We start from the raw sequence: 57,671 nt of genomic DNA, 5'->3' as shown, positions 1-57,671 counted from the left end.
AAATAAGATCTCGCCAATCTGCTTAGGCGACTGAATATTAAAAGGCTGACCAGCTAACTCATGGATTTGCTTCTCTAACTCTAATAAACGCTGCCCCACAATCTGGCCTTGAGATGCCAGCTTATGAACATCAATCAAAATGCCGTTGCGCTCCATGACTGCCAGGGCATGCATCGCTGGCATTTCAATATCTTTGTATATTTTTAAAAGTTTTTCATCTGCAGCAATAGCTGGATACATTGCGTGATGCAATCTCAAAGTGATATCAGCGTCTTCTGCTGCATATGCAGTTGCAGTTTCCAAATTCACCTGATCAAAAGTAATCTGGTGAACTCCCTTGCCACAAACCTCTTCATACGAAATTGTTTTTTCGCCCAAATGCCTAAGCGCCATACTATCCATGTCGTGACTGCGATGAGACTCCAGAACATATGACTGCAATAGGGTGTCATGCTCTACGCCTCGCAACTGAATGCCACAGTTACCAAAGATATGAATGTCGTATTTGAGATTTTGGCCAAGCTTTTTATGCTGCGCTGACTCTAACCAAGGCTTTAATTTTTCTAATACATAAGATTTATCTAGCTGATCTTCATTGGTGGTATGTGCCAGCGGAATGTAACAAGCAACCCCTGGTGTTACAGCCAAAGAAATACCAACTAAATCAACTCGCAAAGCCTCTAGTCCAGTTGTCTCTGTATCAACGCACGTTAATTCGGCCTGATTGATTTTATCTAGCCACAACTCAAAATCGGCTTGGGTTGTCACACATGAATACTGGCGCTCAATTATCTCTTGGGGTGTGTCAGCCACAAATCCAAAGAGATCTCCTGCTGGCATTGTTGAGGCTGGTGCAGTCTCTGTAGCCTGCCCCGCCTCTTGTTTTAGAGTCAAATCTTTTGGCTTTCCAGATGATGGGTTATGACGATCTAAATCTCTTAATAAAGATTTAAATCCAAACTGAGTAAATAACTCACGCAGAGTTTCTTTATCTTCTGGCTTGGCATGCAACTCATGCAAACCAATCAAATGCTCATTTAAATCACAGTCAATTTTTACTGTTAACAGTTCTCTGGCTTTTGGCAGCCACTCTAAGCTTGCTCTGAGGTTTTCTCCAACCACGCCCTTTACCTCTATCGAGCGTTGCATTAACTCATCCAAAGTTCCAAATTCATTTAACCACTTCACAGCAGTCTTCGGGCCAGCCTTAGGCACTCCAGGCACGTTATCTACAGCATCCCCCATGATTGAGAGGTAATCAACGATTCGCTCTGGAGGAACGCCAAATTTATTCAAAACGCCAGCAGTGTCTAAACGCTCTTCTGTCATCGTGTTAATCAGACTAATACCAGGCTCAACTAATTGGGCTAAATCCTTATCGCCAGTTGAAATCAAGACTTCCCAATTAGCTGCTTTTGCTTGTTTTGCCAAAGTACCAATCACGTCATCTGCCTCAATGCCAGGCACAACTAATACAGGCCAACCTAGTGCGCGCACAACCTGATGGATTGATTCAATTTGCAAAGCCAAATCTTCTGGCATCGAGGAGCGATTTGCTTTGTACTCTGGATACATCTCTTCACGAAATGTTTTACCCTTGGCATCAAAGATACAAGCTATGTGATCAGCGTCTAACTCGGTTCTTGCACGACGCATCATATTGACCATACCTTGAATAGCACCGGTAGGAAATCCTTGCGCATTACGCAAATCTGGCATGGCATGAAATGCACGGTATAAGTAGCTAGAACCGTCAACTAGCAAAAGGCGATGTGTAGACATCCCACAATCGTACAATCAAGGCATGATGACATCGACATTTTCTAAAAACACCGCTATCAAAAATATGGTTTTAAACGCCATTTTCTTGACTTTTGTTGCAGCTATTTTCCTTATTTCTCAAGAACTTAGAGCTCAATCAGGCCAAGCTTTGAGCGCTCAAGAGTTAGAAAAAATCAATCAGCAACCAATCTCAAAACCAATTAAAAATAATGCTGAAACTGGCAAAGTAGCCCCAAAAAAGCCAAGTTTTGAACATAAAGAGTCTGATGGCACGAGCATCAAAGAATACAAAGAAGGTGGCAAAGCCACTGAAGTAATTGTTGAAAGCCCACTGGGAACTAAATATGAATTAAGCACCCCAAGTGATGCTGCAGCACCTAACGTCAGAGACAAAGACGTTAATCGTGTTCCCACCGTTCGAATGTCGTTCTAAATTATTTATGGCTGTATTTACTCCAGTAGCCTTAGATGAAGTCAATGCGTGGCTTTGTCAACACTACAACTTAGGCACAGCTACTGATATCAAAGGTATCAGCTCTGGTATTGAAAATTCAAACTTCTTTCTGACGACTAATAAAGATGGTCAAACAACTGAATATGTTTTGACTTTATTTGAACGTTTATCACGTGAGCAATTACCTTATTACCTAGAACTCATGGGGCACTTAGCCCAAAAGGGTATTCCAGTACCAGCTCCTGCAAGAGATAAAACAGAACAAATTATTGGCATACTCAATGGCAAACCTGCCACGATTGTTTCAAAACTATCAGGTAGCTCTCGCCTAAGCCCCAATGCAGACCACTGCGCCGCAGTCGGCGCGATGCTGGCGAAAATGCATTTGGCAGGACAAGATTTCAAACTATCTCAACCAAACTTACGCAGTCTTAATTGGTGGCAAGCAACCATTCCTTTGGTTAAGCAACATTTAAACGCTGCACAAAATAGTTTGATTGACTCTGAGCTTGCCGACCAAACAGCATTCTTTGCAAGCAAGGACTATCAAGCGCTACCGGCTGGGCCGAGTCACTGCGATCTGTTCAGAGATAACGTGTTGTTCGATTCATCTTCTGGCAAAGATCAACTAGGTGGATTCTTTGACTTTTACTTTGCAGGCAACGATAAATGGTTGTTTGACGTTGCCGTGACTGTTAATGACTGGTGTATTGATTTAGGTACTGGGGTTTTAGATCAGGCAAGATACGATGGTCTAGTCAACGCTTACCAATCCGTCAGACCTTTTGAAAAAACCGAAATTGCATCTTGGAACTTAATGCTCAGAGCAGCTGCTCTGAGATTTTGGGTGTCACGCCTGTGGGACTATTACTTACCTCGTGAAGCCGAAATGCTCACACCACATGACCCTAAACATTTTGAGAGAATTCTGATTCAGCGTCGTGATGTAATCTCTTGCATCAGCTCTGTTTAAAGTAATAAAAGTATGCAACTAAATAAAACACAAGCCAGCGATGGTTACCTTTGGGTAAGACAAGGTCTTTGGTTATTTAAGAAGAACCCTCTAGCATTTTTAATGCTGGTTTTTCTGTATGTTTTCATCGCTCAATTCGCCATCCTAATTCCAGTTTTTGGTGTTTTTGCAGTGCTACTACTTACCCCAGCGCTAACAGTTGGATTTATGACGGCCTGCCAAAGAGTAATTCGTGGCGAGCGAGTATTACCAAGTGTCTATCTAGTTAGCCTAAAGGGAAATGACGCTGACCCACTCACTCGAAAAAATTTATTGATCCTTGGCACTATTTACGCCTTTGCCATTTTGCTACTGAGCCTGATTGCGAGTGCATTCATTGATTTTCAGCAACTCATCCCTCTATTAACAGAGCAAAAGCCGCCAACGATTCGCGAAGTCCAAGAGCTATATACAGGTCTGGGCATTGGATTGCTACTCTACATACCAGTAGCGATGGTGATGTGGTTCGCACCCGTCTTGGTTGCATGGGAAAAGATGTCTGTGGCTCAGGCTCTTTTTTCTAGCTGGATTGCCTGCTGGACAAATAAAGCTGCTTTTATTTTTTATTTATTAATTTGGGCGGCACTCATCATTGCCGTGCCATTCTTTATGGAAGCACTACTAGATAGCTTGGGTGCTAGAGCAGTGATTCCATTCATCATCCCACCCTACTCAATGGCAGCACTAACGGTGATGTATTGCTCTTTCTTCGCCACTTGGAAAGCTTGCTTTAATAAAGCGTAAAGATTATTGGCTTACTTGACGCTTTATTTGTAGATTAGCTTTCTATAAAACTCTCAATCAATCGCAGTTAATTTGGCAATCGCCAACTGCAACCATTTAGCACCATGGCGATTAAAGTTCACATGAGCTTTAGCTTGCTCAGCTTGTCCTTCTATGGCCAAAATTCTGCCTTCACCAAACTTGGTATGAAAAACGCTTTGACCCACTCTAAATCCATGGCCATTGTCTTTTCTTGGCAAGCTGCTAATTGGCGCAGCAATTGCACTATTTGAAGAACGAGGCACAGTTGCAGCAGGGCCACCCCAATCACTACCCTCAGACCAAGAAGGCATTCTGGTAGTCGTGGCGCCACCCCATCGGGCATCTTTGTTCCTAGGTGTGAGATGTTTTAGTGAAGTTGCTGGCAACTCTTCTAAAAACCTTGAAGGCAAGTTGTAACGCACCTGACCATGCAAGAGTCTTGATTGAGTATGAGATAAAAATAATCTTTCTTTCGCTCTAGTGATAGCAACATACATCAAGCGTCGCTCTTCTTCTAAACCATCATCTTCGTTGATGCTGTTCTCATGAGGGAATAAACCCTCCTCAAGGCCTGTAATGAAAACATTCGTGAACTCCAAACCTTTTGCCGCGTGAACAGTCATTAACTGCACTGCATCCTGACCAGCTTGGGCTTGGTTATCTCCAGCTTCTAATGAAGCATGTGCCAAAAAGCCTGCTAACGGGGACATCTCAAGCACTGGCTCATCTTGAGAAGTGCTCGCAACCGTATCTTGCGCAAAACCTTCTTCAGCAATAAATGCGGTAGCGGCGTTCACCAATTCTTGCAAGTTTTCTACACGATCTTGACCTTCACGTTCATTCACATAGTGCTGAATCAAACCACTGTTCTGAATCACATAATCAACCGTCTCAGGTAAGGTGTAATGACGAGTTGCATCTCTCATGTGATCAATTAAACGAATAAATGCCCCAATCGATGTGCCAGCCTTGCCCTCTAAATAAGGAGCTGCCGCATAAAAAGAGCAATTGTTTAATTTGGCACTGTCTTGCAAAGTTTCAATACTCTTAGCACCAATTCCTCGGGTTGGGAAATTAACCACGCGCGCAAAGGATGTATCGTCATTTGGGTTTTCTAATAATCTCAGATATGCCAATGCATGTTTGATTTCAGCACGCTCAAAGAACCTCAAACCGCCATATACCCGATAAGGAATACCTGCAGAAAACAAACCGTGCTCGATGATGCGTGATTGAGCATTGCTGCGATAAAGAATTGCAATCTCACTACGGGTACTACCGGTGTTGATCATGCTTTTGATTTCATCAACAATCCAAGCAGCTTCCGTGCCGTCTGTGGCCGCCTCGTATACCCGCACAGGCTCACCATGGCCAGCATCAGTCCTTAAATTCTTACCCAAGCGCTCTGTATTGTTAGCAATCAGATGATTGGCAGCATCTAAGATGTGCCCATAAGAACGATAGTTTTGCTCTAGCTTAACCAAATAAGGCTTGAAGTGGCGCTCAAATAAACGCATGTTCTCAACATCAGCGCCTCTGAAAGCATAAATACTTTGGTCATCATCTCCGACAGCAAACACAGAACTAGGATTAGATGTGCCATACCCAGAAATTAGCTTTAACCAAGCGTATTGCAAGGCATTCGTGTCCTGGAACTCATCGACCAAAATATGGCGAAAACGCTCTTGGTAATGCTCACGGATTGGCTGGTGATGTTTTAAGAGTTCATAGCTACGCAATAACAACTCAGCAAAATCAACCACGCCCTCACGTTGGCATTGCTCCTCATAAGCTTGATACAACTCCACCATGGTGTTCTGAAATGAATCTCCTCGATCCATATCTTTAGAGCGCATGCCTTTTTCTTTGGCATGGGCAATAAAGTACTGTAATTGTTTAGGTGGATATTTTTCATCATCAATTTTCAAAGACTTTAAGAGTCTTTTGATGGCAGACAACTGATCTTGGGTATCCAAAATCTGGAAAGTTGATGGCAAACCTGCGTCTTTGTGGTGAGCCCTCAATAAACGGTTACACAATCCATGGAAAGTGCCAACCCACATACCCCTAGTATTAATAGGCATCATGGCTGAAAGACGCGTGAGCATCTCTTTAGCCGCTTTATTGGTAAACGTTACCGCCAAAATACCCACAGGAGAAGCCTGGTGAGTCTGTATTAACCAGGCAATACGCGTGGTCAATACCTTGGTTTTACCGCTACCTGCACCCGCTAAAATCATGGCAGATTGACTCTGCCCCGCCTCGCTCACAGGCGGCAATGTCACCGCTTCTAGCTGTTCTGGATTTAAATTATTGAGAATATTCGTCACATATGCCTTTTAGTTCTAACAAAAAATTATAATTCGGGCTTATGTCTAAAAATCTTTCTGACCTCGCTAAATCTTTCGAACCCTCCAACATCGAGGCCCAATGGGGTCCCGAGTGGGAAAAAAGGGGTATTGCCACCGCCACCTTGGACGATAAAAAGGGTAGTTTTTGTATCCAACTACCCCCTCCGAACGTCACAGGCACTCTGCATATGGGCCACGCCTTCAACCAAACCATCATGGATGGCTTGGCAAGACATGCACGAATGCAAGGTAAAAACACTCTTTGGGTGCCTGGTACCGACCATGCAGGTATTGCTACGCAAATTGTGGTTGAAAGACAACTAGATGCACAAAAGATTTCTAGGCACGACCTAGGTCGTGAAAAGTTCTTAGAGAAAGTTTGGGCTTGGAAAGAACAATCAGGCTCAACAATCACTAATCAAATACGTCGCCTTGGCGCATCAATTGATTGGAGTCGTGAATACTTCACGATGGATGAAAAAATGTCCAAAGCAGTTGTAGAGGTATTTGTAAGCCTCTACGAGCAAGGATTAATTTATCGCGGCAAACGTCTTGTGAACTGGGACCCAATCCTAGGCACAGCGGTTTCTGATTTAGAAGTGGAGAGCGAGGAAGAACAAGGCTCCATGTGGCACATCCGCTACCCACTTACAAACGGCAAAGGTCATTTAACGGTAGCCACTACCCGCCCAGAAACCATGCTTGGTGACGTTGCGGTGATGGTTCATCCAGAAGATGAACGCTATAAAGATTTAATTGGTCAAACAGTCAATCTGCCACTTTCTGATCGCGTGATTCCAATCATCGCTGATGATTACGTCGATAAAGAGTTCGGTACGGGTGTTGTTAAGGTAACCCCTGCTCACGACTTCAATGACTATGCCGTTGGTTTACGTCACCAACTTGAGATGATCAATATTCTCACGTTGGAAGCAAAAATTAATGAGAACGCGCCTCAAAAATATCAAGGTCTAGATCGCTTTGATGCACGCAAACTAATCGTTGCTGATTTAGAGAGCCTAGGTTTACTAGAAAAAGTTCAACCTCACACCCTCATGGTGCCAAGAGGCGATCGAACAAAATCCGTGATTGAGCCCATGCTCACAGACCAATGGTTTGTGGCCATGTCTAAACCAACGGAACATAATCAATATCGCCCTGGCAAATCAATTGCAGAGGCCGCCTTGGATGCAGTGAAGTGTGGTGACGTTAAATTTGTGCCAGAGAATTGGACAACAACTTATAACCAATGGTTAGAGGGTATCCAAGACTGGTGTATCTCACGCCAACTTTGGTGGGGACACCAAATACCAGCTTGGTATCAAGAAGATGGCAAGATCATTGTGGCTCGCTCCGAGACAGAAGCCAAAGAGAAAGCAAAAGCCAATGGTTACAGTGGATCATTGCGTCGCGATGATGATGTTCTAGATACATGGTTCAGCTCTGCTTTAGTGCCGTTCTCATCATTAGGCTGGCCTGATAAAACCCCTGAGCTTGCTCACTTCCTACCATCTTCAGCGTTAGTCACTGGCTTTGACATTATTTTCTTCTGGGTAGCTCGCATGGTCATGATGACCTGCCACTTCACTGGCAAGATTCCGTTTGAAACAGTGTACGTTCATGGTCTAGTGCGTGACGCAGAAGGTCAAAAAATGAGTAAATCCAAGGGTAATACTTTGGATCCAATCGACTTGATAGACGGCATTGATCTTGAAACGCTTTTAGCTAAACGTACAACTGGATTGATGAATCCTAAGCAAGCTGAAAGCATCACCAAGAAAACTAAAAAAGAGTTCCCAGACGGCATTCCTGCATTTGGTACAGATGCGCTTAGATTTACTTTTGCATCGATGGCGACATTGGGTAGAAACATCAATTTTGATCAAAAGCGCTGCGAAGGTTATCGCAACTTCTGCAACAAACTATGGAACGCCACGCGCTTTGTGCTGATGAACTGCCCAGGCACGGATGAAGAAAACGGCATAGGCGAATGCGGTGGTGGCTGTGGTCCTGAAGGATATCTAGACTTCTCAGCTGCAGACAGATGGATTGTTTCTTTATTACAGCGTGTAGAAGCAGACATTGATAAAGGTTTTAAAGATTATCGTTTTGACAATATCGCCACATCTATTTATCAGTTTGTTTGGGATGAGTACTGTGACTGGTATCTAGAACTCGCTAAGGTTCAGTTACAAAGCGGCACACCAGCTCAGCAAAGAGCCACGCGTCGCACACTCTTACGCGTCTTAGAAACTATTTTGCGTCTAGCTCACCCAGTGATTCCATTTATTACTGAAGAGTTATGGCAAATCGTGGCGCCAATGTCAGGTAAAGCGCTTGATCAACAAGCCAAACAAACTATTGCATTACAGCCTTACCCAGTTGCTCAGCCTCAAAAACATTGCGAAGCAAGTGAAGCGTGGGTTGCAGACGTGAAAGCCTTGGTGGATGCTTGCCGCAACCTAAGAGGTGAAATGCAAATTTCACCTGCACAACGTGTACCGTTGTATATCAAAGGTGATTCTGAGTTCTTAACAGTAGCAGCTCCGTATATTCAGGCTCTAGCCAAGTTATCTGAAGTCAAGATTTATGAAGACGATGCAGCATTAGAAAAAGATGGTGCAGGAGCTCCTGTTGCTATTGTTGGCAATACAAAAATTTTGCTAAAAGTTGAAATTGATGTGGCTGCTGAAAAGGCGCGTCTTGGCAAAGAGATTGAGCGCATCAGTGCAGAAATTGCTAAAGCCAACTCAAAACTCAATAACGAAAGTTTTGTTGCAAGAGCACCGGAAGCAGTGGTTATTCAAGAGAAGCAACGTTTGGCCGATTTTGAATCTTTGCTAGAAAAACTAAACAGTCAACTAAGTCGTTTACCATCCTGATATGAATAAAACAGTTACCAAAGCAGTTTTTCCCGTGGCAGGTCTTGGCACACGATTTTTACCTGCCACTAAGGCCAGCCCCAAAGAGATGCTCAATGTGGTTGATAAACCGCTGATTCAGTATGCGGTTGAAGAAGCCATGGCAGCAGGCATCACTGAAATGATTTTTGTAACAGGTCGCAGTAAGCGTGCGATTGAAGATCACTTCGATAAAGCCTACGAACTTGAAGCTGAGCTTGAAGCTAAAAACAAAAAAGATTTATTGGCCTTAGTGCGTAGCATTAAGCCAAGTCATGTTGATTGCGTTTACGTGAGACAACCCGAAGCCTTGGGTTTAGGTCATGCAGTTTTATGTGCTGAGAAACTCATCAGAGATGAAGCTTTTGCGGTGATCTTAGCGGACGACCTGTTAGATGGTCCAACACCTGTCATGAAACAAATGGTGGACAAGTATCAACACTATCGCAGCTCTATTTTGGGCGTTGAAAAGATTCAACCAGAACAAAGCAAATCTTATGGCGTGATTGACGGAAAAATATTTGATGACCGTATTTATAAATTAAACGGTATCGTAGAAAAACCAGAACCCGCTAAAGCCCCATCCAACATGGGTGTTGTGGGTCGCTACATTTTATCTTCAAGAATTTTCAACCACATCCGCACTATCAAACCAGGCGCTGGCGGCGAATTACAACTGACCGATGCTATTCAATCATTACTAAGCCAAGAACAAGTTTTGGCATATGAGTATGAAGGTATTCGTTATGACTGCGGCAGCAAACTTGGCTACCTAAAAGCAACGGTTGATTTTGCTTTGCGTCACCCTGAGGTGAAAGACGGCTTTAGCGAGTTCCTTAAAAACCGCTAATCACACTCTGCTTAGCGGCGCTTTAGATAAAAAACAAAAGCGTCCGCTAATTTTTCGCTGGCTAGTAAATCGTTACCAGTTTGCTTAGCAAAAGTCGGAAAGTCATGCTCAGAGCCACTATCGGTGGCAATCACCTTTAAAACTTCACCACTTTGCATTTCAGCCAATGCTTTTTTAGCCCTTAAGATCGGTAGCGGGCAATTTAACCCGCTAGCATCAACCTCTTTATCTACCTTAGGCAAACTCATAGACGCTCTGTAACCCATGCTTGAACACTGTTAAGCGCAGCAACAAGACGTTTAGGATCTGTGCCGCCTGCCATTGCCATGTCAGGTTTACCGCCGCCCTTACCACCCACTTGTTGAGCAACGTGGTTAACCAAATCACCAGCTTTAACTTTTCCTACAGCATCAGCAGTCACGCCAGCGGCTAACTGAACTTTGCCATCTTGCACGGACGCCAAAACAATGGCAGCAGACTTCAATTTATTCTTCAACTGGTCTAGCGTTTCTCTTAGCACCTTGGCGTCTGCACCCTCAAGTTGAGCTGCCAAAATACGGATTCCATTCACTTCCACAGCTTTTGAAACCAACTCATCACCTTGGCTCGCTGCCAACTTAGAACCCAAGCGCTCTAACTCTTTCTCCAAAGAGCGTGCATGATCTTGTAATTGAGTGATACGTTGAGCCAAATCACTTGGCGTAGCTTTTAAGCTAGCTGCTAGCTGATTAATTTGCGTATCTAGTTTTTGCAAATAGCTCAGAGCGCGATCTCCTGCAATCGCCTCAACACGACGAATACCAGCAGCCACACCACTTTCAGCCAAAATCTTAAAGATACCAATATCACCCGTGCGCTGTACATGCGTACCACCGCAAAGCTCTTTTGATGAACCAATCTCAAGTACGCGAACAGTTTCACCGTACTTTTCACCAAACAACATCATGGCACCAGTTTTTTGCGCGTCATCTAAGCTCATCACTTTCGCTGACGCTGCAGCATTAGCCAAAATTTCTGCATTAACCAATTGCTCCACCTGAGCAATTTGTTCTGCTGTCATTGGTGCTGTGTGCGTAAAGTCAAAACGTGTTTTATCTGGATCTACCAGCGAGCCTTTTTGTTGCACGTGCGCACCCAACACCTCTCGCAAAGCTTTATGCATCAGATGAGTTGCGCTGTGGTGACGAATAGTTCTAGCACGTCTCTCAGCGTTTACTTTGGCATTGAGCTGATCACCAACCTTGATCTCACCTTCTAAGACTTGACCATGATGGCCAAATACATCTGCTTGAATTTTCAGCGTATCTTCAACATCAAACAAACTTGTTGTATTACGCAGTTCGCCTGCATCGCCTACTTGCCCGCCTGATTCAGCATAGAAAGGGGTGTTATCCAAAACAATCACAGCGTTATCACCAGCCTTGACTGAAGGTACTTGCGAACCATCAACATACAAGGCCAACACTTTTGCTGATTCTTGATTTAAGGTGTCATAGCCATGGAATACTGTTGGTGCACCAGCGTACTCCAAGCCTTGCGCCATTTTGAATTTGCCTGCGGCACGCGCTTGATCGCGCTGACGGTTCATGGCAACTTCAAAACCAGCCTCATCCACTGTCACACCACGCTCACGACATACGTCTGCAGTCAGATCAAGCGGAAAACCAAATGTGTCGTGTAATTTAAATGCGGTTTCGCCATCAATCACTTTCGATGAACCCGCTAAAGCTGCCTCAAGAATTTCCATACCGTTAGAGATGGTTTGGAAAAAACGTTCCTCTTCTTGCTTTAATACTTCTGTAACACGTGCCTCATTAGCTTTTAGCTCAGGATAGGCGTCGCCCATTTCTTTCACTAAAGCACTCACAAGCTTATGGAAGAATGGTGCGCGTGCGCCTAATTTATAACCATGACGAATCGCACGACGAGTAATACGGCGCAGTACATAACCGCGTCCTGCATTACCTGGAATCACACCATCTGTAACAGTAAATGAACAAGCACGAATATGGTCAGCAATCACTTTTAGTGATGGGCTATTGGCATCACAATTGCCAGCACCTGCACCATCCACTGCTGACTTGGCAGCTGCCAACAAATTAACAAATAAATCAATTTCATAGTTTGAGTGAACATGCTGCAACACTGCAGCAATACGCTCAAGACCCATACCAGTATCAACGCTAGGCTTAGGCAATGGATGCATCACACCATCTTCATCGCGATTAAATTGCATGAAGACGTTATTCCAAATCTCAATGTAGCGGTCACCATCTTCTTCAGGGCTACCCGGAGGGCCGCCAGGAATATCTTCACCGTGATCGTAGAAAATTTCTGTGCAAGGACCGCATGGACCAGTGTCACCCATCATCCAAAAATTATCTGATGCGTAACGCGCGCCCTTGTTGTCACCAATGCGAATAATTCTCTCAGTTGGCACACCAACTTCTTTAGCCCAAATGTCATAGGCCTCATCATCTTCAGCGTAAACAGTGACCCACAATTTATCCGCAGGTAATTTGTAAACGGTTGTTAGAAGTTCCCAAGCGTAACTAATAGCGTCTCTTTTGAAATAGTCGCCAAAAGAAAAATTACCTAGCATTTCAAAGAATGTGTGATGACGGGCTGTATAACCAACGTTATCCAAGTCATTATGTTTGCCACCAGCACGAATACATTTTTGAGCAGTGGTTGCTCTTGTATAAGGGCGCTTGTCAAAGCCTAAAAAAACATCCTTGAATTGATTCATACCCGCATTGGTAAACAACAGGGTTGGGTCATCACCGGGCACCACTGGGCTTGAGGAAACGACCTGATGGCCTTTAGATTCAAAGAACTTTAAGAAATTTTCGCGAATTTGAGTAACTTTCATGAGCGTAATTATGACTCAGAGAGACTCTCTAGGTATAAACCCCCGCAAAGAAAAATTGAATTCAACCTTTAAGAAAGCTTACAATTCTGTCAAAGAAAGCTTTTTTAAAAAATTTTGGGGAAACATTTATGCAAATTCGCAGCCAAAAAGACTTTGCCTCAGGTTTGATGTTTGTGATTGTTGGCATCCTATTTGCCTACATTGCAACGACATACAACATGGGAACACCGGCCAAAATGGGCCCAGGTTACTTTCCATTCTGGTTAGGTATTGTTCTAGCGCTACTTGGCGCCATCATCACAATGACTTCTATGTCTGCCAAGACATCAAAAGACGAACTAGCAAGCTGGGACTGGGTTTCAGTGATGTGGGTTACCGGCTCAGTCATTTTGTTTGGTTTGGTCTTGAAGCCAATGGGCTTAATCGTTTCTTTGATCATGTTGATTTTCATTTCAGCGATGGCCAGCCATGAATTCCACTGGAAGGGTACTGTGGTTAACGCAGTGATTCTTAACGTGATTGCTTATGTTGCTTTCATTTGGGGATTGAAACTTCAATTCCAAGTGTGGCCAAGCTTCTTAGCTGCTTAATTGCCAGGAGATAAATAATGGAATTACTAGATAACTTAGCTCTTGGTTTTGCCACAGCATTTACAGCTCAAAACCTACTTTACTGTTTCATTGGTTGCCTACTAGGCACAATGATTGGTGTGTTACCAGGCTTAGGTCCTATCGCAACGATTGCGATGCTCTTGCCAGCAACATATGCCTTGCCTCCGATTGCTGCGCTCATCATGTTGGCCGGTATCTATTACGGCGCCCAATACGGTGGCTCAACCACAGCGATTTTGGTCAACATCCCCGGCGAGTCATCGTCGGTGGTAACTGCGATTGACGGTTACCAGATGGCACGACGTGGTCGTGCAGGTGTTGCTCTATTTACAGCTGGCTTTGGCTCATTCTTTGCTGGCTGTGTTGCAACTTTAGTATTGGCAGCATTTGCAGCACCTCTGTCAGAAATTGCATTTAAATTTGGCCCCGCCGAATACTTCTCACTGATGGTGCTTGGTCTAATTGGTGCAGTGGTATTGGCTTCTGGCTCATTGGTTAAAGCGATTGCCATGATCGTATTAGGTCTTTTATTGGGCTTGATTGGTACAGACGTTAACTCTGGTACTGCACGTTACTCATTTGATATTCCTGAACTAACAGACGGCATTGGTTTCGTATCAGTAGCGATGGGTGTGTTTGGTTTCGCAGAAATCATGAGTAACCTTGAGCAAAAAGAAAAGCGTGAAACTTTCTTGGATAAAGTGACATCACTCTGGCCAAGCAAAGAAGATTTCAAGCGCATGATGCCTTCAATTCTAAGAGGCACAAGTATCGGCTCAATCCTTGGCGTTTTACCTGGCGGCGGTGCAGCTCTTGCGGCGTTCGCAGCATATTCATTAGAGAAGAAAACATCAAAACATAGCGCCGAGTTTGGTAAAGGTGCCATCGAGGGTGTTGCTGGTCCAGAAAGCGCTAACAATGCTGCCTCACAAACATCATTCATTCCATTATTAACATTGGGTATTCCTCCTAATGCTGTGATGGCCTTGATGGTGGGTGCGATGACAATTCACAACATTCAACCAGGCCCACAAGTCATGAGCTCTAACCCAGCACTATTCTGGGGTTTGATTGCATCTATGTGGATTGGTAACTTCATGTTGATCATCTTGAACTTGCCGTTGATTGGCGTATGGGTGAAGATGTTGACAATTCCATACAAGCACTTATATCCAGCGATCCTTGTGTTCTGCTGTATCGGTGTTTATACAGTGAACAACACTAACTTCGATATTTTCATCACAGCAGCATTTGGCGTGATTGGATATTTGTTCGTGAAATTAGGTTGCGAAGCTCCTCCACTACTTCTAGGTTTCGTTTTGGGACCAATGATGGAAGAGAATTTCCGCCGTGCACTATTGTTGGCTAGGGGTGATTTCACAGTATTTGTTACAAGACCACTATCTCTTGGTCTATTGATTGCAGCAGCTGCATTGGTGGTAATTGTGACCTTGCCAGCAGTTAAGAAAACAAGAGAAGAAGCCTTCGTCGAAGAATAAATCTACAATATGGGTATGTCTGAAAAGAAGAACCCATCCCCTTCTAAATTCGAGACCCTAGAGGTCTCGAATTTTTTGCGCCAAATCATTGATTCTGACCTTGCTAGTGGCAAGCATGCCAATCGCTTAGATTCCGCTGGCAAGCCACTTCCAAGCGTTATTACCCGCTTTCCACCAGAGCCCAATGGCTATCTTCATATTGGCCATGCTAAGAGTATTTGCCTCAATTTTGGTCTAGCTAGGGATTACGCCCATGCTCCCCAAGGCGCTCGTTGCAATATGCGCTTTGACGATACGAATCCGAGTAAAGAAGAAACAGAGTACGTTGATAGCATCATTGATGCTGTGCGTTGGTTAGGCTTTGACTGGGTAGAAGATGGTGTAGAGCATCAGCACTACGCTAGCGACTACTTCGATCAACTGTACGAATTTGCTGAAAAACTAATTGAGGCTGGTAAAGCTTACATTGATAGTCAATCAGCGGATGAGATACATAAGAACCGTGGCACATTTACACAATTAGGTACTAATAGCCCTTTTAGAAATCGCGCTCCTGAAGAGAACTTAACTTTATTCAGAGACATGAAAGCGGGTAAGTATCCCGATGGCGCCCATGTGTTGAGGTTAAAAATCGATATGGCGCATCCTAATATTGTGATGCGTGATCCAGTTATTTACCGTATTCGTCATGCGCACCATCACCGCACAGGCGATAAATGGTGCATCTATCCTCTTTACGATTTCACACATTGCATTTCTGATGCACTTGAAAACATCACGCACTCTATTTGCACACTAGAGTTTGAAAACAATCGGCCGCTTTACGATTGGGTATTAGAGGCGTTAAAAGATATCGGTGTATTTAAAGGTCCACTGCCTAAGCAATATGAATTCGCTCGCCTTAACTTAACGTATGCCATCACAAGTAAACGTAAGTTGTTGCAGTTAGTAGAAGAAAAACGTGTGGATGGCTGGGATGACCCTCGCTTACCAACGATTGTTGGCATCAGAAGGCGTGGCTTCACTCCCGAGAGCTTGAGATTGTTCTGCGAACGTATTGGCGTATCGAAAGCTGATAGCTGGATTGATATGTCAGTTCTTGAACAAGCACTCCGCGATGATTTAGATGCCAGAGCAGAAAGAGCTTTTGCTGTTCTCAAGCCACTCAAACTGATTATTGATAATTTTGATCCGACAGTTGAGGAGCCTTGTTCAGCGCCTAAACATCCACATCACGAGGATTGGGGTCGCAGAGAGTTCACTCTCACCAAAGAGCTTTGGATTGAAGCTGATGACTTCATGATTGAACCAATCAAAGGTTTCTTTAGACTTTATCCACCTAAGGATGGTCAACCAGGCAGTCGCGTACGCTTGCGCCATGGCTTTGTGATTGAATGCACGGGTTACGATACTGATGCGAATGGTGAAGTCACTGCTGTTCACGCCAATTATTTTTCTGACAGTAAGAGCGGCACTCCAGAATCAAATAATTACAAAGTCAAAGGTAACCTGCATTGGGTCAGCGCAAAAAATGCGATCAAGGCTGAAGTTCGCATATACGATCGACTATTCACAGACCCTCACCCAGATAGCGGCGACAAAAATTTCTTAGATGCTATTAATCCAAACTCTAAGCAAGTTTTAACTGCGTATCTAGAGCCAAGTTTGAGCAATGTCAAAGCCGAGCAACGCTTCCAATTTGAACGCCATGGTTATTTTGTTGCTGACCGTGTTGATCACAGCGCCGCCAAACCTGTCTTTAACATGTGCGTGGGTCTTAAGGACACTTGGAAGTAGTTTAAGTAGCTTTAGTAGTTTTCAGAAAATCTGCCACCGTTGGATAAGTGAGTTGAAACCTAAGTTCACTTAAACGGTGGTTTTTTATGCGCCTAGACTCACTCATGAATGAAAGCGTCATAGGCTCAACCAAGTTGGGCAGTTCCTGCTTTGTGACTCTTGGTGGCTTTGGCAAATTAAATGCATCAGCAACCAAATCAAAATAATCACCCATCAACATATCACTGTCATCGCAAGCATTGATGACACGTTGTGCCTTACCCCTGGATAAAACATAAATTATCAATTTTGCCAAATCATCCGCATGAATATGATTGGTAAAAACATCATCGTTTTTAACCAAAGCTGGCAACTGACGGGCAATGCGATCAAGAGGGAGTCGATCTCCCGCATAAATACCAGGTACCCTCAGAATCTGGGCTTGAACTTGATGAGTCACTGCCCAAGCTCTAATTTGGGCCTCCGCAGATACTCTTCTGAGGGCTCTAGCACTTTTGGGATTCACCTGACGTGTTTCATCAATCGTCGCTCCCTGACAATCTCCATAGACACCAGTTGTGCTGATATAGACCAGTTGTCTGATAAAACCACTCCCCTGCGCTAAAATCCGTAATAAGTTGTGTGTTCGGGTGTCAGTGGAGCCTTGAGATGGTGGCGGGGCTAAATGAACCACCTGGGCAGCTAAGTGCGGTAAGCGCCACAGAGTATGTGCTTGGTCAAGATCCCCCAAAATAGGGGTTACACCAGCCTGTCTCAAAGTGAGCATTCTGTCTTGCGAGGAAGTCAGAGCGAAAACTCTGTATTTTTCAACCAATAGAGGCAGTAAGCGCATACCGACGTCGCCACAACCAACTATGAGAATTCTAGGTTTACCTATACGTTGCATGAACTCAATCGTAATGCTTTAAAAAAGGAATGTCAGTGTCTTACCAAATTACCATTAAAAATAGCGGAAAAACTTTTAGTGCAAACAGTGATGAAACTGTTCTAGAAGCAGCGATGAGACAGGGTATTCATTTACCGTACGGTTGCAAAAATGGTGCATGCGGTTCATGCAAAGGAAAGGTTGAGTCAGGCTGTGTGAGCCATGGCGACCATAATGAAAAAGCCCTCAGTGGCGAAGAGGCTTTAAATAGCATGGCTTTGTTTTGCTGCGCTAAAGCAGAATCCGATTTAGTGATTGATGTAAGAGAAGTTGAAGCCCATGGCGACGTGGTCATCAAAAAGATTCCTTGCCGAGTTGCAAGCCTTAACCGTGTCACTGACGATGTGGTTATCGTGAAGCTACAACTTCCAGCCACCGAAAAATTCCAATTTGTGGCGGGTCAATATATTGAGTTCTTACTCAAAGATAAACGCAGAGCTTACTCAATTGCGAGTGCCCCTCACGAAGAGGGCCCACTGGAATTGCACATCAGACACATGCCAGGTGGCGCTTTCACAGACTTCGTGTTTGGTAGCAGCGAATCAGGCACGATGATGAAAGAAAAGGATATCTTGCGCTTTGAAGGCCCATTGGGTAGCTTCTTCTTGCGTGAGGACTCTAATAAACCCATTATCTTTATTGCCTCAGGCACAGGCTTTGCTCCGATTAAGGGCATTGTTGAACATATTCGTCACCAAGGGATTTCACGCCCGATTAAGCTGTACTGGGGCGGTCGTCGACCAAAGGATTTCTATCACCATGAGTTATGCCAAACTTGGGCAAAAGAAATTCCTGGATTTGAATACATTCCAGTTGTGTCAGATGCTCTACCTGAAGATCAATGGAATGGTAGAACAGGCTTTGTTCATGCTGCAGCAATGCAGGACAACCCTGATATGTCAGGTTTCCAAGTCTATGCCTGTGGGGCACCAATCGTTGTTGAATCAGCCAAAAATGATTTCGTTGCAAAATGTGGTTTACCTAGCGATGAGTTCTACGCTGACGCATTTACCTCAGCAGCAGATTTAGCTAAAAAAACACCTGCTTAATCATTTTGTAAAAATTGTTATTTAAATTCTTGATGAATCATGAACCCAGAGTCTAAAAATATGAATATTGATACACACTCAGTGATGTACATCACTAAGCGTCCAGAATTAGTTTTTGTTGAAGGCAAAGGCTCATGGCTCATCGACCACCAAGGCAAAAAATATTTAGACTTTTTGCAAGGTTGGGCAGTTAACTGCTTAGGTCACTCTAACCCAGGCATGATCGAAGCACTTGAAAAGCAGGCTAGAAAAGTTATTAACCCAAGTCCTGCCTTTTACAACGAACCTATGATTCAGCTAGCTAACTTGCTAACTGACAACAGTTGCTTTAATAAGGTGTTCTTTGCCAATAGCGGTGCAGAAGCTAATGAAGGAGCTATTAAGCTAGCGCGCAAATGGGGCAAACTGCACAAGAATCACGCCTATGAAATCATCACGTTCAACCATGGCTTCCACGGTAGAACACTAGCCACCATGAGCGCTTCCGGCAAAGAAGGCTGGGACACTATGTTCGCTCCACAGGTACCAGGTTTTCCTAAAGCTGAGCTGAATGATTTAGAGTCAGTTAAGAAATTAGTGAACGAGAAAACTGTGGCCGTGATGCTAGAGCCAGTTCAAGGTGAAGGCGGCGTTATTCCAGCAGATCATGAGTTCATGCGTCAATTACGTGAATTCACTAAAGCCAACAATATTTTGCTCATCGTGGATGAAGTTCAAGCTGGATGTGGACGTACGGGAAAACTATTTGCCCACCAGTTATATAACATCAACCCTGACATCATGACTTTAGGTAAAGGCATTGGTGGTGGCGTGCCTCTAGCTGCGTTGCTAGCTACCGATGAAGTCGCCTGCTTTGAGCCGGGTGATCAAGGCGGCACTTACAACGGTAACCCACTCATGACTGCTGTGGGCTGCAGCGTCATTAATCAGTTACTCGCACCAGGCTTCTTAGATGAAGTGGTAGCCAAGGGTCAATATCTTAGAGAGTTATTACTAGACCTAAGCAATGAACTAGGTTTAGATGGTGAAAGAGGCGAAGGTTTATTGCGTGCACTCAAACTCAATAAAGATATTGGTCCTGAAATTGTTGAGCGCGCTCGTAATTTAGAGCCATTTGGTCTTTTGTTGAATTCTCCACGCCCTAACTTATTGCGCTTTATGCCTGCCTTGAATATCAGTCGCGAAGAACTTAAGCAAATGGTTGATTTACTGCGCGGCGTAATTAAATCGATTTAATTGCAACCGCGGTGCCCTAAAGACTTTTAGAAGTCTTTAGAGTCCCTTAGGCAGCGGGAAAGAGGTATTTTCAACAATACCGTCTAGGGTTCTCACGTTCTTAGGACCCAACTCTTTAATGCGCTCAATAATCGACTGAGCCAAGCTTTCTGGTGCAGAGGCACCAGCAGTCAAGCCCACTCTTTTTTTACCTACAAACCACTCAGGCTTTAGCTGACTTGGTTGGTCCACCATGTAGGAAACAACACCTAACTTTTCAGACAATTCTCTCAAGCGATTCGAGTTCGAGCTATTAGGACTGCCCACGACAATGACTAGATCAACTTGTGGAGCCATGAATTTCACTGCATCTTGTCGATTTTGAGTCGCATAACAAATGTCCTGCTTTTTTGGTTGAGCGATCGCTGGATATTTGCTTTTCAAAGCATCAACAATCTCTTTGGTTTCATCGACTGACAGAGTTGTTTGGGTTACATAAGCCACGGGAGCGTTAGTAGGAATATCTAAGGCCTCAACATCCTTGATGTTTTCCACCAGTTGAATGCCGTCAGGTGCCTGGCCCATGGTGCCCTCAACTTCTGGATGACCACGATGACCAATCATGATGATATGCATGCCTTCTTTGCGCATTTTTGTTACTTCAACATGCACCTTTGTCACCAAAGGACAAGTTGCATCAAATATTTTCAACCCACGTGCTTCTGCCTCTTGCCTAACGGCAGGAGCAACTCCATGAGCACTAAAGATCACGGTATTGCCCGCAGGAACTTCACTCAACTCATCCACAAAGACTGCGCCCCTAGAGCGCAAATCATTCACAACGTAGGCGTTATGAACAATTTCATGGCGCACATAAATCGGCGCACCAAATTTTTCCAAGGCTTGCTCAACAATCGTGATGGCTCTATCTACGCCTGCACAAAAACCTCTTGGCTGTGCCAGCAGAATTTCTCCATCTACAGCACTCTCATTGGGCAGTTGATTAGTCATGTTCAATCAGAGAATTCCAATGATTTCCGCTTCAAGCAAAATTGTTTTGCCAGACAAAGGATGATTAAAGTCAAAGGTTGCAGAATCACCATCAATTGCAATCAATGTTCCAGAGTAAGTTGCACCATTGGGCGCATTGAACTCAATCATATCGCCAGCCACATAATCCTCTTCAGGAGAGCTGTTCTCACGCAACGTTTGCATAGAAATCTTTCTGATCAAATCAGGGTTCTTAACTCCAAACGCTGCCTCGGGATCCAAAGTAAAAGTTTTTCTTTCACCCAACTTCATGCCAAGCAAAGCCTGCTCCAACGTTGGAGCAAACTGACCAGTGCCCATCATCAAGGTCGCAGGCTTATCTTCGAAAGTGTTGACGACATCTCCACCCTCAGGAAGAGCAATCCTGTAATTCAAGGTCAAAAAAGAAGTTGCGGTAACTTCGCCGCCGCCGGCTGTATTTGTATTAGTCATGACCACATTTTAACTACCCCACAAAAATCTGCCCAAAGATCAGTAAATCAAAGCCCCGAGTCATATCGACCTAGAGAAAAACTGCAATTACAGGGCCCAAGCCAAATGAGTGATGCTGAGTTGCTCTCCATACTTCTAAGAACCGGCAGCCCTGGTGAAAACTCACTGGGTTTATCCAAACGACTACTTCAACAATTTGGCTCGATCTCTTCTATTCTCAGTTCTAGCTATGAAGATTTAAATAAATTCAAAGGAATTGGTGTTTCTAAGTGGTCACAATTAAAAGTGATTCAAGAACTAGTTCAACGCAGCTACCTTGAAAGAATCAAACGTAATGACGTTCTCACCTCTACTGAGGTAGTTAAAAACTACCTAATTGGCTTAATTGGCAAAAAGGAATATGAGGTGTTTGTTTGCTTGTATTTAGATATCCACTTACGAGTTATTGATATCCATGAAATATTCAGGGGCTCGATATCTGAAACCACCGTCCATATCAGAGAAATTGCTAAAGAGTGTTTACTCAGAAATGCCAGTCACCTGGTCATTGCGCACAATCACCCCAGTGGCAGCCTAAAACCCAGTAAAGAAGATATCGAACTTACCCAATCTCTTTATCAAGCTCTAGAGTTAATTGATGTTCATCTGCTTGATCACTGTATTGTGTCGAAAAATGGAGGTATTTCTTTTTTAGACATGAATTTAATGCCCTAAATGGTAGTAAACACTAACATTTAACGGAAGTTTGATGGGTCTTGGAGAGAAAAATATATAAAAAGACAGGTAAATAGTGGAATACTTTTCACGCACCTGCTACAATCTCTTTTTTTCGCATTTCAAGGAGTGTGTCATGGCAAGAGTATGCCAAGTCACCGGGAAGAAGCCGATGGTCGGCAACAATGTTTCCCACGCAAACAATAAGACTAAACGTCGCTTTTTGCCAAATTTGCAAAATCGTCGTTTTTGGGTTGAATCAGAAAACCGTTGGGTAAGCTTACGCATTACCAACGCCGGTCTTCGCATGATCGATAAAGTAGGCATTGACGCTGTATTGGCTGATTTGCGTGCTCGCGGTGAAATCTAAGGAGCAGCAGAATGGCTAAAGGTGGACGCGAAAAAATCAAGTTGGAGTCGACAGCTGGTACAGGTCACTTCTACACGACTACAAAAAACAAACGTAACATGCCAGAGAAAATGGAAATCATGAAGTTTGATCCAAAAGCTCGCAAGCACGTTTCATACAAAGAAACAAAGATTAAGTAATCAATCATTATTGATTTGTTGTTTTAATCAGTGTTTCAAATAAAAAACCCGCTCTAAGCGGGTTTTTTATTGCCTAGCGAATTGCTTTATCTTTAAACGGTGTAACGACGCAGGCGCAAAGAAAACTCTTGTAAACCAGTCATACCGCTGGTTTCAGCCTTATTACACCAAGCTTGTAGCTGAGCAATCAACTGCTCCTTAGTAACATGAGAACGCTCCCAAAGAGTAGCTAAATCACGGCGCATTTCAACCATTAACTTCACAGACTTGTTGCTTGCCATTAACTTTTCTAAACGCTCACGCTCTTGATCAGTCAACTTAGCTTCATCCTTGTATAGCCACAAATGCTCATCACTAAATTGATTTGCTAGTTCTCGTACATGATTCACTTCAGCATCAAAAGTTTGACGCAGAGCCTTGGAATAACGCGCCATTAACTCGTAACGATTGGCGATCACAGCTTGCAATGTTTTTTCTGAAGCTTGAGAGATCTCTGAGAGTACTGGCTTAGGCGGCAACTTCTTCACCTTGGCCAAACCAGCCATTTCTAGAGTGCGGATATAAACCCAACCAATATCAAACTCATACCACTTGTTAGATAGCTTTGCGCTAGTTGCATAGGTATGGTGATTATTGTGAAGCTCTTCACCACCAATGATGATGCCCCATGGCATTAAATTGGTAGAGGCATCTTCACAATCGTAGTTACGGTAGCCCCAGTAGTGACCCATACCATTGATGATGCCCGCAGCAGTAATTGGAATCCACAACATTTGTACAGCCCAAACTGTTGCGCCAACAGCTCCAAACAAGAATAGGTCAATCAAAAGCATTAAGCCCACACCTTGCCACTGATACTTAGAGTACAAGTTGTGCTCAATCCAGTCATCTGGCGTGCCATGACCAAACTTTTCAATCGTTTCTTTATTCTTAGCCTCAGCACGATATAACTCAGCGCCACGAGATAAAACAGTACCAATACCCAAGATTTGAGGGCTGTGTGGATCATCTACTGTTTCGCACTTAGCGTGGTGTTTGCGATGAATCGCGGCCCACTCTTTTGTCACCATACCAGTGGTTAACCACAACCAAAAGCGGAAAAAATGTGCAGGGATAGCATGCAATTCCAAAGCACGATGAGCTTGGCAGCGATGCAAGAAGATTGTCACGCTGGCAATCGTGATATGAGTTAACAGCAATGTGATGAGCAGAATCTGCCACCCAGACCAATCTAGGTAACCATTCGCCAACCAATTCAACACAAAATCACGGGTATTTTCTAACCAAGCCATGCGGCCATCCTCTCTATTTACTTAAGAATAGGATTTTAACAAGGTTTTATTTATCAAGCTCACCATTTAATTGGCGAGTTTGATAAATATCATGTTTTTTAGAAGGTAGATAAAGAAAAAAGATGAAAATTAGCTACTTTTACTAACTTCAGGCTTTTCTTTCTAAAATTGCCCCAAAAAAGCCATCTGTGCCGTGAATATGAGGAAATAACTGCCACCAAGAGTTATTTTTACTTGCCCCAATCGGCAAACCATCCATGACCGGGAAGCTATCTCTTAAAACCTCTTTAGGGTCTTTTAGCTCAAATTGCGGATTATTAGCCAAAAATGCTTCAACAACCTCTTGATTTTCATGAGAAATCAAACTGCAAGTGGCATATACCAAGCGACCGCCTGGTTTTAACAAACGGGCTGCAGAAGTCAAAATGGACAACTGCTTTTGAGTCAACTCAGCCACGCTTTGCGGTGACTGGCGCCATTTGAGATCAGGATTACGACGCAAAGTGCCAAGACCACTACAAGGTGCATCAACGAGCACACGGTCGATTTTTCCTGCTAAACGCTTAACTTTGGCATCATTTTCGTTATCAATCCAAACTGGATGAACGTTGGATAGACCACTCTTTGCTAATCGCGGCTTTAAATTCGCTAGACGCTTTTCTGATACATCAAAGGCATAGAGACGGCCACTGGACTTCATCATGGCACCCAATGAAAGGGTCTTGCCACCTGCGCCAGCACAAAAATCAACCACCATCTCACCGCGCTTTGGCTCTAAGAGCATGCTTAACAACTGGCTACCCTCATCTTGAACCTCAGCATAGCCATTTTTAAAGAATTCTTGGGTTTGCAAAGCTGGCTTACCCTTTAATCTAACGCCATTGGGCGCGAAGGGAGTTGGCTCCGCAGCATAACGCCCACCAAGGTCATTTAAGACCCCCAGAAGCTCATCTCTTTGGGTTTTGATGGTGTTTACGCGCAAATCGAGCGGCGCGGCTCTCAGCATCGCTTCCGCAAGCGGTAGGCACTCGTCTTTAGACACCGATGAACCTAGCGCATTCCAAATCCACTCAGGCAAGTTCACACGAGTTAGAGGGGCTAAATTTTGACGTTCAATGGTGCCAAAGCGCCTTAACCAATCTATCTCATTAGGATGAACCACAAAAGCCAAATCCGCCAAGGCGCTCTCTGCTCTGTTGCCAGACCCCAGGCCACTCTCAATCATGGTGACCAAGAGAGATAACAAAGCTAAGCGGCGCGCCAAAGGACCGGCACCACTCTCAGCAAATTGAGAAATCTCTGTTTTTCTTCTTAAGAAGGTGAATGAAGCTTCTGCAATTAACGCTCTGTCTCTGTTACCCAAACGTGGGTTTGAGCGGAAATACCTACTCACAACCATATCAGCAGGGTGAGCAAACTTCATCAACTCAGTAATAACAACGCCAAGATGCTCGACATGCTGAGGCAGTGCTTTTGCTCGGGCCGCAATGGCTTTTTGATCAGTAGACATTAATTATTTATCCGTAGAGGTGAGTAGCTGAGCCTCTGGTGGACTCACTAAAACTCGATTTTCGCTAATAGAAAGGCGATTATCAATGAACCAGCGCACTGCGCGTGGATAAATCACATGTTCCTGCTTTAAAACACGCTGAGCCAAGGTATCAGGCGTGTCACCAGGCAAGACAGGCACACTTGCTTGAATGACCATAGGCCCATGATCCAAAGCCTCTGTAACAAAGTGAACCGTGGCGCCATGCTCACTCACTCCAGCCTCTAGCGCCTGCTCATGAGTATGCAATCCAGGGAATAATGGCAGTAAAGAGGGGTGAATATTTAATAAACGCCCTTCATAGTGCCTCACAAAATCCCCAGTCAAAATACGCATGAACCCAGCCAAAACCACCAAATCAGGCTTATAGGAATCAATTAATTCGACCAATTTGGCATCAAAGCTGGCTCGATCTTTAAAAGATCGATGATCTAAAACAGCAGTCTCAATGCCATGAGACTTAGCAAAATCAAGGCCTCCAGCCTCGGGGCGATTAGAAATAACAGCTGCAATCTTGGCCGGCCAGGCCTCATTTTGAGCTGCTTTAACAATGGCTTCCATGTTGGAGCCACGACCAGAAATAAGAATCACAATTGAAGTCATGCCCGCCAATATAATTCATACCTTAACGTGAAGGTAATTAGAGGCATCCCTCCCGCATCTGATTGGACCCCCTGCGCCCTAACCATCGGCAATTTTGATGGTGTGCATCGGGGGCATCAGGCATTGCTTAAAAAACTTGTTCATAACGCTAAACAATTGGGTGTTCAGTCATGCGTCATGACTTTCGAGCCGCATCCAATTGAATACTTCTCACCTGAAAAAGCACCTTCTAGAATTTTGGGTCTAAGAGACAAGCTAGAAGCTTTGGCTGAAATGGGTATTGATAAAGTTTTGGTGGTCCACTTCAACCAGACGTTTGCCAATCTCACGCCTGAAAATTTTGTAGAAAAAATTTTGGTGCAAGGTCTGCAAGTGAAATCAATTTTAATTGGCGATGACTTTCACTATGGCGCCAAGCGAGCTGGTAATTTTTCTGATTTAACTTTAGCTGGCAAGCAGCACGGTTTTGTTGTTGAACGTATGGACACGCTCAACAGTGAAAATCAAGAAAGAATCTCTAGCTCAGCAATTCGAGTTGCATTAGCGAATGGTCAAATGGAATTAGCTCAAGAATTATTGGGTAGACCCTATATGCTGAGCGGTCATGTACTGCACGGTCAAAAATTAGGAAGAAATCTTGGTTTTCCAACCTTAAATCTCGCAGTCGCCAACAAACTACATAAAAGAAAACCAGCAGCACGTGGCATTTTTATCGCACAAGTACACGGCTTAAGCGACAATCCATTACCTGCAGTTGCAAGCTTAGGGCAACGACCCACAGTTGATGACTCAGGAAGGTATTTATTAGAAGTTCATGTTTTCAATTTTCAACAAAACGTTTACGGAAAATTAGTCCGAGTTGAGCTATTAAAAAAATTAAGAGACGAAGAAAAATATAACGATTTAGAAACACTTAAAACGGCCATCAATCAAGATGCCAATGCAGCAAAAAATTACTTTGAAATAACTCATCATGTCTGACAAAAAAAATTCATACCCAGTTAATCTGCTTGACACCAGCTTTCCCATGCGTGGCGATTTGCCTAAGCGCGAACCTTTATGGGTAAAAGAATGGCAAGAAAAGAAAATCTATCAAAAGATTCGCGAAGCAAAAACTGGTAAGAAAAAATTTATTTTGCATGATGGCCCTCCTTATGCGAATGGCGATATTCATATTGGTCACGCCGTTAATAAAATTCTTAAAGACATGATTGTCAAAGCCAAAGGCTTTGCTGGCTATGACGCGCTATACGTTCCAGGCTGGGACTGCCATGGCATGCCCATCGAAATTCAAATTGAAAAACAATTTGGCAAACACTTACCAACTGCTGAGGTTCAGGCAAAAGCCAGAGCATATGCGCAAGTACAAGTAGAAAAACAAAAGAAAGATTTTGAACGTTTGGGAGTTTTGGGTGACTGGCAAAGCCCATACCTAACAATGGATTTTAAAAATGAAGCTGATGAAATCCGCGCATTAGGAAAGATTTTTGAAAAAGGCTACGTCTACAGAGGCTTAAAACCTGTGAACTGGTGTTTTGATTGCGGCTCAGCGCTTGCAGAAGCTGAAGTTGAATACCAAGACAAAATTGATATCGCTGTCGATGTTGGCTTCAGTTTTCCTGAAGATCAATTAGAGTTAATTGCCAAAGCTTTCAATTTAAAAGCATTACCTAAAAAAGAAGGCATGGCTGTCATTTGGACAACAACGCCATGGACACTACCCTCTAACCAAGCACTCAACGCACACCCAGAAATTGAATACGCATTAGTTGATACTTCTAGAGGCTTGCTCATTCTTGCTAAAGATCGTATTGAGCCTTGCCTTAAAGAGTACGCCCTTGAAGGTGAAACAATTGCTACATGTAAAGGCCAAGCCTTAGCAGGTCTTGAATTTCACCATCCATTAAGCAAAGCACACGAAGGCTTTGCAAGAAGATCTCCTATCTACTTAGCAGAATATGTCACGATTGATAGCGGCACTGGTCTAGTTCACTGTGCCCCAGCTTATGGCGAAGAAGACTTTAAATCATGTAAAGCGAATGGTTTAAAGGATCAAGATATCCTCAATCCCGTGATGGGCGATGGTGTCTATGCATCTTGGCTACCATTATTTGCCGGCCTATCCATTTGGAAAGCCAATCCGCAAATCGTTGAAACATTAGAGCAAGCTGGTTCATTACTTAAATCTGCAAAATTAAATCACTCATACATGCACTGCTGGAGACACAAAACTCCTGTGGTTTATCGCGCGACTGCTCAATGGTTTGCAAGCATGGATAGAAAACCTCACGCTGGTGGATCTCTTAGAGAAACTGCCTTAGCAGGCATTGAAGCAACCGAGTTCTTCCCTGCTTGGGGTAAACAACGCTTACACAACATGATTGCCAATCGCCCTGATTGGACACTGTCTAGACAGCGTCAATGGGGTGTACCAATGGCATTCTTAGTTCACAAAGAAACTGGGGAGCCACATCCTCGCACACCAGAACTCTTGGAAATCATTGCGACGCGAGTTGAAAAAGAAGGTATCGAAGCTTGGCAAGCCATCGAAGTAAAAGATTTACTTGGTGATGACGCTGCCATGTATGAGAAAAACAAAGATACGCTTGATGTTTGGTTTGACTCAGGCACCACGCATTGGCACGTTATTCGTGGCTCACACGCCACAACCTTAAGCGACTCTTCAAGAGATAACCCTGAAGGCCGTTGGGCAGATTTATATCTTGAGGGATCAGATCAACATCGTGGCTGGTTCCACTCATCACTACTCACGGGTGCAATGTTAGATGGCAAACCACCCTACAAAGCCTTGCTGACACATGGCTTTACTGTAGATGGTCAAGGTCGCAAGATGAGTAAGTCAGTGGGTAATGTGATTGCACCACAAGAAGTCGCAGACAAAATGGGTGCTGAAATTATTCGCTTATGGGTGGCTTCAACTGACTATTCAGGTGAAATGACCATCTCTGATGAAATCTTAAAACGCGTGGTTGAAAGTTACCGCCGCATCAGAAATACCTTGAGATTTTTATTAGCCAATCTATCTGATTTTGATATTACTAAGCATCAACTTGATTCCAAAGATTGGTTAGAAATTGATCAATACGCTGTAGCATTAACAGATGCCGTACAAAAAGATTTAATGGCCCACTACGAGCGCTATGAATTCCATCCTGCGGTTTCTAGATTGATGACCTTCTGTTCAGAAGACATGGGTGGCTTCTATTTAGACATCCTCAAAGATCGCCTCTACACACTCAATGCTGATGCGCCTGCACGTCGCTCTGCACAAAATGCTTTATTCCACATCACTCAGTCTTTCTTGAGACTGATGGCACCCTTCCTATCATTTACAGCGGAGGAAGCGTGGAAGATTTTTGCGCACAACACCAATAGTAAAGACACAATCTTTACCGAAGAGTTCCATCAACTACCTTCTATTAAAGATGGTGACGCACTCATTACTAAATGGCAACGTATCCGCGAAATGCGTTCTGACATCACAAAAGCGATTGAGTTTGAACGCGAAGCTGGTCATGTTGGCTCATCATTGCAAGCAGAAATTCATATTCAGGCTTCGAGCACAGATGCAGCACTTTTAAAATCGCTTGGCGACGACCTAAAGTTCATCACCATTACCTCTAGCGCAACAGTTGAAGAGAAAACTGACATGACCGAAATTTCCGTATCAGTGAAATCTTCTTCTCATCAAAAGTGTGGTCGATGCTGGCATTACAGAGATGATGTTGGTCATGACTCACAACACCCAGAGTTATGTGGTCGTTGCACTACCAACTTATTCGGCTCTGGCGAAAAACGCCAAGTAGCTTAATTAGGAGAATACCTTGGCACGCTCAAACAAATCTGGCGGTAGCAACCAAGTGTTTATGGCTTGGCTTGGTTTATCAATACTATTACTGGTGATTGATCAACTAACCAAGCTATTAGCCAAGAATAATTTGTTTGAGGGTGTTGCAAAACCTGTTACTAGTTTTCTTAATTGGACTTTGGTGTACAACCCTGGCGCAGCATTTTCTTTTTTGGCACAAGCAGGCGGTTGGCAGCGTTGGTTTTTCACGGGTCTAGGTCTTGTTGCAGCACTAGCCATGATTTGGCTAATCCGCAAAAACTCTCAACAAACATTATTCTCTTTGGCACTTAGCTTAGTATTAAGTGGCGCCATAGGTAATGTGATCGACCGTATCGCCTATGGTGCAGTTGTGGACTTTATTGATGTTTACTATGGTAACTGGCACTGGCCAGCCTTTAACATCGCAGACAGCGCCATCACAATAGGCGTGATTCTGTTAATCTTTGACGAAATCAAACGCGTTAATAAATAAATTAGGGTTGCAAGGTCATGAATTCACTACAAGGCAAAAAAATACTACTGGCGATGTCCGGTGGCATTGCTGCATTTAAAGTAGCTGAATTAGCGCGCTCACTGATACAAGAAGGTTCATCCGTACAAGTTGTGATGAGCGAAGCTGCCACACAATTCATGACCCCTGTCACCATGCAAGCGCTCACCGGGCAACCAGTCTATACGAGCCAATGGGACTCACGCATTCCAAACAACATGGCTCACATTGAGCTATCTAGAAAAGCCGATGTCATTTTAGTTGCTCCCGCCAGCGCTGATTTAATGGCAAAAATAGCATTAGGTCTTGCAGATGATTTAGTTAGCACTATCTGCCTAGCCAGAGAATGCCCGTTAGTCGTGGTGCCAGCCATGAATAAACAAATGTGGGAAAACACAGCAACACAAAGAAATGTTGCACAACTCAATAAAGATCAGGTCACTGTTCTAGGCCCCACCAGTGGCTCTCAAGCTTGCGGCGAAAACGGCATGGGGCGCATGCTAGAAGCCTCAGAAATTTTAGAAGGTGTAATTGCTTTTTTTCAAAAAAAAGTTCTTGCTGGTAAAAAAGTTTTAATTACCGCAGGCCCCACCTATGAGGCAATCGATCCTGTTAGAGGTATTACAAACAAAAGCTCTGGGAAAATGGGTTTTGCAATTGCTAGAGCTGCCATTGAGGCAGGCGCAAACGTTCAACTCATCGCTGGACCATGCCACATCAATACACCTCTAGAGTTCACAGGACAAGTTCAACGTATTAATGTGACCAGCGCTCAAGAAATGCATGCAGCCGTGATGAAGCATTTGGATGCTGATGTTTTCTTTGCGGTAGCAGCAGTAGCTGACTGGTCAGTAAAAAACATTAAAGATGAAAAAATTAAAAAAGCAGATAGCAGCTCTCCATCACTAGAGTTTGTTATCAACCCAGATATCTTGGCTGATGTAGCAAAAGCAGCGGCTAAAAATTCAAAGCCCTATTGCGTGGGATTCGCCGCAGAAACTAATGACTTAGAAAAACACGGCCAAGAAAAACTTGTCCGTAAAAATATTCCAATGTTAGTTGCCAATATCGGTCCAGATACATTTGGACTTGATGAAAACCAACTACTCATCATTGAACAATCCGGTAACAAGAAAACACCTAAACTCAATAAACTCGCTCTATCACGCGAACTAATTCAGCTCGTATCTACAAAAATCTAATATGAAAAAACTACAAGTCAAAGTTCTTGATGAACGCATGAAAAATAATTTGCCACAGTATGCTACTGCGGGCAGCGCCGGTCTTGATTTAAGAGCATGTCTTGATGAAGCAATCACTATTGAACCGGGCCAAACAGTCTTAGTGCCAACAGGCTTAGCTATTTATTTGGATGACCCTGGTTATGCGGCACTTATCTTGCCTAGATCAGGCTTAGGACACAAGCATGGCATCGTATTGGGCAATTTAGTAGGCTTGATTGACTCAGACTACCAAGGTCAACTCATGGTCAGCACATGGAATCGCGGTCAAACTGCTTTTAAATTGGAACCTATGGAGCGCTTAGCGCAACTAGTCATTGTTCCAGTGGCTCAGGTTGAGTGGGCTGAGGTAGAAGAATTTACCGCCAGCGAACGTGGTGCTGGCGGCTTTGGTAGTACAGGTAGAGCTTAAATCTCTTCAGTCTCTGCAGCGCCTGAGGAGATCTTCTTCACAGGAGGTCTTACAGGCGCATCAAAATCTAAAACCACCTTCTCGTTAGCATCCATGTCGACAACGACGTGGCCACCGTGCGCTAACTTGCCAAACAATAATTCATCTGCAAGCGCTTTTCTAACCAAGTCTTGAATCAAGCGCTGCATTGGTCTTGCACCCATGAGAGGGTCGAAACCATGTTTAGCTAAGTAGTTTCTGAGGTTTTCAGTAAAGCTTGCATCCACTTTCTTTTCATGCAACTGCTCTTCAAGCTGCATTAAGAACTTATCAACCACACGCAAAATAATGCTCTCATCAAGTGCCTTAAAGCCAACAATAGCATCTAAGCGATTGCGGAACTCAGGCGTAAAGGTTCGCTTGATATCCCCCATCTCATCACCAGCCTGTCTGACTGTTGTGAATCCAATAGTTGATTTCTGCATTGTTTCTGCACCAGCATTCGTAGTCATGATGATGACAACGTTTCTGAAGTCAGCTTTGCGACCGTTGTTGTCAGTCAAGGTGCCGTGGTCCATCACTTGCAACAAAATATTGAAGATATCTGGATGAGCTTTTTCAATCTCATCTAACAATAAAACGCAATGTGGCTTTTTATTAACAGCTTCTGTTAATAAACCACCCTGATCAAAGCCCACATATCCTGGAGGTGCACCAATCAAACGACTAACTGCATGGCGCTCCATGTACTCTGACATATCAAAGCGAATTAACTCAACCCCCATAATGAAGGCTAGTTGCTTTGCAACTTCTGTCTTACCAACACCTGTTGGGCCAGAGAATAAGAATGAACCAATTGGCTTGTCATCTTTACCTAAACCAGCACGAGACATCTTAATTGCTGAGGCAAGAACCTCAATCGCTGGGTCTTGACCAAATACAACACTCTTAAGGTCTCGATCCAAGGTTTGCAACTTACTGCGATCATCGACTGATACCGATTGCGGCGGGATGCGTGCAATTTTTGCAACTATGTCCTCAATTTCTTGACGACCAATTGTTTTCTTTTGCTTTGATTTTGGCAAAATACGCTGCGCAGCACCCGCCTCATCAATCACATCAATTGCTTTATCAGGCAAATGTCTATCATTGATATATCTAGCAGATAACTCGGCAGCAGCATTGAGTGCTGCTTGAGCATATTTAACGCCATGATGCTCTTCAAACTTTGACTTCAAGCCTCGCAAAATCTGAACTGTCTGATCCACTGATGGCTCCAAGATATCCACCTTTTGAAAGCGTCTTGATAAAGCAGCGTCTTTTTCAAAAATACCGCGATACTCGTTAAAGGTTGTGGCACCGATGCATTTCATATGGCCACTTGAAAGAGCTGGCTTCAATAAATTACTAGCATCCAAGGTGCCCCCTGATGCCGCACCAGCACCAATCAGTGTATGAATTTCATCAATGAACAAAATGGCATCAGGATTGTCCTTGAGATTCTTCAAAACACCCTTAAGGCGTTGCTCAAAGTCACCACGGTATTTAGTACCCGCTAATAAAGCCCCCATATCTAATGAGTAAACAGTGGCTTTAGCCAAAACATCTGGAACATCTTCTTGCGTAATCCTCCACGCAAGACCTTCAGCAATTGCTGTCTTACCAACACCAGCCTCGCCAACTAACAAAGGGTTGTTTTTACGACGACGACATAAAACCTGAATAACGCGCTCAACTTCGCCTTCGCGACCAATTAATGGATCAATGCGACCTTGCTTAGCAAGCACATTAAGATTTTGGGTATATTGCTCTAAAGGACTATCTTTAGAGCTAGCGCCTGATTCTTCACTCTCAGAACTAGACTCATTGGTCTTTGGCGACTCTACCTGGTCTTTTCTGATGCCATGACTGATGTAGTTAACAATATCTAAACGCGTAACACCTTGTTGCTGCAAGTAATACACTGCATGCGAATCTTTTTCACCAAAAATAGCTACTAGTACATTAGCGCCATTAACTTCCTTCTTACCATTAGAAGTTGATTGAACGTGCATGATGGCACGCTGAATTACTCGCTGAAAACCTAAAGTAGGTTGCGTATCCACCTCTTCTGAACCTGGGACTATGGGTGTGTTGTCATTAATGAAATTGTTAAGATTGCCCTTTAAGTCATCGATGTTGACCGCACAAGCTTTAAGCACATCAGCAGCTGTGGCGTTATCCAACAAAGCGCACAGTAAGTGCTCGACAGTGATGAACTCATGTCGTGACGCTCTTGCGTCTACAAATGCCATATGCAAGGTTACTTCTAGTTCTTGAGCAATCATGCTTCCTCCATAGTGCACTGCAAGGGATGCCCCGCTTCGCGAGACCGATCTACTACCTGTTGAACTTTTGTTGAAGCGACATCTTTAGTATATACACCACAAACACCCTTACCTTCAAGATGTACCTGCAACATAATTCTTGTGGCGCTTTCTTGATCCTGATGGAAATATTCTTGAATAATCATCACCACAAATTCCATCGGAGTGTAATCATCATTGAGCAAAACAACTCGATACATCTTAGGCGGCTGCACTCGCTCAGACTGGCGATCCATGACAGCAGCATGATCCTCCTGAAATGACGGAGTTTCTATGATGTTGGGGGTTTTAGGTTTATTGCTCATGTTTCCTATTCTAAACATAAGTTTCAAATCCAGTTGAAGACCCAATGCACCTTTTTTGAGCCCCCTAAAACACGCCCATGAATTGGTCGTCATTTAGTCAAAACATTCTAGAATCTAAGCTCACAGTCTGATAAAGTTCTACTTGGTAAATAATTAAATTAATTAATAACAAAGGGAAATCATGCGCAAAATTATTACTTCAATTGCTTTGGCCTTATTTGCAGCCACGAGCTTTGCTCAAGCACCAGCTGCCCCAGTAGCGCCAGTTGCTCCTGCAGCACCAGCAGCAGAACAAGCAGTTGAAAAACCGGCTCCTAAAAAAGCTAAAAAGGCTAAAAAGAAAAAGTCTGGTAAAAAAACTAAAGCGAAAAAAGCTAAAGCAGCTGAATAATTTAAGTAATTAACGCATTGAAATTTTTTAATCGCGTCATCGTTGCCCTTACCCTCTGCCTTGGATGGCAAGGGGTAAGCCAGGCACAAAAACTACCCTCCATCCAACTCCAAGCAGGTCTTTACAAAATAGCAGCAGAGGTCGCAGCTACCGAGCAGGCTAGGCAGCTTGGACTCATGCATCGAAACTATTTGCCGCCAGATGATGGGATGCTATTTGTATTTGAAAACAAAGGAACTCACTGCTTTTGGATGAGGAACACCAAAATACCTCTAGCCATTGCGTTTCTAGCAGATGACGGCAAGATCGTAAATATTATTGAAATGAAGGCAATGACTGAAGATAATCACTGCCCAAGCCAACCAGTTCGTTTTGCTTTAGAAATGAACCAAGGCTGGTTTGCCAAGAAAGGGCTTTTGGCTGGGAATGCCATTAACGGCATACCCAGTGGTTTTATTAAAAATTAACCGAAGTGGCAAACGTAATGAACAGCTTGTTCAGCACGAATCACAAAGTATCCACCTGCTTCAACAGTCCATGATTGACCCGCTGTAAAAGCTTGCTCAGGCGTACCGTTGATGCTCACGTAAGCAGCACCATCAACCACTTCCATCACTTCTTTAGTCGTTAAATCAAAACGCAATGTGCTTGGCAGAATCACGCCCACAGACTTACGCTCACCACTTGGCAATGTCACAGTATGTGAAACACATTTACCATCAAAGAAAACATTTGCTTTTTTGTTAACTGATACTTGATCAAATTGCATTTTTTATCCTATTACTTCAACAATTAAGAACCGCGCTTACGACGGGCATTAGCTGCAATACGCATACGCAGAGCGTTTAATTTAATAAATCCACCAGCATCAGCTTGGTTATACGCACCACCATCATCATCAAACGTTGCAATAGTTTGATCAAATAATGTGTTCTTAGAGTCGCGCGCAACAACTGTCACTGCACCTTTGTATAGCTTAACGCGCACAAAGCCGCTGACATTTTGCTGAGTGTGATCAATCAAAGTTTGGATGGCAACACGCTCTGGCGCCCACCAGTAACCGTTATAAATCATGCTCGCGTAACGAGGCATCAAATCATCTTTAAGGTGCGCAACTTCACGGTCAAGAGTAATACTCTCGATTCCTCTGTGCGCCTTTAGCAAAATAGTTCCGCCTGGGGTTTCGTAACAACCACGACTCTTCATACCCACATAGCGGTTCTCAACTAAATCTAGACGACCCACACCATGTTTGCCGCCAATTTTGTTAAGTTCAGCCAACATTTCATGTGGTTTATAACGAGTACCGTTAATCGCTACAGCATCACCTCGCTCAAACTCAATATCCAAATACTCGGGGGCATCTGGCGCTTGCTCTGGTGATACTGTCCAACGCCACATTGACTCTTCAGCTTCAGCATTAGGGTCTTCTAAGTGACGACCTTCGTAACTAATGTGCAATAGATTGGCATCCATTGAATATGGCGCACCACCTTGCTTGTGCTTCATCTCAACAGGGATACCATGTTGCTCAGCATAGGCCAATAATTTTTCGCGAGACAGCAAATCCCACTCACGCCATGGAGCAATCACCTTAATAGATGGCTCTAATGAGTAGTAACCCAATTCAAAACGAACTTGGTCATTGCCTTTACCTGTAGCGCCATGCGAAACAGAATCCGCACCAGTTTTGTGAGCGATTTCAATTTGGCGCTTAGCAATCAATGGGCGAGCAATTGATGTGCCTAATAAATATTCGCCCTCATAAATCGTGTTCGCACGAAACATCGGGAACACGAAATCTCTAACAAACTCTTCACGCAAGTCATCAATGAAAATATTTTCAGGCTTGATGCCAAACTTCAAAGCCTTAGCGCGCGCTGGCTCAAGCTCTTCACCCTGACCTAGATCAGCAGTAAACGTAACAATTTCACAGTGATAAGTGTCTTGTAACCATTTCAAGATCACGCTGGTATCTAAACCACCTGAATAAGCTAAAACTACTTTTTTGATATCTGACATATAAATTAATTTACTTAAGTTTCAATAAAAATTAGAGCTTGCCGCAAAGCAAAAACTCCATCAAAGCTTTTTGCACATGCAGACGATTTTCCGCTTCATCCCACACCACGCTTTGCGGTCCATCAATCACAGAAGCTGACACCTCTTCACCTCTATGAGCTGGCAAACAATGCATAAAAAGTGCATCTTTATTTGCAACGGACATCAACTCATCTGTCACCATCCAGCTCTTAAAGGCCTTCAAGCGAGCTTGATTCTCATCTTCATAACCCATACTTGTCCAAACATCTGTGGTCACAAGATCTGCGCCACGACAAGCATCCAAAGGATTATCAAAAACTGATAAATACTTTTTAGATCCAGCACTCAACATGGATTCATCTAACTGGTAACCAGCTGGCGCTGAAAAATTAACTTTGAAATCTAAAATTTCAGCAGCCTGTATCCAGGTGTAAGCCATATTGTTTGCATCACCCACCCAAGCAATTGTCTTACCTTGAATGCTTGAGCGATGCTCTACATAAGTAAAGATATCAGCCAAAACTTGGCATGGATGATATTCATTGGTTAAACCATTGATGACAGGCACACGAGAGTTGGCAGCAAAACGTTCAATGATGTCTTGGCCAAATGTGCGAATCATGATGATGTCAGTCATGCGCGAAATAACTTGCGCAGCATCTTCAACTGGTTCACCACGACCTAATTGCGTATCTTTGGTATTTAAAAATACAGCGTGCCCACCCAATTGGTGAATACCCGCTTCAAATGACAATCTTGTGCGCGTTGAGTTTTTTTCAAAAATCATCGCCAAAGTTCTGTCATGTAATGGATGCCAAGTTTCATAGCGCTTGAACTTGGCTTTTAAGAATGCTGAACGCTCTAATAAATAAGCGTACTCATCCGCACTGAAATCAGCGAATTGTAGGTAGTGCCTAACAGGAATATTCGACGCCATAGCTTTTTAAAAATGCCTGATTAATTCAAATATTTACTAATTATTATGCGAGGCTGATAAAATCTAGGGGTTATCCCGAATTATCACCCTATTTATACTGCAAAGACATCGTGACGGCCAAACAATTCTTCATCCAAGGTCTCACTCACGATGGCAAACCATTCAGGCCAAGTGACTGGGCCGAAAGACTTTGTGGCGTTATGGCTCAGTTTCGACCAGAGGACGATCCTAGCGATCCTCGTTTTACCTACTCACCTTACGTTAAACCGGTCAATATTGGCGGTCTGAAATGCGTCGTTGTAGATGAGCGACTTCGTGACATAGAGCCTAAAGCCATGGATTTCGTCAAAAACTTCGCAAAAGACAACAATTTGCCAATCGTTGAAGCCTGCGAAATCCCAATAAAATCAAACAACTAGAAACAAAAAACCCGCTCCGGATCAGGGAACGGGCTCTTTTTCAACCTAAATAAATTAGGCCGTCATACCTTTAACAGCTGCAGATAAGCGTGATTTTGTACGCGCAGCAGTGTTTTTATGCACTACTTTCTTGTCTGCAATCTTGTCGATTGTTGCTTGAGCAGCTTGGAAAACCTTAGCTGCAGTAGCTTTGTCGCCAGCGTCTACGGCCTTGCGCACAGACTTGATAGCCGTACGTAGACGTGAACGCAAGCTTGCGTTATGTTCATTTTGTGCAACGGCCTGGCGGGCGCGTTTGCGAGCTTGGGCTGTATTTGCCATGTTTGTAACCTTTAGGGGTATTGCCAAAAGGAAAAGATTATAACTTATCCTGAGCAAGCCTACCACCCCTGCCAAAAATCTGTAAAACTACGTCTGTGAATTTATTATCTGCCGCCGCCAAAGTTAGTAGCTTAACCATGCTATCCCGCATTACGGGATTGTTACGCGAAACCCTGATTGCCCGTACCTACGGCGCCTCAGAGTGGACAGACGCCTTCAATGTGGCGTTCAGAATCCCCAATTTACTCAGAAGATTATTCGCAGAAGGGGCGTTTTCTCAGGCTTTTGTACCCGTTTTAGGCGAAACCAACGCCAAGGAAGGGAAGGAAGGCACCGCCCTCATGGTAAGTGCGATTGCAACGCTATTGTTTTGGGCCTTAGTTGCCACCGTCATTTTGGGCGTAGTGGGTGCCCCATGGATTATTTTTGTGGTTGCCTCAGGTCTTAAAGAAAACGGCGCTCATGAAGCCAGTTTGGCACTTACTAGGATCATGTTTCCTTATATTGGTCTGATATCAATGGTGTCACTATCAGCTGGCATCTTAAACACCTATAAAAAATTTGCAGTCCCTGCATTCACCCCAGTTCTTTTGAACCTATCGATGATTTTTTCATCTTGGTTGCTATCTCCCTATTTCGAGACACCCATCTATGCACTGGGTATAGGCGTGATTCTTGGAGGACTCACACAACTATCACTACAGATTCCTGCTCTCAAAAAGATTGGCATGTTGCCAAAAATTGGCTTAAGCATTCAAACCATCAAAAATGCTTGGCACCATCCAGGAGCCAGAAAAGTTTTGCAATTGATGCTGCCAGCCTTGTTCGCCGTCTCAGTTGCACAACTATCACTCATCATCAATACCAATATTGCGTCTCATTTAACAGCTGGCAGCGTATCTTGGTTGTCATATGCTGACAGACTGATGGAATTCCCAACAGCTTTGTTGGGCGTAGCTCTTGGCACAGTCTTACTTCCAAGCCTAAGTAAAGCTAATGCACTGGCAGACAAAGAGCAAATTGCCAGGTTGATGGATTGGGGTCTAAAACTAACATTCATCCTAGCTGCACCAGCAGCCCTGGCTTTACTGATGTTTGGCCAACCGCTGGCAGCCGTGCTTTATCACTATGGTCAATTCAATGCGATTGATGTGAATATGACGCAACATGCATTAGCAGCGTATGGGGTTGGCTTGATTGGGCTTATTTTGGTAAAAATTTTGGCGCCAGCCTACTACTCAAGACAAGATATCAAGACCCCCGTAAAAATTGCGATTCGCGTACTGGTTATTACACAACTGGCCAACATTGTTTTAGTTCCTTGGCTTGACCATGCAGGACTTGCCCTATCAATTGGCTTAGGCGCATGCATCAATGCATTTCTCTTGTGGCGAGGCTTGGCCAAATTAGAAGTACTCCAAAAAAATTCAGGATGGTTCAAGTTTTTTGCGAAACTTAGTATTGGATTAGTTGCTATAGGCATTGTTTTTTATTTTGGTGCACGTCAACATGACTGGCTAGAGCTTAGAAACACCCCAATGATTAGAATTGGATTACTCACGCTGTGGGTATCATTGGCAGGGTTTGTATATTTAGCCACCCTATGGCTAACCGGATTTAGAACAAAAGATTTTTTACATCAAGCGAAATAATTTAACCAAGATTTATGCCAACACAACAATTAGATTACTTCGCATCGCTAGTATCAGAAGACGAGCATTTTCCTCTGACTGAAGCAGCCATTGCAGTAGCTCAACACTCCTATCCAGACTTAATTGTTCAGCATGTTTTTGATGAACTTGATCTTCTTGCTGACAAGGTAAAGCATCGCGTGACCCATGAGATGGCAGGGATACAAAAACTTCAAATACTAAAAAACTTTTTTTATAAAGAATTAGGGTTTGGTCCGAATCGTAATGACTATTACGACCCAAATAATTCTTATCTACACAGTGTGATTGAAACAAGAAGAGGTATTCCGATCTCATTAGCCTTGATATTTATGGAACTTGGCCAACAAATTGGATTAAATATCAAAGGTGTCTCATTCCCCAATCACTTCATGATGCGCTTATCACTGCCTCAAGGCGAAGTGATCATGGATCCTCTTACTGGCACCTCTTTATCCAAACAAGAATTACAAGAAATGCTAGATCCTTATTTGGATGCGCAAGGATATCGTGGTGAATATCAATTACCTCTGAGCGCTTTTTTAAGAAGCTCTAGCTCTAGAGAAATTCTGTCTCGATTCTTAAGAAATCTAAAAGCCATCTATACCCAACAAGAACGTTGGGAAAGATTGTTAGGCATTCAACAACGCCTCGTTATTTTGTTACCAGATGCCATTGAGGAAGTTAGAGACAGGGGTTTAGCCCTTGCTCAACTCGATTACATCAGACCGGCTATTGAAGACATGCAAAGGTATATTGATAGCTCAACAGAAGCCAGTGATATAGACGAGATCAAAGCGCAAATCGCACAACTCGAACAACAACACCGTCTGCACTAAAAGTATTTTTTATGAGACCGGTGATTGCCGCCCTTCCTGATACCCTCATTAGCCAAATTGCAGCCGGTGAAGTTGTTGAACGCCCAGCCTCAGTAGTTAAAGAAGTTTTAGAAAATGCGATTGATGCAGGCGCTCAGGCAATCACTATTCGACTAGAAGAAGGTGGCTGCCAAAGAATTTCTATTCAGGATGATGGCTTTGGAATTGCGCATCAACAATTACATTTGGCCGTTTTACGCCATGCCACGAGCAAAATTAAGTCTCTGAGCGATCTTGAATCAGTTGCATCTTTAGGATTTCGTGGTGAAGCACTAGCCTCGATTGCTTCGGTTTCCAGACTTTCCATCACCACACGCACCGCAGAAGATGATCACGCTTGGCAGATTCAAGTTAATGGCGGCGAAACTGTTGGTGATGTGAGCCCATCATCGGGCAGTGTTGGTACTACCATCGACGTTCAAGATTTATATTTCAATACACCCGCCAGAAGAAAATTCTTAAAAAGTGCAACTACAGAGCTAGGTCATTGCCTTGATGTGGTGAGACGTATTGCTTTATCTAGACCAGATATTGGTTTTGCTATTTGGCATAACGGCAAAGTGATTGAGCGTTGGTCAGCGGGCAATATTGAGCAAAGAGTGGATGCCATCTTAGGGCAAGAATTCCACGAATCCAGAATCGCTCTAGAAAGTACTTCTGGCGTTTTGTCTTTACGAGGCTTCATCAGCAAACCAACTGCCAGCAGAGCTAGAGCAGATCAACAATACAGTTTTGTTAATGGTCGATTTATCAGAGACAAGGTGATTCAGCACGCTATTCGTAGCGCGTACCAAGATGTGTTACATGGCGATCGACAGCCCATGGTTGTGCTATCTCTGGAAATTGATCCGCAACTTGTCGATGTCAACGTACACCCTGCTAAAACTGAAGTTCGCTTTAGGGAGGGTGGCGCGGTTCACCAGTTTGTTTATAAAGCGATACAAAATGCTTTAAGCACAGGTGGTGGTGAGCGCATACATGAGAGCACTGAGTTTGCGCCTCATGCTTTTACTAGTATTAGCAGTCCACCAGCATGGGTTGGTCAAGCAGGCAATCAATTCTTACCTCTTAATCAAAACAGCAAACATGATATTGATCGACTATTTACTCAGATCAATCCCAATACATCTGTAGATACATCTCCCCAAGATTCAGAACTACCCCTAGGGCATGCCCTGGCTCAAATTCATGGCATCTATATCTTGGCTCAAAATAAGCATGGGCTTGTATTGATTGATATGCACGCTGCTCATGAGCGTGTCTTATATGAAAAGTTAAAAGAAGACTTATCTACGGGTATCAAAATACAACAATTGCTAGTACCAGTTGTGATGCATGCCACAGAACTTGAGATAGGTAAGGCCGAAGAGCACCGCCAAACGCTTGCTCAACTCGGTTTTGATCTAGCAACACTGTCTCCCACTCAATTGGCAATTAGAACAATTCCAACCTTGTTGCAAAAATCTGACCCCGTGATGCTATTGAGAAATCTACTGAACGATTTAGACCTGACTGGCTCTAAAGCAGTCCTAGATGCGGCTCAGCACGAACGTTTAGCTACTCAGGCATGTCACGCAGCAGTTAGAGCACATCGATTGCTCACGCTTACAGAAATGGATGCACTGTTACGTCAAATGGAACAAACCCAAAGGGCAGATCAGTGCAACCATGGCAGACCAACTTGGGTGCAATTAACAATCCAGGATTTGGATAAATTATTTTTGCGCGGTCGATAAATACACATGTCTGAGAAAGCCGTTATCTCGATTGTGGGTCCCACAGCAAGTGGTAAAAGCGCAATGGCCATGCAAGTTGCCAGGCAAGCCAAAAAACTTGGCAGAACCGTTGAAATTATTAGTATGGATTCAGCGTTGGTTTACAGAGGCATGGATATTGGCACTGCAAAACCTAGCGCCAGCGAAATGGCAGAGGTCGTTCATCACTGCATCAATATCGCTGAACCAGAAGCACCCTACTCTGCAGCTAAATTTGCTAAAGATGCCAAGCAGTGGGTCAAAGAAATCCAAGGCAGAAATAATATCCCGTTGATTGTTGGCGGCACCATGCTCTACTGGCGCGCCTTAGCACATGGCTTATCTGAGATGCCAGCAGCATCACCTGAAATTAGAGCTCAAATTGAAGAGCAAGCCAAAGAACTTGGTTGGGCTGCAATTCATGATCAATTAGCTAAGGTAGACCCAGCTAGCGCTGCAAGGCTAGAAAAAAATGATGCTCAGCGTGTACAAAGAGCCTTAGAAATCTACCTACAAAGTGGCAAACCAATGTCTGAATGGCTAAACGAGCAACCCAAAGACTCTGGTAGAGGTGATGGCGACATACCACTTAACTTACGCTTAATTTCCATTGAACCATCAGATAGATCTGTATTACATGAGCGCATTGCAAAACGCTTTGACATCATGATTGAGCAAGGCTTTCTAGAAGAGATGAAAGTGTTGCATAAGAATCCCCTACTTCATCCAGATTTGCCCTCTATGAGAGCAGTTGGTTATCGCCAAGGATGGGATTTTTTAGATGGAAAAATTAATTTTGAAGAATTTAAAGACCAAGCAATTGCAGCTACCCGTCAATTAGCCAAACGACAGTTAACTTGGTTGCGTGGAATTTCTGACAGAGAAGTATTTGATCCCCTGAACGAGGCAGACCTGCATCGATGTGAGCAAGTGTGCCTTGCTCACTATCAACTCATTTAAGTAACTTAAATAACGATTGTTTGGTGGGCACCAGCTGGTCTGGCAACAATCTCGCCCAACTGATAAACAGTTTCGCCGGTTGACTCTAACTGAGCTTTGGCAGTAGCAGCATCAGCAGCATTAACAATCACCACCATGCCAACACCACAGTTAAATACGCGGTGCATCTCTGCATCCTCAACGCCACCTTCTTTTTGTAGCCATTGGAATAATTTCGGCAATTGCCAAGCGTCGCGATGCAACACTGCCTGAGTGTTTTCTGGCAAGACACGAGGTACGTTTTCTACCAAGCCACCGCCTGTAATGTGCGCCATGCCTTTAACAGTCATCTTAGCCATCAAAGCCAACATTGATTTGACATAAATACGTGTTGGAGCCATCACCACATCACTCATGCTTTGACCATGAAAATCATCCGTGGCTTTTGCGCCAGCACGATCAATGATTTTACGAATCAAAGAATAACCATTCGAATGAGCACCACTTGAAGCCAAACCTAAAATGACGTCGCCTGGTGCAATTGTTGAGCCATCAATCATGGTTGATTTTTCAACAGCACCCACAGCAAAACCAGCGAGGTCATACTCACCCTCTGGGTACATACCTGGCATTTCAGCTGTTTCACCACCAATCAATGCACAGCCTGCCAATTCACAGCCCTTAGCAATACCGCCCACCACTGTTGCGGCAGTATCCACAGATAATTTTCCACAAGCGAAATAATCTAAGAAAAATAATGGCTCGGCACCTTGAACCAAAATGTCGTTCACACTCATAGCAACCAAATCTTGGCCCACCGTGTCATGACGATTCCAGTCAAAAGCTAACTTAAGCTTTGTACCAACGCCATCAGTACCAGAAACCAATACAGGCTCTTTATAGCGCTTAGGCACCTCAAATAAAGCTCCAAAACCGCCAATACCGGCCAATACGCCATCGCGCATCGTCTTTTTGGCCATCGGCTTAATGCGCTCAACTAAGGCATCACCAGCCTCCATATCGACACCCGCGTCGCGGTATGAAAGGCCTTGAGATTTAGAAGAATTTTGATCAGACATAGCTATAAATGTATTTGAATCAGTAGAATCCTAGAATTCTAGTGGATACGCTAAACCTATGGCCTCTTTATTAACAACTTTCTTGGCAGCTTTTATCCTGGCTTATGTCTTAAGGCCAGTATTTACCTGCTTTCTAGCCCTAAGAGCCGGCAAAACGTTATCTGCAGCATTAACGGTTCTAATCGGCTTTTTGGGTATTTTGGGCTTAATTCTTTTATTTATAAGCGTTTTACAGCAAGAATTGCCGGCTTTACGCCAACAATTACCAATTTGGCTAGATCTTACCCAAAGGTCATTACAACCATGGCTAGATAATCTAGCAATTAACTTTGATCTCAAAAAGATTCAAGAAATCATTCAAAGCCGGATTAGCGAGCAGCTCTCAAATAATGCAGACGCCATAATCAGCTCCAGCCTATCAACCATCCTAAGCTCAGGTCAAAGCATTCTGGGCAGTCTATTTGGATTAGTACTGATAGTTTTTATCGTGTTTTACCTAGTTGGCCAATGGGATGAGTTCTTTAAAAAATTAAATCCTCTTATTCCTCCCCGTTGGTTACCTCTTGTAAAACAAATCCTTGTTGAGATTGATCAACTACTATCGCAGTATCTAAGAGGCCAGTTATTGGTCATCACCATACTGTCTATTTATTACTCCGTAGGACTTTATTTACTCGGAATTACAGGCGCCCTTGCGTTGGGATTATTCACTGGCATCGCCATTTTTATTCCGTACATTGGTTATGGTGTGGCATTGATACTCGCCCTACTCTCAGGATTACTCCAGGCAGAAACAGGCGGCAGCCTTTTAGCAGTTTTGGCACTCTACATAGCAGGCCAAGCAATTGAGAGCTTATTTTTGACACCTAAATTGGTTGGAGAAAAAATTGGCTTACATCCAGTATTGGTTGTGTTTGCTTTAATTTTATTTGGCAGTTGGTTTGGATTTTTTGGTATTTTGTTAGCGTTGCCAATGAGTGCCATTATTCTGGTGCTTTGCAAGCATGCGATGCAAGCCTACCAGGATAGCGCTTGGTATAAAAATAACGATTAACTGTGACAAATCTACCACCTCTACCTCGCCAAATTGCTCTTGATCTAGGCCATATACCCAAGCCTAGCTTAGATAATTTCATTGCCACAGGTAATGAGAATTTAAGCGCGATTCTCAAAAGCCTGCAAAACTCTTGGCTACAAACTGATCACTCCACAGACCCTCTGCGAGTTGATATGAGGATGATTCATGCATGGGGAGTTAGTGGCTCAGGCAGAACACACATACTTCAAGCAATGTATTTAAAAGGTATTGAGCAAGGTATTGATGCATTTTTACTCAATCAAGACAGCACCCCAGATGATTGGCGTATCGCCGGTAAAAGCGTAGAAGACCAATCAAACTCTTCAGTCATTCTTTGCGTTGATGATATTGATCATTTAGATGAATTCTCGCAAGGTGCCCTATTCAGATTACATAATTTGATTAAAGAATCAACTAAGCAAGCACTCATTACAACAAGTCTATTACCACCAGCCAATTTACAGTTAAGAGAAGATCTCAGAACTCGCTTAGCCTGGGGGCTTGTATTTCAGATGCATGCTTTATCTGACGGCGAAAAGTTGCAAGCCCTTCAACAAGCTGCCTTAGCCAGAGGTTTAAATTTATCAACAGAAGTAGCCCCATGGCTACTAAGGCACTTTCATAGAGACATGCCAAGTCTTATGTCTTTGTTGGAAGCCCTTGATGCCTACTCGTTAGAAACCAAAAGAGCCATCACTCTTCCATTAGTAAAAGAAATGCTCGCTCAAAAAAATTGAGCATAATGACAAGCAATGACACAACTTGCCTTATTCGATTTAGACCACACCCTTCTGCCGATTGATAGCGATCATGAATGGGGCCGCTTTTTAGTCAAAATTGGTGTTGTAGATGCCAACTACTACGCGGCTGAAAATGAACGCTTTTATGCAGACTACAAAGCAGGTCGCCTTGATATTTATGCTTTTTTGGCTTTCGCCCTAAAACCACTCTCAGAACACTCACGCTCTCAACTGAATGAATGGCATGCACAGTTCATGCACGAAGTGATCAAACCAAATCTTCGTTCAAGCGCTTTTGATTTAGTTAAAAAACATCAGGATCAAAATGATGTTTGCTGCGTTGTAACTGCTACCAACAGTTTTGTAACTCGACCTATTGTTCAAGCATTTGGGATCAAACACCTGATTGCTACAGAACCAGAGGTATTGGGTGATCCAAATACTGGCAATTTTTCTGGAAAAGTTGCTGGCACACCCAACTTTAGAGAAGGTAAGGTAACCAGGGTTGAAAGCTGGCTATCTTCAGAAAAATTATCTTGGTCATCATTGGAAAAAAGTTACTTTTACTCTGACTCCATTAATGATTTACCCCTCATGGAAAAAGTAACTCAGCCAATCCCCACCAATCCAGATCAATCACTTCGCTCTAAGGCGATTGAAAATAACTGGCCAATTTTGGAGTTGTTCGCATGATTCGTCGTTTTATAGACAGAATCCTTAGCAAATCTCCTAAGCAAAAAGGTTTGAAGCATGGGCACACACTGAGTCCCAAAAAAATCATCAAGCGCTCACACCACATCGACCCTGAGTTGCTGTCAAAAAATGCTGTAAAAGTGACTCATGTATTACAAGAAGCTGGCTACGAGGCTTATATCGTGGGTGGCGCAGTCAGGGATTTGCTTTTAGGCATTGCCCCCAAAGATTTTGATGTGGCAACCAATGCTACGCCCGAGCAAGTTCAAAAACTCTTTCGCCGCTCAAGATTAATTGGCCGACGCTTTCAAATTGTTCATGTGACTTTTTATGGCAAAGAGCGTCCAGAAATTATTGAGGTGTCAACATTTAGAGCGCATGTGCAAGCAGATGATGCTCATGTAGCAGCTAATGGTCGTATTTTGCGTGACAACGTTTGGGGCAGCCAAGCCGAAGACGCCACCCGCAGAGACTTTTCAATTAATGCCATGTACTACGATCCACAAACCGAGACAGTTTTGGATTACCACTCTGGCATGCAAGATATTCAGGCAAAGATTATTCGCATGATCGGAGAGCCTAGTCAGCGCTACAGAGAAGATCCGGTGAGAATGTTAAGGGCGATTCGATTCGCGGCCAAAACAGGATTTTTAATTGAAGAAAATACTCTCAAACCCATTGAAATTTTAGGTGATTTAATTCAGGACGTACCTAGCTCAAGACTGTTTGACGAAATTCTAAAATTACTAATGTCAGGGCATGCATGGGCTTCAATTGAAGGCTTGCAGAAAGTTGGTCTACATCACAAAATTTTGCCCCTGATTGAAGCCATATTGTCAGATGAAGATCGCACACTATTTGTCAAAAAGTCACTTGAAAACACTGATGCACGCATCAAAGCTGGCAAACCAGTGTCTGGTGGCTTCTTATTTGCCACATTACTTTGGCATGACGTTCAAGAAGCTTGGGCTAATTTTGAGAGCAACGGTATGCCAAGCATCCCAGCACTTCACGCTGCCATTGATGAAATATTCAATCAACAAAAAGCTTTCTTAGGTATGCAACGCCGTCATGAAGCAGATATGCGTGAAATCTGGGCGATGCAACCCCGCCTAGAAAAACGAGTTGGTCGCTACCCATATCGCCTCATTGAAAGTCCGAAATTTAAAGCTGGCTACGATTTTCTTTTGTTGCGTTGCGAAACAGGGCAAGCTGATGCAGAAATTGGCCAATGGTGGACTGACTTCTGGCAAGGTGATGAAAACCTAAGAGCAGACCTCATGCTGCAAGCAAAATCAGAAAACCAAGAGGTCAGCAGTAATCCTGCAAAAAAGCGTCGCAGAAGAAATCGATCACGCGTGGCAAAATCTAGTCCTGCCGAGCAAAATAATTAAAAAAAAGATAAAGTACGGTTATATTGAAAAGGGAGTTTCATGGCACTGGCCTTTATTGGTCTTGGTGGCAATATTGGTGATACGAAACAACTCATCAAAGATGCCATAGTTTGTTTAGCTCAAAATCCTGAGCTAAGGGTACTCACACGCAGTTGTATGTACCAAAGTGCCCCCGTAGATGCAGAAGGCCCCGACTTCATCAACGCTGTAATCTCCCTTGAGACAGAATTACCCCCAGAAGACTTGTTAGCCATTTGTCAAAAAGTAGAGAACACTTTTGGTCGCGAAAGACCTTATATCAACGCACCTAGAACTATCGATCTTGATGTACTAGCCTACGACAATGTGTCTATTAGTAATGATCGACTAACCATCCCACATCCACGTATGATTGAGAGATCATTCGTATTACTCCCACTCTTAGAGATCGCTCCAGACATTGATCTACCAGGATTTGGTAAATTAACGAAATATATTCCTAATGTTGAACACCAACGCATTGAAAAGGTCAAAGGCTGCAACTGCCCTAGTCAACATATTTAAAGACTGCAAAAAATTATGAGTTACCTACAAGAAGCTGCTGCTAATCGAGCGCCAATCACCATTTCAAAACTGCAAGCAATGCGTGAGGCAGGTGAAAAGATTGCCGTTCTAACAGCCTACGATGCAAGCTTTGCCAATCTCATGGATCAGTCAGGGATTGATGTGATTTTGGTTGGCGACTCACTAGGCAACATCATCCAAGGACAAACAAGCACGATTCCAGTCACCATTGAACAAATGGTTTATCACGTTAGCTGCGTAGCCAAAGGTAATCAATCAGCTTTTCTAGTTGCTGATATGCCATTTGGCACCTACTCAACTCCTGAACAAGCGATGGAAAATGCTGCCTCACTCATGAGAGCAGGCGCGCACATGGTCAAACTAGAGGGCGGCTCATGGCTTGCCGAAACGGTACGATTTTTAGTTGAAAGAAGTGTCCCAGTATGTGCGCACTTAGGCCTACTACCTCAATCAGTTCACACTTTAGGCGGATTCAAAGTCCAAGGAAAATCTGCTGAAGCAGCAGAAATATTAGTGAAGGATGCACAAACGCTTGAAAAAGCTGGCGCACAACTTTTAGTACTAGAAGCAATTCCTTCAGAACTTGGCAAAAAAGCTACAGCATCGATCAAACTGCCAACTATTGGCATTGGCGCCGGCCCAGATTGCTCTGGTCAAGTATTGGTCATGCATGACATGCTAGGAGCGTTCCCAGGCAGAAGTCCTAAGTTTGTTAAAAACTTTTTGTTGGGACAAGAGTCGATAGAGGGCGCTTTTAAAAGCTATATCCAAGAAGTCAAAACCGGGAAATTTCCCGGTCCTGAACATTGCTTTAAGTCTTGATGATTTAGTAAAAAATTAATTAAAAAAATCTTTTACTCGGTCTAACCAACCTTTTTGTTGAGGGCTGTGCTTAGACCCACCAGACTTAAGACTCTCATCAAACTTTCTTAAAAGATCTTTTTGAGTCTCATTGAGTTTCACTGGCGTCTCAACCTGAACATGAATATATAAATCACCAGGCAAAGCAGTCCTCAAACTCTTGATACCTTTTGACCTTAATCTAAATACTCGACCACTTTGAGTTCCCTCTGGCACATCAAAGCTTGCCTTACCAGACAAAGTAGGAACTTCAATTTCACCACCTAAAGCTGCGTCAATAAATGAAATCGGCATTTCGCAATGCAAGTCTTCCCCTTCACGCTGGAACACTGGGTGCTCTTTAATGTGAACTTCTACATACAAATCACCACTTGGACCACCATTAACACCAGGCTCGCCATTACCAGAAGAACGAATTCTCATGCCGTCATCAATGCCAGCTGGAATTTTTACTTCTAGAGTTTTTTGAGATTTAATTTTTCCTGCGCCATGACATTTTTTGCAAGGCTTAGGAATGTATTTACCAGAGCCACTGCAACGCGGGCAAGTTTGCTGCATAGAGAAAAAGCCCTGCGCAACTCTAACTTGACCAGCACCATGACAGGTCGTACAAGTTTCAACTTTTGAGCCAGGCTCTGCACCATCGCCACCACAACTATCGCAGTTGGACCAACTAGGAACACGAATTTGTGTTTCGTGACCATGCGCAGCTTCTTCAAGCGTGATCTCCATACTGTAGCGTAAATCAGCACCACGATAAACCTGTGGACCGCCACGGCCACCGCGAGCACCGCCGCCACCAAAAATATCTCCGAAGATATCGCCAAAAGCATCAGAAAAACTGCCAAAACCTTGACCGCCACCACCAAAGCCGCCCATATTGGGGTCGACTCCAGCATGACCATATTGATCATAGGCAGCGCGCTTCTGAGGGTCAGATAGCATCTCATAAGCCTCTTTGGCTTCTTTGAATTTACCCTCAGCTTCTTTGCTATCAGGATTACGGTCTGGGTGGTATTTCATTGCCAACTTCCGATAAGCTTTTTTAATCTCATCGTCAGTGGCATTCCGAGCTACCCCCAGAATGTCATAAAAGTCGCGCTTGTTAGCCAAAACTATTCCTTACTTCTTGTCGTTTACTTCCTTGAAATCAGCATCAACGACATTGTCGTCTTTAGGCTTAGCATTATCACCGCCAGCTTGTGCTGCTTGATTTTTTTCAGCCATCGCAGCATAAACTTTCTCGCCTAATTTTTGACTAACTTTACCTAACTCTTCAGTCTTAGCAGCGATTACTTCTTTGTCAGTGCCTTTTGTAGCCTCTTCCAAATCTTTAATTGCAGCTTCAATCTTCTCTTTTTCACCAGCTTCTAAAGATGCGCCATGCTCTTCCAAAGCTTTCTTAGTTGAATGACACAAAGCTTCTGCTGTATTGCGTGCGTCAACTAACTCACGTAATTTGCGATCTTCTTCAGCATTAACTTCCGCATCCTTAACCATGCGTTGGATCTCTTCCTCAGATAAACCTGAGTTAGCCTTAATAGTGATTTTGTTTTCTTTACCAGTTGCTTTGTCTTTTGCGCCCACATGCAAAATACCGTTAGCATCAATATCGAATGAAACTTCAATTTGTGGGGTGCCACGTGCTGCTGGTGCAATACCTTCCAAATTGAACTCACCCAACACTTTATTAGCAGCAGCCATTTCACGCTCACCTTGATAAACCTTGATCGTTACCGCAGGCTGGTTATCTTCTGCTGTAGAGAAAACTTGAGCATGTTTTGTTGGAATCGTGGTGTTCTTAGTAATCATCTTTGTCATCACGCCGCCCAATGTCTCAATACCTAATGACAAAGGTGTTACGTCTAACAACAATACGTCTGTACGATCACCAGACAACACCGCACCCTGAATTGCCGCACCAACTGCTACTGCTTCGTCTGGGTTCACATCTTTACGTGGCTCTTGACCAAAGAACTCTTTTACCTTTTCTTGCACTTTAGGCATACGAGTCATACCGCCAACCAAAATCACATCATGAATATCGCCAACAGATACACCCGCATCCTTAATAGCTGTGCGGCATGGATCAATTGTGCGACTAATCAAGTCATCAACTAATGACTCTAACTTTGCGCGAGTCATCTTGATGTTCAAGTGCTTAGGGCCTGATGCATCGGCTGTGATGTATGGCAAATTGATATCTGACTGTTGGCTAGATGACAACTCAATCTTTGCCTTTTCAGCCGCTTCCTTTAGACGCTGCAAAGCCAAAACATCTTTTGAAAGATCAACACCTTGCTCTTTTTTGAACTCATCAATGATGTAATCAATGATGCGTTGGTCGAAGTCTTCACCACCTAAGAATGTGTCACCGTTGGTTGACAATACTTCAAATTGCTTTTCACCATCAACGTCTGCAATTTCAATGATTGATACGTCAAAAGTACCACCACCCAAGTCATACACAGCAATCTTGCGGTCGCCCTTTTCTTGCTTATCCAAACCAAAGGCTAAAGCAGCAGCGGTTGGTTCGTTAATGATGCGCTTCACATCTAAACCAGCAATACGGCCTGCATCTTTAGTTGCTTGACGTTGACTGTCATTAAAGTAAGCAGGAACAGTAATCACTGCCTCAGTCACTTCCTCGCCCAAATAGTCTTCAGCTGTCTTCTTCATTTTGCGAAGAACTTCTGCAGAAATTTGTGGGGGGGCCATTTTTTTACCACGCACTTCCACCCATGCATCACCGTTATCGGCTTTTGCGATGGTGTAAGGCATCAAATCAATATCTTTTTGAACTTCTTTTTCTTCAAATTTACGACCAATCAAACGCTTTACAGCATACAAAGTGTTGCGAGGATTAGTCACAGATTGGCGCTTAGCAGGCGCACCCACCAAAATCTCACCATCTTCCATGTAAGCGATGATGGATGGGGTTGTGCGCGCACCTTCTGCGTTTTCAATTACTTTTGGCGTATTGCCCTCTAAAACTGACACACATGAGTTTGTTGTACCTAAGTCAATACCAATAATCTTTGCCATGCTTAACTCCTAATAATTGTTTATATCTTTAATTTGGGGATTCATTCGGTTATTTCAAGCCCTAACTACTTGGGCTGACTAACCGTTACTAATGCAGGTCTTAAAACACGATCTGCAATCAAATAACCTTTTTGCAATACAGTCACAACCGTATTAGCCTCTTGCTCATGGGGCACCATAGCAATAGCCTGGTGACGGTGTGGATCAAACTTTTCTCCAATCGGATTAATTTCAATCACACGCCCTTTTTCCAGCGCAGAAATTAATTGCTTGAGAGTTAACTCAATACCCTCTTTCATCTTGGCTGAGTCAGAGCCGCTATCTGTCAAAGCAGCATTAAGACTATCCAACACAGGCAATAAGTTCTCAGCAAAACCCTCAATTGCGAATTTATGAGCCTTTGCTACTTCTTCCATCGAACGCCTGCGAGCATTTTCAACTTCTGCCTTAGCACGCAAAAACTGATCTTGGTGCTCTTGGATTTGAGCTTCCAGAGCAGTAATTTTTTCCTCTGGGGTCAGAGGTGCTGCTGGCTCTTGGGCGGCATCTGCTGCAGGAGCCTGCTCTGCAGATTTATCTAACTCATTGATTTCTTGAGTTTTTTCTTGATTATTATCTTGGGTCATAAGTCACTTATTTGTTCAATAAGTGCTCATATAGGGACAAAACAAGGGGTTTCAAGCCCTTGTTCTAAATTATTTTTTTGCAGCCAATTCCGTCGCTCGCTGAATACTCAATGCCAATGCCTCTGGTGACTCTGGCAACTGAGGCCACCCAGCAAGATGATCAGCAGCAATCTCTGCTAAGCCAGATATCCAGGCTGGATTGGTATTTAAACAAGAAATGTAGTGATATTCACCACCACCTGCAGTCAAAAAGTCATCACGCACTTCCATCGCAATTTCTTCAAGCGTTTCCAAACAGTCCGCCGGAAATCCTGGGCAAAAAATGTCTAAACGCTTTGTTTTCTTTTCACCAAGAGATTTAACAGTTGGGGCGGTGTATGGCTTTAACCACTCCGCCTTACCAAAACGTGACTGAAAGGTCACCATGGCTTGTTCTGAGGTCAAACCTAATGCCTCACGTAGTAAACGTCCTGTCTTGTGACATTCGCAATGGTATGGATCACCTTTATCCAAGGTGCGCTTAGGCACACCATGAAAAGAAAATAATAATTTGTCCCCACCTGCAAAATCAGGGCGCCCATTTGTTTGCCAATATGACTCAACCTGTTCTTTGAGTGCATTAATGTACTCAGGATGATCGTGATAATGCTTAACCAATCTCAACTCTGGCTGATTACGCCATTTGCTAATGATTCTAAAAATCTCATCAAATGTTGATGCAGTAGTTGTGGCTGAGTATTGCGGATATAAAGGTAAGACCAACAATCGTTCCATCCCTGCTTTTTGCAAACGATCTAGTACCGACTCCAAACTTGGGTTGCCATAGCGCATAGCAAGATCCACCAAAACATCTTTGCCTTGGGCTAAGAATTTTTGCTCTAGAGCTTGAGATTGTTTTTTTGAGTAAACCAATAAAGGTGAGCCACCATCAGGTCCATTTAACCAAATGCTGGCGTATTTTTTTGCGGAGGCACCAGAACGAATCGGCAGAATAATTAAATTAAGGATGCACCACCAAATTAATTTAGGAATCTCAACAACTCGTGGGTCAGATAAGAATTGCTTTAAATATGGCTTTACAGCTGCGGCAGTAGGGGCATCAGGAGTTCCCAAATTAACCAACAGAACTGCTGTGCGCAAAGCTTGACGAGCTATAGCCATTAAAAATCCCTCACTTATTATGAATACCGCTACTTAAAGCACTAGAAAGTAGTTTAGCCGTGATATCAACAATAGGTATGACGCGTTCATATGCCATACGAGTTGGACCAATCACACCCAAGGTGCCAACCACTAGACCATCAACACTGTATGGGGCAGTAATCACCGCCATATCATCCATTGGAACCAAAGCACTCTCACCACCAATAAACACTTGCACACCATCTGCTTGAGAAGACACATCCAACAATTGCAATAAGCTAGTTTTCTCTTCAAACATTCCAAAAAGCTGCTTTAGCTTATGCATATCAGAAGATAAATCACCAACATTCAATAAACGTCTTTCACCAGAAATCACCACCCCAGAATCAGCGGTCATATTTTCAGAACTGGCTTTCAGTGCAGCCTCCATCAATGAGGCAATGCCTGAACGTAAGCCCTCAAGCTCTTGCATTAAACGTTCTTTGACGGCATAAAAACTTAACCCAGCAAATTGACTATTTAAATAATTGCTTGCCTCTACCAGCTCAGAGGAGCTGTAATCGCGCTCAGTCAAAATGATTCTATTTTGTACGTCACCGTCTGGGGTTACCAATATCAGCAAGACCCTCTTTTCTGATAAGCGCAAAAATTCAATTTGCTTAAATACTTCTGAGCGTCTTGGAGTTAAAACAATCCCAGCAAAATTAGACAAATTAGATAAAACTTGGGCAGCAGCAGTAACAACACGCTGCGGGGCATCAGCCTGAATGGCATCCTGTGCTTCGTGAGCCACCACCTCCTCAATCGGCTGCACGGTGAGCATGGTGTCTACAAACAGTCGATAACCTTTTGGAGTCGGAATACGCCCAGCCGAAGTATGAGGACTAGCCACAAACCCCATATCCTCCAAATCAGCCATGACGTTACGGATAGTCGCAGCCGATAAATCAAGTCCGGAAAACTTTGATAAAGCCCTAGAGCCAACTGGTTGCCCGTCGGCAATGTAGTGCTCAATCAGTGTTTTTAAGAGGCTTTTTGAACGTTCATCCATTATTTATTAATTGTAGGGCTATTAGGGCTATGGTTTAATCAACAACATGTCAAATCTTAAGACAAAATCGGCAAAGCATTTTAAAAAAATCGCCTTGGTAGGCAAATACCAAGCCGAAGGCTTCGCGCACATGCTCTTAAACCTTGCAAATATCCTAAAAAATCTGGGTTGCGAGGTTTTTTTGGAGGCAGAAACTGCCTCCAATACTACGATTTCTCAAATTCCGAGTATTCCTTCTAGCGAGTTCCACGCAAATATCGACTTAGTAGTCGTTTTGGGTGGAGACGGAACGATGCTTGGGATTGCACGACAGATTGCAGGCCAAAATGTTCCATTAATTGGTATCAATATGGGCACCTTAGGCTACATGACTGACATACCACTTCAAGACGTCGAACTAGTCTTAACTGAAATGATCAAAGGTCATTTCGAATCAGACGTCAGATATTTATTAGAAGCAGAGGTGTTACGCAATAAACAAGTCATTGGCTCAGGATTGGCCCTTAATGATGTGGTGGTTAATCGCTCTGGAATTTCTGGAATGCTTGAGTTAACTGTGCACGTTAATAATCAATTCATGTACAACCAACGTTCAGATGGATTAATTGTGGCAACGCCCACAGGCTCCACCGCCTATTCGATGTCCGCAGGCGGTCCAATCCTTCATCCATCAGTAGCTGGTGTGGTACTAGCTCCAATTGCACCGCATGCCCTATCTAACCGCCCCATTGTTTTGCCCAATGATGCAACGATTGTCATAGAACTGATTGGTGGCAAAGATGTCAGCGTGAACTTTGACATGCAATCTTTAACCCAACTCCAGATAGGCGATCAAATAAAAATTTGTCGCTCAAACAAAACAGTCACACTTCTTCATCCAGTTGATCATAGCGATTACAAAGCTCTTCGACAAAAGCTTCACTGGAATGAATATCCATCATCGTTTTAAATATGCTGCGCAGCCTAAATATTCGTGACTTCGTCATTGTTGACGAACTTGATTTAGATTTAGACCATGGCTTCACAGTCTTAACAGGTGAAACTGGTGCAGGTAAGTCCATCCTATTAGATGCACTATCACTAGTTCTTGGTGAAAGAGCAGATCCTAGC

At 43.6% G+C, this 57,671-nt stretch carries 55 protein-coding genes (2 of these 55 running past the window's edge); 33 read left to right on the top strand and 22 right to left on the bottom strand.

The window, feature by feature from the left end:
* Positions 1-1,782 carry the 5' portion of a DNA polymerase I gene (gene polA, locus CFR83_RS06205; protein ID WP_088813113.1) on the bottom strand. It extends 1,014 nt beyond the left edge of the window, so 1,782 of the gene's 2,796 nt are visible here — the first part of the coding sequence; its start codon is at positions 1,780-1,782; its stop codon lies beyond the left edge, outside the window.
* A 22-nt stretch (positions 1,783-1,804) separates the two neighbouring features.
* Here polA and CFR83_RS06200 point away from each other — a divergent pair, with 22 nt between their 5' ends.
* Genes CFR83_RS06200 through CFR83_RS06190 form a run of 3 tightly spaced genes read left to right on the top strand, consistent with a single transcriptional unit; the run spans position 1,805 to position 3,992 of the window.
* Positions 1,805-2,215, top strand: a complete 411-nt coding sequence (locus CFR83_RS06200) for a hypothetical protein (RefSeq protein ID WP_088813112.1) — start codon at positions 1,805-1,807, stop codon at positions 2,213-2,215.
* A gap of 7 nt (positions 2,216-2,222) precedes the next feature.
* Positions 2,223-3,209 carry a homoserine kinase gene (locus CFR83_RS06195; protein ID WP_088813111.1) on the top strand — a complete coding sequence of 329 codons (987 nt, stop codon included), beginning with the start codon at positions 2,223-2,225 and terminating at the stop codon, positions 3,207-3,209.
* A 12-nt stretch (positions 3,210-3,221) separates the two neighbouring features.
* Positions 3,222-3,992 carry a BPSS1780 family membrane protein gene (locus CFR83_RS06190; protein WP_088813110.1) on the top strand — a complete coding sequence of 257 codons (771 nt, stop codon included), beginning with the start codon at positions 3,222-3,224 and terminating at the stop codon, positions 3,990-3,992.
* Positions 3,993-4,045: 53 nt separating this feature from the next.
* Here CFR83_RS06190 and CFR83_RS06185 read toward each other — a convergent pair whose 3' ends face one another.
* Positions 4,046-6,343 (bottom strand): UvrD-helicase domain-containing protein, encoded by a 2,298-nt coding sequence (locus CFR83_RS06185; protein WP_088813109.1) that lies wholly within the window; start codon positions 6,341-6,343, stop codon positions 4,046-4,048.
* Positions 6,344-6,384: 41 nt separating this feature from the next.
* Here CFR83_RS06185 and CFR83_RS06180 point away from each other — a divergent pair, with 41 nt between their 5' ends.
* Together CFR83_RS06180 and galU are read left to right on the top strand one after the other, a co-directional pair.
* Positions 6,385-9,246 (top strand): valine--tRNA ligase, encoded by a 2,862-nt coding sequence (locus CFR83_RS06180; RefSeq protein ID WP_088813108.1) that lies wholly within the window; start codon positions 6,385-6,387, stop codon positions 9,244-9,246.
* A 1-nt stretch (position 9,247) separates the two neighbouring features.
* Positions 9,248-10,114 (top strand): UTP--glucose-1-phosphate uridylyltransferase GalU, encoded by an 867-nt coding sequence (galU, locus tag CFR83_RS06175; RefSeq protein ID WP_088813107.1) that lies wholly within the window; start codon positions 9,248-9,250, stop codon positions 10,112-10,114.
* A gap of 11 nt (positions 10,115-10,125) precedes the next feature.
* Here the strand turns inward: galU and CFR83_RS06170 are convergent, their stop codons facing one another.
* Together CFR83_RS06170 and alaS are read right to left on the bottom strand one after the other, a co-directional pair.
* The gene (locus CFR83_RS06170) at positions 10,126-10,362 is read right to left on the bottom strand and encodes a sulfurtransferase TusA family protein (protein ID WP_088813106.1); all 237 of its coding nucleotides are present in this window, start codon (positions 10,360-10,362) and stop codon (positions 10,126-10,128) included.
* Positions 10,359-12,986 (bottom strand): alanine--tRNA ligase, encoded by a 2,628-nt coding sequence (alaS, locus tag CFR83_RS06165; RefSeq protein ID WP_088813105.1) that lies wholly within the window; start codon positions 12,984-12,986, stop codon positions 10,359-10,361. Before alaS ends, CFR83_RS06170 begins: the two co-directional genes overlap by 4 nt.
* Before the next feature lie 128 nt (positions 12,987-13,114).
* Here alaS and CFR83_RS06160 point away from each other — a divergent pair, with 128 nt between their 5' ends.
* Genes CFR83_RS06160 through CFR83_RS06150 form a run of 3 tightly spaced genes read left to right on the top strand, consistent with a single transcriptional unit; the run spans position 13,115 to position 16,893 of the window.
* Entirely contained in the window at positions 13,115-13,576 is a 462-nt protein-coding gene (locus CFR83_RS06160) for a tripartite tricarboxylate transporter TctB family protein (protein ID WP_088813104.1), read from the top strand.
* 17 nt (positions 13,577-13,593) lie between these two features.
* Positions 13,594-15,096: a tripartite tricarboxylate transporter permease gene (locus CFR83_RS06155; RefSeq protein ID WP_088813103.1), complete on the top strand. Its 1,503-nt coding sequence runs from the start codon at positions 13,594-13,596 to the stop codon at positions 15,094-15,096.
* A 15-nt stretch (positions 15,097-15,111) separates the two neighbouring features.
* Positions 15,112-16,893: a glutamine--tRNA ligase/YqeY domain fusion protein gene (locus CFR83_RS06150; RefSeq protein WP_088813220.1), complete on the top strand. Its 1,782-nt coding sequence runs from the start codon at positions 15,112-15,114 to the stop codon at positions 16,891-16,893.
* A 1-nt stretch (position 16,894) separates the two neighbouring features.
* On the opposite strand, the gene CFR83_RS06145 is transcribed toward CFR83_RS06150, so the two are convergent.
* Positions 16,895-17,779: an SDR family oxidoreductase gene (locus CFR83_RS06145; RefSeq protein WP_088813102.1), complete on the bottom strand. Its 885-nt coding sequence runs from the start codon at positions 17,777-17,779 to the stop codon at positions 16,895-16,897.
* A gap of 35 nt (positions 17,780-17,814) precedes the next feature.
* Here CFR83_RS06145 and CFR83_RS06140 point away from each other — a divergent pair, with 35 nt between their 5' ends.
* Positions 17,815-18,867 (top strand): CDP-6-deoxy-delta-3,4-glucoseen reductase, encoded by a 1,053-nt coding sequence (locus CFR83_RS06140; protein ID WP_088813219.1) that lies wholly within the window; start codon positions 17,815-17,817, stop codon positions 18,865-18,867.
* A gap of 60 nt (positions 18,868-18,927) precedes the next feature.
* Positions 18,928-20,103, top strand: coding sequence for an acetylornithine transaminase (locus tag CFR83_RS06135; RefSeq protein WP_207758554.1), 1,176 nt, complete (start codon positions 18,928-18,930; stop codon positions 20,101-20,103).
* A 36-nt stretch (positions 20,104-20,139) separates the two neighbouring features.
* On the opposite strand, the gene ispH is transcribed toward CFR83_RS06135, so the two are convergent.
* Positions 20,140-21,093 carry a 4-hydroxy-3-methylbut-2-enyl diphosphate reductase gene (ispH, locus tag CFR83_RS06130; protein WP_088813100.1) on the bottom strand — a complete coding sequence of 318 codons (954 nt, stop codon included), beginning with the start codon at positions 21,091-21,093 and terminating at the stop codon, positions 20,140-20,142.
* Between the two features lie 6 nt (positions 21,094-21,099).
* The gene (locus CFR83_RS06125; RefSeq protein ID WP_088813099.1) at positions 21,100-21,564 is read right to left on the bottom strand and encodes an FKBP-type peptidyl-prolyl cis-trans isomerase; all 465 of its coding nucleotides are present in this window, start codon (positions 21,562-21,564) and stop codon (positions 21,100-21,102) included.
* Between CFR83_RS06125 and radC the strand changes: the two genes are divergently transcribed.
* The 3 genes from radC to rpmG all read left to right on the top strand — a co-directional run bounded on the left by radC (position 21,451) and on the right by rpmG (position 22,827).
* Positions 21,451-22,278 (top strand): RadC family protein, encoded by an 828-nt coding sequence (gene radC / locus CFR83_RS06120; RefSeq protein ID WP_088813218.1) that lies wholly within the window; start codon positions 21,451-21,453, stop codon positions 22,276-22,278. The genes CFR83_RS06125 and radC overlap by 114 nt on opposite strands.
* Positions 22,279-22,414: 136 nt before the next feature.
* On the top strand, positions 22,415-22,648 hold the full coding sequence (gene rpmB, locus CFR83_RS06115) for a 50S ribosomal protein L28 (RefSeq protein ID WP_088813098.1): 234 nt from the start codon (positions 22,415-22,417) through the stop codon (positions 22,646-22,648).
* 11 nt (positions 22,649-22,659) lie between these two features.
* Positions 22,660-22,827 (top strand): 50S ribosomal protein L33, encoded by a 168-nt coding sequence (rpmG, locus tag CFR83_RS06110; protein ID WP_088813097.1) that lies wholly within the window; start codon positions 22,660-22,662, stop codon positions 22,825-22,827.
* Between the two features lie 92 nt (positions 22,828-22,919).
* Here rpmG and CFR83_RS06105 read toward each other — a convergent pair whose 3' ends face one another.
* From CFR83_RS06105 to purN, 3 genes are all read right to left on the bottom strand, one after another.
* Positions 22,920-24,119: a DesA family fatty acid desaturase gene (locus CFR83_RS06105; RefSeq protein WP_088813096.1), complete on the bottom strand. Its 1,200-nt coding sequence runs from the start codon at positions 24,117-24,119 to the stop codon at positions 22,920-22,922.
* 148 nt (positions 24,120-24,267) lie between these two features.
* Complete coding sequence (locus CFR83_RS06100; RefSeq protein WP_088813095.1) at positions 24,268-25,629, bottom strand: RsmB/NOP family class I SAM-dependent RNA methyltransferase; 1,362 nt, start codon at positions 25,627-25,629, stop codon at positions 24,268-24,270.
* A 3-nt stretch (positions 25,630-25,632) separates the two neighbouring features.
* On the bottom strand, positions 25,633-26,271 hold the full coding sequence (gene purN / locus CFR83_RS06095) for a phosphoribosylglycinamide formyltransferase (protein WP_088813094.1): 639 nt from the start codon (positions 26,269-26,271) through the stop codon (positions 25,633-25,635).
* 27 nt (positions 26,272-26,298) lie between these two features.
* Between purN and CFR83_RS06090 the strand changes: the two genes are divergently transcribed.
* The 5 genes from CFR83_RS06090 to dut are packed head-to-tail and all read left to right on the top strand — an operon-like array spanning position 26,299 to position 32,285.
* Positions 26,299-27,252, top strand: a complete 954-nt coding sequence (locus tag CFR83_RS06090) for a bifunctional riboflavin kinase/FAD synthetase (protein WP_088813093.1) — start codon at positions 26,299-26,301, stop codon at positions 27,250-27,252.
* On the top strand, positions 27,245-30,103 hold the full coding sequence (gene ileS, locus CFR83_RS06085; protein WP_088813092.1) for an isoleucine--tRNA ligase: 2,859 nt from the start codon (positions 27,245-27,247) through the stop codon (positions 30,101-30,103). The genes CFR83_RS06090 and ileS overlap by 8 nt, the downstream gene beginning before the upstream one ends.
* A gap of 55 nt (positions 30,104-30,158) precedes the next feature.
* Positions 30,159-30,614: a signal peptidase II gene (lspA, locus tag CFR83_RS06080; RefSeq protein WP_088813217.1), complete on the top strand. Its 456-nt coding sequence runs from the start codon at positions 30,159-30,161 to the stop codon at positions 30,612-30,614.
* 17 nt (positions 30,615-30,631) lie between these two features.
* The gene (gene coaBC / locus CFR83_RS06075; RefSeq protein ID WP_088813091.1) at positions 30,632-31,834 is read left to right on the top strand and encodes a bifunctional phosphopantothenoylcysteine decarboxylase/phosphopantothenate--cysteine ligase CoaBC; all 1,203 of its coding nucleotides are present in this window, start codon (positions 30,632-30,634) and stop codon (positions 31,832-31,834) included.
* A gap of 1 nt (position 31,835) precedes the next feature.
* A complete protein-coding gene (dut, locus tag CFR83_RS06070) occupies positions 31,836-32,285 on the top strand; it encodes a dUTP diphosphatase (RefSeq protein ID WP_088813090.1) in 450 nt (149 codons plus the stop codon).
* Here dut and clpA read toward each other — a convergent pair.
* Both clpA and clpS read right to left on the bottom strand, forming a co-directional pair.
* Entirely contained in the window at positions 32,282-34,591 is a 2,310-nt protein-coding gene (gene clpA, locus CFR83_RS06065) for an ATP-dependent Clp protease ATP-binding subunit ClpA (protein WP_088813089.1), read from the bottom strand. The two genes, dut and clpA, sit on opposite strands and share 4 nt — an antisense overlap.
* Positions 34,588-34,866 (bottom strand): ATP-dependent Clp protease adapter ClpS, encoded by a 279-nt coding sequence (gene clpS / locus CFR83_RS06060; protein WP_243383393.1) that lies wholly within the window; start codon positions 34,864-34,866, stop codon positions 34,588-34,590. Before clpS ends, clpA begins: the two co-directional genes overlap by 4 nt.
* A 250-nt stretch (positions 34,867-35,116) precedes the next feature.
* Here clpS and CFR83_RS06055 point away from each other — a divergent pair, with 250 nt between their 5' ends.
* Together CFR83_RS06055 and CFR83_RS06050 are read left to right on the top strand one after the other, a co-directional pair.
* Positions 35,117-35,326 carry a hypothetical protein gene (locus CFR83_RS06055; protein WP_088813088.1) on the top strand — a complete coding sequence of 70 codons (210 nt, stop codon included), beginning with the start codon at positions 35,117-35,119 and terminating at the stop codon, positions 35,324-35,326.
* A 38-nt stretch (positions 35,327-35,364) separates the two neighbouring features.
* The gene (locus tag CFR83_RS06050; protein ID WP_423808381.1) at positions 35,365-35,793 is read left to right on the top strand and encodes a DUF192 domain-containing protein; all 429 of its coding nucleotides are present in this window, start codon (positions 35,365-35,367) and stop codon (positions 35,791-35,793) included.
* Here the strand turns inward: CFR83_RS06050 and ppnP are convergent.
* Genes ppnP through argF form a run of 3 tightly spaced genes read right to left on the bottom strand, consistent with a single transcriptional unit; the run spans position 35,790 to position 38,306 of the window.
* A complete protein-coding gene (gene ppnP / locus CFR83_RS06045) occupies positions 35,790-36,095 on the bottom strand; it encodes a pyrimidine/purine nucleoside phosphorylase (RefSeq protein ID WP_088813086.1) in 306 nt (101 codons plus the stop codon). The two genes, CFR83_RS06050 and ppnP, sit on opposite strands and share 4 nt — an antisense overlap.
* A 23-nt stretch (positions 36,096-36,118) precedes the next feature.
* Positions 36,119-37,348: an argininosuccinate synthase gene (locus CFR83_RS06040; protein ID WP_088813085.1), complete on the bottom strand. Its 1,230-nt coding sequence runs from the start codon at positions 37,346-37,348 to the stop codon at positions 36,119-36,121.
* A gap of 31 nt (positions 37,349-37,379) precedes the next feature.
* A complete protein-coding gene (gene argF / locus CFR83_RS06035; RefSeq protein ID WP_088813084.1) occupies positions 37,380-38,306 on the bottom strand; it encodes an ornithine carbamoyltransferase in 927 nt (308 codons plus the stop codon).
* Between the two features lie 110 nt (positions 38,307-38,416).
* Here argF and CFR83_RS06030 point away from each other — a divergent pair, with 110 nt between their 5' ends.
* Entirely contained in the window at positions 38,417-38,725 is a 309-nt protein-coding gene (locus tag CFR83_RS06030) for a DUF3579 domain-containing protein (protein ID WP_243383361.1), read from the top strand.
* 54 nt (positions 38,726-38,779) lie between these two features.
* On the opposite strand, the gene rpsT is transcribed toward CFR83_RS06030, so the two are convergent.
* Positions 38,780-39,046: a 30S ribosomal protein S20 gene (rpsT, locus tag CFR83_RS06025; RefSeq protein ID WP_088813082.1), complete on the bottom strand. Its 267-nt coding sequence runs from the start codon at positions 39,044-39,046 to the stop codon at positions 38,780-38,782.
* Positions 39,047-39,141: 95 nt separating this feature from the next.
* Between rpsT and murJ the strand changes: the two genes are divergently transcribed.
* Genes murJ through miaA form a run of 4 tightly spaced genes read left to right on the top strand, consistent with a single transcriptional unit; the run spans position 39,142 to position 44,308 of the window.
* A complete protein-coding gene (gene murJ / locus CFR83_RS06020; RefSeq protein WP_088813081.1) occupies positions 39,142-40,698 on the top strand; it encodes a murein biosynthesis integral membrane protein MurJ in 1,557 nt (518 codons plus the stop codon).
* A 14-nt stretch (positions 40,699-40,712) separates the two neighbouring features.
* Positions 40,713-41,555, top strand: a complete 843-nt coding sequence (locus tag CFR83_RS06015; RefSeq protein ID WP_088813080.1) for a SirB1 family protein — start codon at positions 40,713-40,715, stop codon at positions 41,553-41,555.
* Between the two features lie 11 nt (positions 41,556-41,566).
* Positions 41,567-43,330 (top strand): DNA mismatch repair endonuclease MutL, encoded by a 1,764-nt coding sequence (mutL, locus tag CFR83_RS06010; RefSeq protein ID WP_088813079.1) that lies wholly within the window; start codon positions 41,567-41,569, stop codon positions 43,328-43,330.
* 6 nt (positions 43,331-43,336) lie between these two features.
* Positions 43,337-44,308 (top strand): tRNA (adenosine(37)-N6)-dimethylallyltransferase MiaA, encoded by a 972-nt coding sequence (miaA, locus tag CFR83_RS06005; RefSeq protein WP_088813078.1) that lies wholly within the window; start codon positions 43,337-43,339, stop codon positions 44,306-44,308.
* Between the two features lie 5 nt (positions 44,309-44,313).
* Here miaA and purM read toward each other — a convergent pair whose 3' ends face one another.
* Positions 44,314-45,366: a phosphoribosylformylglycinamidine cyclo-ligase gene (gene purM, locus CFR83_RS06000; protein ID WP_088813077.1), complete on the bottom strand. Its 1,053-nt coding sequence runs from the start codon at positions 45,364-45,366 to the stop codon at positions 44,314-44,316.
* A gap of 58 nt (positions 45,367-45,424) precedes the next feature.
* Between purM and CFR83_RS05995 the strand changes: the two genes are divergently transcribed.
* Genes CFR83_RS05995 through panB form a run of 6 tightly spaced genes read left to right on the top strand, consistent with a single transcriptional unit; the run spans position 45,425 to position 50,657 of the window.
* Entirely contained in the window at positions 45,425-46,420 is a 996-nt protein-coding gene (locus CFR83_RS05995) for an AI-2E family transporter (RefSeq protein ID WP_088813076.1), read from the top strand.
* Positions 46,421-46,422: 2 nt separating this feature from the next.
* Entirely contained in the window at positions 46,423-47,181 is a 759-nt protein-coding gene (gene hda / locus CFR83_RS05990; RefSeq protein WP_088813075.1) for a DnaA regulatory inactivator Hda, read from the top strand.
* 15 nt (positions 47,182-47,196) lie between these two features.
* Positions 47,197-47,877: a histidinol-phosphatase gene (locus CFR83_RS05985; protein WP_088813074.1), complete on the top strand. Its 681-nt coding sequence runs from the start codon at positions 47,197-47,199 to the stop codon at positions 47,875-47,877.
* Entirely contained in the window at positions 47,874-49,271 is a 1,398-nt protein-coding gene (pcnB, locus tag CFR83_RS05980; RefSeq protein ID WP_088813073.1) for a polynucleotide adenylyltransferase PcnB, read from the top strand. The genes CFR83_RS05985 and pcnB overlap by 4 nt, the downstream gene beginning before the upstream one ends.
* Before the next feature lie 39 nt (positions 49,272-49,310).
* Entirely contained in the window at positions 49,311-49,814 is a 504-nt protein-coding gene (gene folK / locus CFR83_RS05975; RefSeq protein WP_088813072.1) for a 2-amino-4-hydroxy-6-hydroxymethyldihydropteridine diphosphokinase, read from the top strand.
* 15 nt (positions 49,815-49,829) lie between these two features.
* The gene (gene panB / locus CFR83_RS05970; protein ID WP_088813071.1) at positions 49,830-50,657 is read left to right on the top strand and encodes a 3-methyl-2-oxobutanoate hydroxymethyltransferase; all 828 of its coding nucleotides are present in this window, start codon (positions 49,830-49,832) and stop codon (positions 50,655-50,657) included.
* Positions 50,658-50,672: 15 nt separating this feature from the next.
* On the opposite strand, the gene dnaJ is transcribed toward panB, so the two are convergent.
* The 5 genes from dnaJ to hrcA all read right to left on the bottom strand — a co-directional run bounded on the left by dnaJ (position 50,673) and on the right by hrcA (position 56,564).
* A complete protein-coding gene (gene dnaJ, locus CFR83_RS05965; RefSeq protein ID WP_088813070.1) occupies positions 50,673-51,809 on the bottom strand; it encodes a molecular chaperone DnaJ in 1,137 nt (378 codons plus the stop codon).
* 9 nt (positions 51,810-51,818) lie between these two features.
* A complete protein-coding gene (dnaK, locus tag CFR83_RS05960) occupies positions 51,819-53,741 on the bottom strand; it encodes a molecular chaperone DnaK (RefSeq protein WP_088813069.1) in 1,923 nt (640 codons plus the stop codon).
* A gap of 65 nt (positions 53,742-53,806) precedes the next feature.
* Positions 53,807-54,367: a nucleotide exchange factor GrpE gene (grpE, locus tag CFR83_RS05955; protein ID WP_088813068.1), complete on the bottom strand. Its 561-nt coding sequence runs from the start codon at positions 54,365-54,367 to the stop codon at positions 53,807-53,809.
* Between the two features lie 69 nt (positions 54,368-54,436).
* The gene (gene hemH, locus CFR83_RS05950; RefSeq protein WP_088813067.1) at positions 54,437-55,528 is read right to left on the bottom strand and encodes a ferrochelatase; all 1,092 of its coding nucleotides are present in this window, start codon (positions 55,526-55,528) and stop codon (positions 54,437-54,439) included.
* Positions 55,529-55,538: 10 nt separating this feature from the next.
* Complete coding sequence (gene hrcA / locus CFR83_RS05945) at positions 55,539-56,564, bottom strand: heat-inducible transcriptional repressor HrcA (RefSeq protein ID WP_423808380.1); 1,026 nt, start codon at positions 56,562-56,564, stop codon at positions 55,539-55,541.
* Positions 56,565-56,607: 43 nt separating this feature from the next.
* Between hrcA and CFR83_RS05940 the strand changes: the two genes are divergently transcribed.
* Both CFR83_RS05940 and recN read left to right on the top strand, forming a co-directional pair.
* Positions 56,608-57,510: an NAD kinase gene (locus CFR83_RS05940; protein ID WP_088813065.1), complete on the top strand. Its 903-nt coding sequence runs from the start codon at positions 56,608-56,610 to the stop codon at positions 57,508-57,510.
* Positions 57,511-57,512: 2 nt separating this feature from the next.
* A protein-coding gene (gene recN / locus CFR83_RS05935) for a DNA repair protein RecN (protein ID WP_088813064.1) crosses the window boundary here: on the top strand, positions 57,513-57,671 show its 5' portion. Its footprint extends 1,509 nt past the window's final position; only the first 159 of its 1,668 coding nucleotides appear in the window; it begins with the start codon at positions 57,513-57,515; its stop codon lies beyond the right edge, outside the window.

Origin of the sequence: Polynucleobacter victoriensis (genome assembly GCF_900187875.1) — a bacterium.
Taxonomy (GTDB): domain Bacteria; phylum Pseudomonadota; class Gammaproteobacteria; order Burkholderiales; family Burkholderiaceae; genus Polynucleobacter; species Polynucleobacter victoriensis.
Note: the sequence above shows the minus strand (reverse complement) of the source record. Positions and strands in the feature narration are given on the sequence as shown.

Excerpts from the sequence above, each read along its gene's own strand:
- CFR83_RS06200 (WP_088813112.1), top strand. The coding sequence starts at position 1,805 with ATGATGACATCGACATTTTCTAAAAACACCGCTATCAAAAATATGGTT.
- CFR83_RS06195 (WP_088813111.1), top strand. The coding sequence starts at position 2,223 with ATGGCTGTATTTACTCCAGTAGCCTTAGATGAAGTCAATGCGTGGCTT.
- CFR83_RS06190 (WP_088813110.1), top strand. The coding sequence starts at position 3,222 with ATGCAACTAAATAAAACACAAGCCAGCGATGGTTACCTTTGGGTAAGA.
- CFR83_RS06180 (WP_088813108.1), top strand. The coding sequence starts at position 6,385 with ATGTCTAAAAATCTTTCTGACCTCGCTAAATCTTTCGAACCCTCCAAC.
- galU (WP_088813107.1), top strand. The coding sequence starts at position 9,248 with ATGAATAAAACAGTTACCAAAGCAGTTTTTCCCGTGGCAGGTCTTGGC.
- CFR83_RS06170 (WP_088813106.1), bottom strand. The coding sequence starts at position 10,362 with ATGAGTTTGCCTAAGGTAGATAAAGAGGTTGATGCTAGCGGGTTAAAT.
- alaS (WP_088813105.1), bottom strand. The coding sequence starts at position 12,986 with ATGAAAGTTACTCAAATTCGCGAAAATTTCTTAAAGTTCTTTGAATCT.
- CFR83_RS06160 (WP_088813104.1), top strand. The coding sequence starts at position 13,115 with ATGCAAATTCGCAGCCAAAAAGACTTTGCCTCAGGTTTGATGTTTGTG.
- CFR83_RS06155 (WP_088813103.1), top strand. The coding sequence starts at position 13,594 with ATGGAATTACTAGATAACTTAGCTCTTGGTTTTGCCACAGCATTTACA.
- CFR83_RS06150 (WP_088813220.1), top strand. The coding sequence starts at position 15,112 with ATGTCTGAAAAGAAGAACCCATCCCCTTCTAAATTCGAGACCCTAGAG.
- CFR83_RS06145 (WP_088813102.1), bottom strand. The coding sequence starts at position 17,779 with ATGCAACGTATAGGTAAACCTAGAATTCTCATAGTTGGTTGTGGCGAC.
- CFR83_RS06135 (WP_207758554.1), top strand. The coding sequence starts at position 18,928 with ATGAATATTGATACACACTCAGTGATGTACATCACTAAGCGTCCAGAA.
- ispH (WP_088813100.1), bottom strand. The coding sequence starts at position 21,093 with ATGACTAATCAACTGCCCAATGAGAGTGCTGTAGATGGAGAAATTCTG.
- CFR83_RS06125 (WP_088813099.1), bottom strand. The coding sequence starts at position 21,564 with ATGACTAATACAAATACAGCCGGCGGCGGCGAAGTTACCGCAACTTCT.
- rpmB (WP_088813098.1), top strand. The coding sequence starts at position 22,415 with ATGGCAAGAGTATGCCAAGTCACCGGGAAGAAGCCGATGGTCGGCAAC.
- rpmG (WP_088813097.1), top strand. The coding sequence starts at position 22,660 with ATGGCTAAAGGTGGACGCGAAAAAATCAAGTTGGAGTCGACAGCTGGT.
- CFR83_RS06105 (WP_088813096.1), bottom strand. The coding sequence starts at position 24,119 with ATGGCTTGGTTAGAAAATACCCGTGATTTTGTGTTGAATTGGTTGGCG.
- CFR83_RS06100 (WP_088813095.1), bottom strand. The coding sequence starts at position 25,629 with ATGTCTACTGATCAAAAAGCCATTGCGGCCCGAGCAAAAGCACTGCCT.
- purN (WP_088813094.1), bottom strand. The coding sequence starts at position 26,271 with ATGACTTCAATTGTGATTCTTATTTCTGGTCGTGGCTCCAACATGGAA.
- ileS (WP_088813092.1), top strand. The coding sequence starts at position 27,245 with ATGTCTGACAAAAAAAATTCATACCCAGTTAATCTGCTTGACACCAGC.
- lspA (WP_088813217.1), top strand. The coding sequence starts at position 30,159 with ATGGCTTGGCTTGGTTTATCAATACTATTACTGGTGATTGATCAACTA.
- coaBC (WP_088813091.1), top strand. The coding sequence starts at position 30,632 with ATGAATTCACTACAAGGCAAAAAAATACTACTGGCGATGTCCGGTGGC.
- dut (WP_088813090.1), top strand. The coding sequence starts at position 31,836 with ATGAAAAAACTACAAGTCAAAGTTCTTGATGAACGCATGAAAAATAAT.
- clpA (WP_088813089.1), bottom strand. The coding sequence starts at position 34,591 with ATGATTGCTCAAGAACTAGAAGTAACCTTGCATATGGCATTTGTAGAC.
- clpS (WP_243383393.1), bottom strand. The coding sequence starts at position 34,866 with ATGGATCGCCAGTCTGAGCGAGTGCAGCCGCCTAAGATGTATCGAGTT.
- CFR83_RS06055 (WP_088813088.1), top strand. The coding sequence starts at position 35,117 with ATGCGCAAAATTATTACTTCAATTGCTTTGGCCTTATTTGCAGCCACG.
- ppnP (WP_088813086.1), bottom strand. The coding sequence starts at position 36,095 with ATGCAATTTGATCAAGTATCAGTTAACAAAAAAGCAAATGTTTTCTTT.
- CFR83_RS06040 (WP_088813085.1), bottom strand. The coding sequence starts at position 37,348 with ATGTCAGATATCAAAAAAGTAGTTTTAGCTTATTCAGGTGGTTTAGAT.
- argF (WP_088813084.1), bottom strand. The coding sequence starts at position 38,306 with ATGGCGTCGAATATTCCTGTTAGGCACTACCTACAATTCGCTGATTTC.
- rpsT (WP_088813082.1), bottom strand. The coding sequence starts at position 39,046 with ATGGCAAATACAGCCCAAGCTCGCAAACGCGCCCGCCAGGCCGTTGCA.
- CFR83_RS06015 (WP_088813080.1), top strand. The coding sequence starts at position 40,713 with ATGCCAACACAACAATTAGATTACTTCGCATCGCTAGTATCAGAAGAC.
- mutL (WP_088813079.1), top strand. The coding sequence starts at position 41,567 with ATGAGACCGGTGATTGCCGCCCTTCCTGATACCCTCATTAGCCAAATT.
- miaA (WP_088813078.1), top strand. The coding sequence starts at position 43,337 with ATGTCTGAGAAAGCCGTTATCTCGATTGTGGGTCCCACAGCAAGTGGT.
- purM (WP_088813077.1), bottom strand. The coding sequence starts at position 45,366 with ATGTCTGATCAAAATTCTTCTAAATCTCAAGGCCTTTCATACCGCGAC.
- CFR83_RS05995 (WP_088813076.1), top strand. The coding sequence starts at position 45,425 with ATGGCCTCTTTATTAACAACTTTCTTGGCAGCTTTTATCCTGGCTTAT.
- CFR83_RS05985 (WP_088813074.1), top strand. The coding sequence starts at position 47,197 with ATGACACAACTTGCCTTATTCGATTTAGACCACACCCTTCTGCCGATT.
- pcnB (WP_088813073.1), top strand. The coding sequence starts at position 47,874 with ATGATTCGTCGTTTTATAGACAGAATCCTTAGCAAATCTCCTAAGCAA.
- folK (WP_088813072.1), top strand. The coding sequence starts at position 49,311 with ATGGCACTGGCCTTTATTGGTCTTGGTGGCAATATTGGTGATACGAAA.
- panB (WP_088813071.1), top strand. The coding sequence starts at position 49,830 with ATGAGTTACCTACAAGAAGCTGCTGCTAATCGAGCGCCAATCACCATT.
- dnaK (WP_088813069.1), bottom strand. The coding sequence starts at position 53,741 with ATGGCAAAGATTATTGGTATTGACTTAGGTACAACAAACTCATGTGTG.
- grpE (WP_088813068.1), bottom strand. The coding sequence starts at position 54,367 with ATGACCCAAGATAATAATCAAGAAAAAACTCAAGAAATCAATGAGTTA.
- hemH (WP_088813067.1), bottom strand. The coding sequence starts at position 55,528 with ATGGCTATAGCTCGTCAAGCTTTGCGCACAGCAGTTCTGTTGGTTAAT.
- CFR83_RS05940 (WP_088813065.1), top strand. The coding sequence starts at position 56,608 with ATGTCAAATCTTAAGACAAAATCGGCAAAGCATTTTAAAAAAATCGCC.